This is a genomic window from Amycolatopsis sp. NPDC028719, assembly GCF_055565395.1.
This window is the reverse complement of the sequence record NZ_JBVHUL010000005.1, coordinates 549,985-605,974: the sequence shown is the minus strand read 5'-3', so window position 1 is coordinate 605,974 and position 55,990 is coordinate 549,985. Positions and strand designations below refer to the sequence as shown.

The 55,990-nt window shown below is 72.6% G+C and carries 54 protein-coding genes (2 of these 54 running past the window's edge); 19 read left to right on the top strand and 35 right to left on the bottom strand.

Features of this window, described 5'->3' with window-relative positions:
- Positions 1–519 carry the 3' portion of a B-4DMT family transporter gene (locus ACZ4TR_RS26135; RefSeq protein ID WP_465289774.1) on the top strand. It extends 12 nt beyond the left edge of the window, so 519 of the gene's 531 nt are visible here — the last part of the coding sequence; the start codon falls outside the window, past its left edge; its stop codon occupies positions 517–519.
- 139 nt (positions 520–658) lie between these two features.
- Here the strand turns inward: ACZ4TR_RS26135 and ACZ4TR_RS26130 are convergent, their stop codons facing one another.
- From ACZ4TR_RS26130 to ACZ4TR_RS26085, 10 genes are all read right to left on the bottom strand, one after another.
- Positions 659–2,140 carry a glycoside hydrolase family protein gene (locus ACZ4TR_RS26130; RefSeq protein ID WP_465289772.1) on the bottom strand — a complete coding sequence of 494 codons (1,482 nt, stop codon included), beginning with the start codon at positions 2,138–2,140 and terminating at the stop codon, positions 659–661.
- 289 nt (positions 2,141–2,429) lie between these two features.
- On the bottom strand, positions 2,430–3,344 hold the full coding sequence (locus ACZ4TR_RS26125) for a GNAT family N-acetyltransferase (protein ID WP_465289418.1): 915 nt from the start codon (positions 3,342–3,344) through the stop codon (positions 2,430–2,432).
- Entirely contained in the window at positions 3,341–3,772 is a 432-nt protein-coding gene (gene aroQ, locus ACZ4TR_RS26120; RefSeq protein ID WP_285994321.1) for a type II 3-dehydroquinate dehydratase, read from the bottom strand. Before aroQ ends, ACZ4TR_RS26125 begins: the two co-directional genes overlap by 4 nt.
- A complete protein-coding gene (gene aroB, locus ACZ4TR_RS26115; protein ID WP_465289417.1) occupies positions 3,769–4,893 on the bottom strand; it encodes a 3-dehydroquinate synthase in 1,125 nt (374 codons plus the stop codon). The genes aroQ and aroB overlap by 4 nt, the downstream gene beginning before the upstream one ends.
- An 8-nt stretch (positions 4,894–4,901) precedes the next feature.
- Positions 4,902–5,426 (bottom strand): shikimate kinase, encoded by a 525-nt coding sequence (locus ACZ4TR_RS26110; RefSeq protein WP_465289416.1) that lies wholly within the window; start codon positions 5,424–5,426, stop codon positions 4,902–4,904.
- The gene (aroC, locus tag ACZ4TR_RS26105; protein ID WP_285483105.1) at positions 5,423–6,610 is read right to left on the bottom strand and encodes a chorismate synthase; all 1,188 of its coding nucleotides are present in this window, start codon (positions 6,608–6,610) and stop codon (positions 5,423–5,425) included. Before aroC ends, ACZ4TR_RS26110 begins: the two co-directional genes overlap by 4 nt.
- A gap of 48 nt (positions 6,611–6,658) precedes the next feature.
- Positions 6,659–7,348, bottom strand: coding sequence for a prepilin peptidase (locus ACZ4TR_RS26100; protein ID WP_465289415.1), 690 nt, complete (start codon positions 7,346–7,348; stop codon positions 6,659–6,661).
- 398 nt (positions 7,349–7,746) lie between these two features.
- On the bottom strand, positions 7,747–8,388 hold the full coding sequence (locus tag ACZ4TR_RS26095) for an anti-sigma factor family protein (protein WP_465289414.1): 642 nt from the start codon (positions 8,386–8,388) through the stop codon (positions 7,747–7,749).
- On the bottom strand, positions 8,385–8,897 hold the full coding sequence (locus tag ACZ4TR_RS26090; protein ID WP_364529271.1) for a sigma-70 family RNA polymerase sigma factor: 513 nt from the start codon (positions 8,895–8,897) through the stop codon (positions 8,385–8,387). Before ACZ4TR_RS26090 ends, ACZ4TR_RS26095 begins: the two co-directional genes overlap by 4 nt.
- Positions 8,898–8,901: 4 nt before the next feature.
- A complete protein-coding gene (locus ACZ4TR_RS26085) occupies positions 8,902–9,270 on the bottom strand; it encodes a hypothetical protein (protein WP_364529268.1) in 369 nt (122 codons plus the stop codon).
- 105 nt (positions 9,271–9,375) lie between these two features.
- Here ACZ4TR_RS26085 and ACZ4TR_RS26080 point away from each other — a divergent pair, with 105 nt between their 5' ends.
- Complete coding sequence (locus ACZ4TR_RS26080; protein ID WP_364529265.1) at positions 9,376–9,813, top strand: QcrA and Rieske domain-containing protein; 438 nt, start codon at positions 9,376–9,378, stop codon at positions 9,811–9,813.
- Positions 9,814–9,886: 73 nt separating this feature from the next.
- On the opposite strand, the gene ACZ4TR_RS26075 is transcribed toward ACZ4TR_RS26080, so the two are convergent.
- Positions 9,887–10,342 carry a PTS sugar transporter subunit IIA gene (locus ACZ4TR_RS26075; protein ID WP_465289413.1) on the bottom strand — a complete coding sequence of 152 codons (456 nt, stop codon included), beginning with the start codon at positions 10,340–10,342 and terminating at the stop codon, positions 9,887–9,889.
- Positions 10,339–10,578 (bottom strand): PTS sugar transporter subunit IIB, encoded by a 240-nt coding sequence (locus tag ACZ4TR_RS26070; protein WP_167379806.1) that lies wholly within the window; start codon positions 10,576–10,578, stop codon positions 10,339–10,341. The genes ACZ4TR_RS26075 and ACZ4TR_RS26070 overlap by 4 nt, the downstream gene beginning before the upstream one ends.
- Before the next feature lie 243 nt (positions 10,579–10,821).
- Here ACZ4TR_RS26070 and ACZ4TR_RS26065 point away from each other — a divergent pair, with 243 nt between their 5' ends.
- The 5 genes from ACZ4TR_RS26065 (at position 10,822) to ACZ4TR_RS26045 (ending at position 15,521) form a co-directional block, all read left to right on the top strand.
- Positions 10,822–11,610 carry a GntR family transcriptional regulator gene (locus tag ACZ4TR_RS26065; protein WP_364529260.1) on the top strand — a complete coding sequence of 263 codons (789 nt, stop codon included), beginning with the start codon at positions 10,822–10,824 and terminating at the stop codon, positions 11,608–11,610.
- Positions 11,607–12,845, top strand: a complete 1,239-nt coding sequence (locus ACZ4TR_RS26060) for a PTS transporter subunit EIIC (RefSeq protein ID WP_465289412.1) — start codon at positions 11,607–11,609, stop codon at positions 12,843–12,845. The genes ACZ4TR_RS26065 and ACZ4TR_RS26060 overlap by 4 nt, the downstream gene beginning before the upstream one ends.
- A 38-nt stretch (positions 12,846–12,883) precedes the next feature.
- Positions 12,884–13,150, top strand: a complete 267-nt coding sequence (locus ACZ4TR_RS26055; protein WP_013224593.1) for an HPr family phosphocarrier protein — start codon at positions 12,884–12,886, stop codon at positions 13,148–13,150.
- A gap of 74 nt (positions 13,151–13,224) precedes the next feature.
- Positions 13,225–14,040 (top strand): serine hydrolase domain-containing protein, encoded by an 816-nt coding sequence (locus ACZ4TR_RS26050; protein WP_465289411.1) that lies wholly within the window; start codon positions 13,225–13,227, stop codon positions 14,038–14,040.
- Positions 14,037–15,521, top strand: coding sequence for an alpha/beta hydrolase (locus tag ACZ4TR_RS26045; protein ID WP_465289410.1), 1,485 nt, complete (start codon positions 14,037–14,039; stop codon positions 15,519–15,521). Before ACZ4TR_RS26050 ends, ACZ4TR_RS26045 begins: the two co-directional genes overlap by 4 nt.
- 187 nt (positions 15,522–15,708) lie before the next feature.
- Here the strand turns inward: ACZ4TR_RS26045 and ACZ4TR_RS26040 are convergent, their stop codons facing one another.
- Both ACZ4TR_RS26040 and ACZ4TR_RS26035 read right to left on the bottom strand, forming a co-directional pair.
- Positions 15,709–16,641, bottom strand: coding sequence for a D-2-hydroxyacid dehydrogenase family protein (locus ACZ4TR_RS26040; RefSeq protein ID WP_465289409.1), 933 nt, complete (start codon positions 16,639–16,641; stop codon positions 15,709–15,711).
- Between the two features lie 4 nt (positions 16,642–16,645).
- On the bottom strand, positions 16,646–17,839 hold the full coding sequence (locus tag ACZ4TR_RS26035) for an endonuclease/exonuclease/phosphatase family protein (RefSeq protein WP_465289408.1): 1,194 nt from the start codon (positions 17,837–17,839) through the stop codon (positions 16,646–16,648).
- A 152-nt stretch (positions 17,840–17,991) separates the two neighbouring features.
- On the opposite strand from ACZ4TR_RS26035, the gene ACZ4TR_RS26030 reads away from it, so the two are divergent.
- Positions 17,992–18,408: a hypothetical protein gene (locus tag ACZ4TR_RS26030; protein WP_465289407.1), complete on the top strand. Its 417-nt coding sequence runs from the start codon at positions 17,992–17,994 to the stop codon at positions 18,406–18,408.
- A 25-nt stretch (positions 18,409–18,433) separates the two neighbouring features.
- Complete coding sequence (locus ACZ4TR_RS26025; RefSeq protein WP_465289406.1) at positions 18,434–19,093, top strand: TetR/AcrR family transcriptional regulator; 660 nt, start codon at positions 18,434–18,436, stop codon at positions 19,091–19,093.
- On the opposite strand, the gene ACZ4TR_RS26020 is transcribed toward ACZ4TR_RS26025, so the two are convergent.
- From ACZ4TR_RS26020 to ACZ4TR_RS25990, 7 genes are all read right to left on the bottom strand, one after another.
- A complete protein-coding gene (locus ACZ4TR_RS26020) occupies positions 19,065–20,336 on the bottom strand; it encodes a GrpB family protein (RefSeq protein ID WP_465289405.1) in 1,272 nt (423 codons plus the stop codon). The genes ACZ4TR_RS26025 and ACZ4TR_RS26020 overlap by 29 nt on opposite strands.
- Positions 20,337–20,394: 58 nt before the next feature.
- Positions 20,395–21,249 (bottom strand): shikimate dehydrogenase, encoded by an 855-nt coding sequence (locus ACZ4TR_RS26015; protein WP_465289404.1) that lies wholly within the window; start codon positions 21,247–21,249, stop codon positions 20,395–20,397.
- On the bottom strand, positions 21,239–23,530 hold the full coding sequence (mltG, locus tag ACZ4TR_RS26010; RefSeq protein ID WP_465289403.1) for an endolytic transglycosylase MltG: 2,292 nt from the start codon (positions 23,528–23,530) through the stop codon (positions 21,239–21,241). Before mltG ends, ACZ4TR_RS26015 begins: the two co-directional genes overlap by 11 nt.
- Positions 23,527–24,027 (bottom strand): Holliday junction resolvase RuvX, encoded by a 501-nt coding sequence (gene ruvX, locus ACZ4TR_RS26005; protein WP_364529528.1) that lies wholly within the window; start codon positions 24,025–24,027, stop codon positions 23,527–23,529. Before ruvX ends, mltG begins: the two co-directional genes overlap by 4 nt.
- A complete protein-coding gene (gene alaS, locus ACZ4TR_RS26000) occupies positions 24,020–26,680 on the bottom strand; it encodes an alanine--tRNA ligase (protein WP_465289402.1) in 2,661 nt (886 codons plus the stop codon). Before alaS ends, ruvX begins: the two co-directional genes overlap by 8 nt.
- Before the next feature lie 81 nt (positions 26,681–26,761).
- Positions 26,762–27,064, bottom strand: coding sequence for a hypothetical protein (locus tag ACZ4TR_RS25995; protein ID WP_364529522.1), 303 nt, complete (start codon positions 27,062–27,064; stop codon positions 26,762–26,764).
- Complete coding sequence (locus ACZ4TR_RS25990) at positions 27,061–27,447, bottom strand: DUF948 domain-containing protein (protein WP_364529519.1); 387 nt, start codon at positions 27,445–27,447, stop codon at positions 27,061–27,063. Before ACZ4TR_RS25990 ends, ACZ4TR_RS25995 begins: the two co-directional genes overlap by 4 nt.
- A 151-nt stretch (positions 27,448–27,598) precedes the next feature.
- Between ACZ4TR_RS25990 and ACZ4TR_RS25985 the strand changes: the two genes are divergently transcribed.
- Complete coding sequence (locus tag ACZ4TR_RS25985) at positions 27,599–28,486, top strand: hypothetical protein (protein ID WP_465289401.1); 888 nt, start codon at positions 27,599–27,601, stop codon at positions 28,484–28,486.
- A gap of 99 nt (positions 28,487–28,585) precedes the next feature.
- On the opposite strand, the gene ACZ4TR_RS25980 is transcribed toward ACZ4TR_RS25985, so the two are convergent.
- From ACZ4TR_RS25980 to ACZ4TR_RS25970, 3 genes are all read right to left on the bottom strand, one after another.
- Positions 28,586–29,431, bottom strand: a complete 846-nt coding sequence (locus ACZ4TR_RS25980) for an NAD(P)-dependent oxidoreductase (protein WP_465289400.1) — start codon at positions 29,429–29,431, stop codon at positions 28,586–28,588.
- A 40-nt stretch (positions 29,432–29,471) separates the two neighbouring features.
- The gene (locus ACZ4TR_RS25975; protein WP_364523156.1) at positions 29,472–29,849 is read right to left on the bottom strand and encodes a VOC family protein; all 378 of its coding nucleotides are present in this window, start codon (positions 29,847–29,849) and stop codon (positions 29,472–29,474) included.
- Positions 29,850–29,978: 129 nt separating this feature from the next.
- Positions 29,979–31,355: a replication-associated recombination protein A gene (locus tag ACZ4TR_RS25970; protein WP_364523158.1), complete on the bottom strand. Its 1,377-nt coding sequence runs from the start codon at positions 31,353–31,355 to the stop codon at positions 29,979–29,981.
- Positions 31,356–31,496: 141 nt separating this feature from the next.
- Between ACZ4TR_RS25970 and ACZ4TR_RS25965 the strand changes: the two genes are divergently transcribed.
- The 3 genes from ACZ4TR_RS25965 (at position 31,497) to ACZ4TR_RS25955 (ending at position 34,228) form a co-directional block, all read left to right on the top strand.
- Entirely contained in the window at positions 31,497–32,192 is a 696-nt protein-coding gene (locus ACZ4TR_RS25965) for a TetR/AcrR family transcriptional regulator (protein WP_465289399.1), read from the top strand.
- 34 nt (positions 32,193–32,226) lie between these two features.
- On the top strand, positions 32,227–33,438 hold the full coding sequence (locus tag ACZ4TR_RS25960) for a cytochrome P450 (protein WP_465289398.1): 1,212 nt from the start codon (positions 32,227–32,229) through the stop codon (positions 33,436–33,438).
- A 61-nt stretch (positions 33,439–33,499) separates the two neighbouring features.
- The gene (locus tag ACZ4TR_RS25955) at positions 33,500–34,228 is read left to right on the top strand and encodes a metallophosphoesterase family protein (RefSeq protein ID WP_465289397.1); all 729 of its coding nucleotides are present in this window, start codon (positions 33,500–33,502) and stop codon (positions 34,226–34,228) included.
- Here ACZ4TR_RS25955 and ACZ4TR_RS25950 read toward each other — a convergent pair.
- The 7 genes from ACZ4TR_RS25950 to sthA form a co-directional block, all read right to left on the bottom strand.
- Positions 34,200–35,072 carry an SGNH/GDSL hydrolase family protein gene (locus ACZ4TR_RS25950; RefSeq protein ID WP_465289396.1) on the bottom strand — a complete coding sequence of 291 codons (873 nt, stop codon included), beginning with the start codon at positions 35,070–35,072 and terminating at the stop codon, positions 34,200–34,202. The two genes, ACZ4TR_RS25955 and ACZ4TR_RS25950, sit on opposite strands and share 29 nt — an antisense overlap.
- Before the next feature lie 463 nt (positions 35,073–35,535).
- Entirely contained in the window at positions 35,536–36,717 is a 1,182-nt protein-coding gene (locus ACZ4TR_RS25945) for a phosphotransferase (RefSeq protein ID WP_465289395.1), read from the bottom strand.
- A gap of 79 nt (positions 36,718–36,796) precedes the next feature.
- On the bottom strand, positions 36,797–37,744 hold the full coding sequence (locus ACZ4TR_RS25940; protein WP_465289394.1) for a DUF389 domain-containing protein: 948 nt from the start codon (positions 37,742–37,744) through the stop codon (positions 36,797–36,799).
- Positions 37,744–39,519 carry an aspartate--tRNA ligase gene (aspS, locus tag ACZ4TR_RS25935; protein WP_465289393.1) on the bottom strand — a complete coding sequence of 592 codons (1,776 nt, stop codon included), beginning with the start codon at positions 39,517–39,519 and terminating at the stop codon, positions 37,744–37,746. The genes ACZ4TR_RS25940 and aspS overlap by 1 nt, the downstream gene beginning before the upstream one ends.
- 157 nt (positions 39,520–39,676) lie before the next feature.
- A complete protein-coding gene (gene merB / locus ACZ4TR_RS25930; RefSeq protein ID WP_364523174.1) occupies positions 39,677–40,279 on the bottom strand; it encodes an organomercurial lyase in 603 nt (200 codons plus the stop codon).
- A gap of 573 nt (positions 40,280–40,852) precedes the next feature.
- Positions 40,853–42,751: an intein-containing Rv2578c family radical SAM protein gene (locus ACZ4TR_RS25925; protein WP_465289392.1), complete on the bottom strand. Its 1,899-nt coding sequence runs from the start codon at positions 42,749–42,751 to the stop codon at positions 40,853–40,855.
- An 89-nt stretch (positions 42,752–42,840) separates the two neighbouring features.
- The gene (gene sthA / locus ACZ4TR_RS25920; RefSeq protein ID WP_364523178.1) at positions 42,841–44,253 is read right to left on the bottom strand and encodes a Si-specific NAD(P)(+) transhydrogenase; all 1,413 of its coding nucleotides are present in this window, start codon (positions 44,251–44,253) and stop codon (positions 42,841–42,843) included.
- A gap of 90 nt (positions 44,254–44,343) precedes the next feature.
- On the opposite strand from sthA, the gene ACZ4TR_RS25915 reads away from it, so the two are divergent.
- The 4 genes from ACZ4TR_RS25915 to crcB all read left to right on the top strand — a co-directional run bounded on the left by ACZ4TR_RS25915 (position 44,344) and on the right by crcB (position 49,684).
- On the top strand, positions 44,344–47,337 hold the full coding sequence (locus ACZ4TR_RS25915) for an ATP-binding protein (RefSeq protein ID WP_465289391.1): 2,994 nt from the start codon (positions 44,344–44,346) through the stop codon (positions 47,335–47,337).
- An 81-nt stretch (positions 47,338–47,418) separates the two neighbouring features.
- Positions 47,419–48,807, top strand: coding sequence for an FAD-binding oxidoreductase (locus ACZ4TR_RS25910; RefSeq protein WP_465289390.1), 1,389 nt, complete (start codon positions 47,419–47,421; stop codon positions 48,805–48,807).
- Between the two features lie 95 nt (positions 48,808–48,902).
- Positions 48,903–49,313 carry a fluoride efflux transporter FluC gene (locus tag ACZ4TR_RS25905; protein WP_465289389.1) on the top strand — a complete coding sequence of 137 codons (411 nt, stop codon included), beginning with the start codon at positions 48,903–48,905 and terminating at the stop codon, positions 49,311–49,313.
- Positions 49,310–49,684, top strand: a complete 375-nt coding sequence (gene crcB / locus ACZ4TR_RS25900; RefSeq protein WP_465289388.1) for a fluoride efflux transporter CrcB — start codon at positions 49,310–49,312, stop codon at positions 49,682–49,684. The genes ACZ4TR_RS25905 and crcB overlap by 4 nt, the downstream gene beginning before the upstream one ends.
- Here crcB and ACZ4TR_RS25895 read toward each other — a convergent pair.
- Positions 49,681–50,655 carry an SDR family NAD(P)-dependent oxidoreductase gene (locus ACZ4TR_RS25895; protein ID WP_465289387.1) on the bottom strand — a complete coding sequence of 325 codons (975 nt, stop codon included), beginning with the start codon at positions 50,653–50,655 and terminating at the stop codon, positions 49,681–49,683. The genes crcB and ACZ4TR_RS25895 overlap by 4 nt on opposite strands.
- A 56-nt stretch (positions 50,656–50,711) precedes the next feature.
- On the opposite strand from ACZ4TR_RS25895, the gene ACZ4TR_RS25890 reads away from it, so the two are divergent.
- Entirely contained in the window at positions 50,712–51,281 is a 570-nt protein-coding gene (locus ACZ4TR_RS25890; RefSeq protein ID WP_465289386.1) for a TetR/AcrR family transcriptional regulator, read from the top strand.
- A 1-nt stretch (position 51,282) separates the two neighbouring features.
- On the opposite strand, the gene ACZ4TR_RS25885 is transcribed toward ACZ4TR_RS25890, so the two are convergent.
- Genes ACZ4TR_RS25885 through ACZ4TR_RS25875 form a run of 3 tightly spaced genes read right to left on the bottom strand, consistent with a single transcriptional unit; the run spans position 51,283 to position 55,201 of the window.
- Positions 51,283–52,233, bottom strand: coding sequence for an LLM class F420-dependent oxidoreductase (locus ACZ4TR_RS25885; protein WP_465289385.1), 951 nt, complete (start codon positions 52,231–52,233; stop codon positions 51,283–51,285).
- Complete coding sequence (locus ACZ4TR_RS25880) at positions 52,230–54,329, bottom strand: S9 family peptidase (protein WP_465289384.1); 2,100 nt, start codon at positions 54,327–54,329, stop codon at positions 52,230–52,232. The genes ACZ4TR_RS25885 and ACZ4TR_RS25880 overlap by 4 nt, the downstream gene beginning before the upstream one ends.
- Before the next feature lie 20 nt (positions 54,330–54,349).
- Positions 54,350–55,201: a PPK2 family polyphosphate kinase gene (locus tag ACZ4TR_RS25875; RefSeq protein WP_465289383.1), complete on the bottom strand. Its 852-nt coding sequence runs from the start codon at positions 55,199–55,201 to the stop codon at positions 54,350–54,352.
- A 160-nt stretch (positions 55,202–55,361) separates the two neighbouring features.
- Between ACZ4TR_RS25875 and rocD the strand changes: the two genes are divergently transcribed.
- Positions 55,362–55,990 carry the 5' portion of an ornithine--oxo-acid transaminase gene (gene rocD / locus ACZ4TR_RS25870; RefSeq protein ID WP_364523197.1) on the top strand. Its footprint extends 604 nt past the window's final position, so 629 of the gene's 1,233 nt are visible here — the first part of the coding sequence; the start codon lies at positions 55,362–55,364; its stop codon lies off the right edge, out of view.

The window sequence follows — 55,990 nt, the reverse complement described above, 5'->3', positions numbered from 1 at the left end:
CACGGCGTCGCGCTGACCCTGCTGGCGAAGTACGCCGTGTACCACCCGACGGACCAGACCCTCGCGACGTCGCTGGCCCTGGCGGTCCTGGTCGGCGCGGCGGCGCTGTGGAGCGCACTGGACGCGTGGCGGGAACTGGCGGACCGCGGCCGCGCGTGGTTCATCGCGGCGCTGGTGGCGGGGGTGGTGTCGGGGATCCTGTACGTGATCGGGCGGGCGGTCTTCGTCGACCAGACGGGCGTGTCGGAGCTGGGCGGCGCGCTGACGGGCGGCGCCGCGTTCTCGGCGCTGCTGGTGCTGGTTCCCGCGGGGCTCGGGCTGTTCGCGGGCGGCCGGATCGGCCGCTCCAAGCCGGCGGATTCAGAGGACGACGACGCCTCCGAAGAGGCGCGCGAGGTGCCGTCGTCTTCGCCTCCGCCTCCGCCTTCGCCGCGGCCGCGCCGCCGGGTCCGGGCGGAGGGCGAGTCGCCGCGACCGTCCCCGCGGATCCGGTCCCACAGCAAGGAACCTCGGGCCTAGTTCGCTGCTTGCCGGTTCGACCGGCCTGTCGCAGCTCGATTCCGCCGGTCGGCGAGCACCGCGCGTGGTTGCACCCGACCGGCGAAGTGCCCCGCGGCAGGCGCCTCCACTGCCCGGCTCGCCTGCCGCCGCTTTCGGCTCAGCCGACCAGCGAAGTGGCCTGCGGGAAGCCGTCCCACTGGGCGTCCGTCACCGGGCGTGCCGACGAGCCGTTGCCGGCCACGATCGCGGCGTCCGGTACTCCCCACAGGCGGCGGTCGTCGAGGACCAGCGCGAGCCCGCGGCCCGGCGCCCGGACCGCTTCCGCGCCCGAACGCAGCCGGGTCGCCACCGGCAGCGCCGCCACCTCGGGCGGCTCCTTCTCCAGCAGCTCGCCGGCCAGGGCCGCGGCGACCGCGCGCCGGTCGACCCGCACCCGCTGCCCGGCCCGGACCAGGTCCATCGTGCGGTCCGGCGACGGCATCGTCACGCCGTCGAACGTCGCGGCCACCCGGCCCGGGTTCGCGCAGGCCTGGCTGCCGAGCAGGTCGAGCCCGAAGTGCCGCAGGGCGGTCGGCGCGGCGGCGGCGCCGATCGTGGTGGCGCGCACGACGTCGAACGGCACCCGGTCGCACGGGGCGGCCGTCGACAGCGGCGCGTGCCCGTCCGCGCGGCGCACCAGCCCCGGCCCTTCCTTCCACGGGCCCGGGACGACGACCGGCCGGTACGGGTTCTCGGTGAAGTCCGCGGTCCAGAACGTCAGCGTCGTCCCGGTGTCGGTCTCGTGCGCGATGACGAACGCGTCGAGCGCCCCCACCCACATCAGGTCGGCGCTGAACCCCTCGACCACCGACCGGCCGCGCGGCGCGGAGGTCGTGGCCACCGGCACGAACCCGCCGACGTCGAGGGCCTGCACCCCGGACCCGAACGCGGGATCGTGCGACCGGAGCACGAACTGCCCGGCGCCGTTCCACGCCGCGGCGCGGCCGGTGGTGTCGGTGAACATCAGGTAGAACCAGCCGTCGAGGTAGACGGCCGAGGGCTGGCCGGCACCGTAGACGTTGGCGCGGTGCACGTCGTGCGACGGCCCGAGGATCGGCTTGCCGCCCGCCGCGCGGGTCCAGTGCACGCCGTCCGGGCTGGTGGCGAGGCCGACGGCGTTGCCGAGCGCGTGGTCGCCCGCCGCCCCGGTGTAGTAGAGGTAGTAGGTCGAGCCGACGCGCAGCACCGACGGGTCGCAGGTGTGCATGCCGTCGAACTGCCCGGGCGCGCCGGAGAAGACGGCGGCCGGGATCCCGCCGCCGGGCCCGGCGAACGGCCCGTCGATCGACTGGGCCTGGGCGTAGAGGATGTCGTCGCCGGCGGGGCCGGCGCCGCCGTACTGGCTGCACCACCACATCCGGGTCTGCCCGCGGTCGAGCATGACGGAGGGCCCGTAGTTGTAGACGGCGTCCGCCCCGCCGGCGGCGATCACACCACCACTCTCCCGGGGGTCACCCGAAACGAGTTTGACGTCGACCGGCCGTGGCGGGGCGCCGGTTTTCCCGCCGGCGATGGCGGGATTGTCCCCCGCGGCCTGGGGCTGGGCGTAACCCTCGGTGCACCCCGCGACGAGCAGCCCGGCCAGGACACTGGCGAGCAGGGCACGAGCGGGTCGCCGACCCCCACGACGAAACGGGCGCACAACACCGGAGTGTAGCGAGACCCGACCCGTCCGAGTGGCGGCACACCTGGTCGACGGTCCTTCGATCGTGCACAAGATCGCGGGCGGACAACAGGTTTCGGAGTGTGGGCCGGTCAGACCCGGTGCCGGGCGACAGGCCCCGGCGATGTCGCCCGCTTGGCTGTCGCGGCGCCACTCGACCGGCGTGGTGCCCCGGCAAACGTCTTGAATGAGTCATTCAGGGCGTACGAGGTCCTGAATGACTCGTTCAAGACACCGGCGGTGGTCCTTCGAGCGCGACCAGCTCGACCTCGAAACCCCCGTCGTTCTCCAGGTAAGCCGCGTAGTGCGCGTCCCCGCCCGCGTACGGGTACCGGTCCGCGAACAGCGGGCGCCAGCCGTGTTCCGCCGCCCGCTCGGCCAGGTCGTCGACCTGGGCGCGCGTCCCCACGTGCAGCGCCAGGTGGTTCAGGCCCGGCCGCGTGCGCTCGTGCGACGGGGCGCTCGTCGCCGGGGACTCCTCCACCACGACGTACGTCCCGCCGAGCCGCCAGCTGATGCCCGCCGGCCAGCGCTGGAACTCCCGCCACCCCAGCTCGCCCAGCAGCCAGCCCCAGCTCCGCTCGGCTTCCGCCAGGTCCGGCACCCACAGCTCGAGGTGGTGCGGCCGACCGTGCACCGGCGCCAACGCGACCAGAACCCGGTGCAGGTCGCCGTAGTGGATGCCGCTGCCGACGTCGAGGAAACCCAGGCGGGCAGCCACCTTCCGGCTCGCCGCGTTGTTCTCGTGCACCAGCGCCCAGACCGCCGGCAGCCCGAGCGCGTGGAGGCCGTGGTCGAGCACCGCTTGGGCGGCTTCGGTCGCCAGCCCCTGCCGGGCATGCGCGCTCGCGACGTAGTAGCCCAGCTCCGCCACCCCGCCCGGCAGTTCCGACGACGGCCGCAGGTGCGCGACGCCGATCACCTCGCCGTCGCGTTCGATCACCCAGTGGCCCTGGCCGGCCGGGCCGCGGTAGGACAGCCGGCGGTCGACCATCGCGCTCGCGGCGGCCGGGTCGGAGAAGTCCGCGGCGAAGAACCGGCTCATCTCCGGGTCGGAGAACACCTTCAGGACGGCATCGTGGTCGGTCTCGACCAGCTGACGCAGCTTCAGCCGCGCCGCGGTCAGCGTCGGCAGCGTCATCCCGGGTGCGCGGCGAGCCACCGCAGGGCGAGCGGGTAGCCGTCGACGCCGAGACCGGCGATCACCGCGGTCGCGATGTCCGACAGCACGCTGTGGTGCCGGAACGCCTCCCGCTTGTGCACGTTCGAGATGTGCAGCTCGATCAGCGGCGCGGACAGCTGCGCCGCGGCGTCGCGCACCGCGATCGAGTAGTGGGTCCACGCTCCCGCGTTGAGCACCACCGGGTTCCCGCCGTCGGCGGCTTCGTGCAGCCAGCCGACCATTTCGCCTTCGTGGTCGGTCTGCCGGACCTCGACCTCGATCCCCAGCTCCGCGCCCGTCTTCACGCACAGCGCCGCGAGGTCGTCGTGGGTGGTCGAGCCGTACACCGACGGCTCACGCTTGCCGAGCCGCCCGAGGTTGGGGCCGTTGAACACGAACGCCTTCACAGCAGCACGCTCCCGCCGCCGCTTTTCGATGAACGCTGTGGTGCGTCCGCCGCGATCGCCGAGTACGCCGCCGCGAGGAGCGACGGGTCCGGCCCTTCCAGCCGGCCCGGCTTGGCCAGCCCGTCCAGGACGACGAACCGCAGCACTCCCGAACGGGTCTTCTTGTCGCCCTTCATGGTTTCCAGCAGCTGGGGCAGCGCGTCGGCGTCGTACGTCGTCGGCAGGCCGAGCAGCTTCAGCACGGCGGCGTGACGCTCGGCGGTGGCGTCGTCGAGCCGCCCGGCCAGCCGCGCCAGCTCGGCGGCGAACACCAGCCCGACGCTCACCGCGGCGCCGTGGCGCCACCGGTACCGCTCACGGCGTTCGATGGCGTGGCCGAGGGTGTGGCCGTAGTTGAGGATCTCGCGCAGGTCGGACTCGCGCAGGTCGGCGGCCACGACGTCGGCCTTCACCTGGATCGACCGGCGGACCAGCTCGGCCAGCACGTCGCCGCTCGCGTCGAGCGCGCCGGCCGGGTCGGCTTCGATCAGCTCGAGGATCCGCGGGTCGGCGATGAAGCCGGTCTTCACGACCTCGGCCATGCCGGCGACGAGCTCGTTCGGCGGCAGCGTCTCCAGCGTCGCGAGGTCGACGAACACCGCGCTCGGCTCGTGGAACACCCCGACGAGGTTCTTGCCCGCCTCGGTGTTGATGCCGGTCTTGCCGCCGACCGCGGCGTCGACCATGCCGAGCAGCGTCGTCGGGACGTTGACCAGCCGCACCCCGCGCATCCACGTGCCCGCGACGAACCCGGCGAGGTCGGTGACGGCGCCGCCGCCCAGGCCGACGACGACCCCGCGCCGGTCCAGCCCGATCCGGCCGAGCACCTCCCAGCAGAAGCTCGCGACGGTGAGCGCCTTGCCGTCCTCGGCGTCGGGGATTTCGACGCGGTGCGCGTCGAGCCCGGCCGCGATCAGCTCTTCGCGGATGGCCTCGGCCGTGGTGGTGAGCGTGGGCGGGTGGATCAGCGCGATCTTCGAGGCGTCGGCCAGCTGCGCGGTGAGGTCGCCGAGCAGGCCGCGGCCGACCACGACGTCGTAGGGACGGGCGGTGGCGACGGGGATGCGCACCGGATCGGACACGGGGTGACTCACTCCTTGGCTTCGGCGGGGACGGCGAGCTCGGCCGCCAGGCCCGCGACGATTTCGGCGGGTGTCCGGTCGTCGGTGACGACCTCGACGGTGGCGACCTCGCGGTAGACGGGCACCCGCTCGTCGAGCAGCTTCTTGAACGTGGCGCGGGGGTTCACCCCGGCCAGCAGCGGCCGCGCCGACGACAGGCCGGTGCGCTGCACGCCGGCGGCGAGGCCGACGTTGAGGAACACGACGGTGTGCTCGGCCAGCCGCGCCCGGGTGCCCGGGGTGAGCGGGGCGCCGCCGCCGAGGGAGAGCACGCCGTCGTGCTCCGCCAGGCCGGTGGCGACCGCTTCTTCTTCCAGCGCGCGGAAAGCGGGTTCGCCGTCTTCCGCGAAGATGTCGGCGATGCTGCGCCCGGTGCGCGCGACGATGTCGTCGTCGCTGTCGCGGAACCCGACGCCGAGCGCGGCCGCCAGCAGCGGGCCGACCGTGCTCTTGCCCGAGCCGGGCGGGCCGACGATCACCGCGCGAGGACTCACCAGCGCTCCTCGAGGGCCTTCAGGTACGCCTCGGCGTTGCGCTTGCTCTCGACGAGGGAGTCGCCGCCGAACTTCTCGAGCGCGGCGTCGGCGAGGACGAGCGCCACGACCGATTCGAGCACGACCCCGGCGCGCGGCACGGCGCAGACGTCGGACCGCTGGTGGATGGCGACGGCGGGCTCACCGGTCTTGACATCCACTGTGGACAGTGCTTTGGGGACGGTCGAAATCGGTTTCATGGCCACGCGCACCCGCAGCGGCTCACCGTTGGTGATGCCGCCTTCGAGACCGCCCGCGCGGTTGGACCGGCGGGTGACGCCGACCGGGCCGGTGCCGCGGTCGATCTCGTCGTGCGCCTGGCTGCCCCAGCGGCGGGCGGTGGTGAAGCCGTCGCCGACCTCGACGCCCTTCATGGCCTGGACGCCCATCAGCGCGCCGGCGAGCCGGGCGTCGAGCCGGCGGTCCCAGTGGACGTGGGAGCCGAGGCCCGGCGGGAGGCCGTAGGCGAGGACCTCGATGACGCCGCCGACGGTGTCGCCCGCCTTCCGCACGGCGTCGACCTCGGCGACCATCGCGTCGGTGCCTTCCTGGCTGAAGGCGCGCACCGGGCTCTCGTCGATGGCGGCCAGGTCGGCGGCGACGGGCAGCGGTCCTTCGGGCGCGTCGGCCCCGCCGATCGACACGACGTGGCTGAGGATCTCGACGCCGAGCAGCTGCTTCAGGAAGTTCCGCGCGACGGTGCCGAGCGCGGTCCGCGACGCCGTTTCCCGCGCGCTGGCCCGTTCGAGGACGGGGCGCGCCTCGTCGAAGCCGTACTTCTGCATGCCGGGCAGGTCGGCGTGGCCCGGGCGGGGCCGGGTGAGCGGTTCGTTGCGCGCGAGGCCTTCGAGGATCTGCGGGTCGACCGGGTCGGCCGCCATGACCTGCTCCCACTTGGGCCACTCGGCGTTCTCGATCTGGATCGCGACCGGGCCGCCCTGGGTGAGGCCGTGGCGGACGCCGCCGAGGAAGTCGATGTGGTCGGTCTCGAAGCCCATCCGCGGGCTGCGCCCGAAGCCGAGGCGGCGCCGGGCGAGCTGCTCGGTGACGTCGGCGGTGGTGACACCGACGCCGGCGGGCATGCCTTCGAGCACGGCGGCCAGCGCGGGTCCGTGCGATTCACCTGCGGTGATCCAGCGCAACATGGGCTCAATCCTGTCACGGGGGCCGGGCGGGCCCGAAGAGTGTTCCGGTCATGGCGCACCGGGGAAGAGTGCGCACAGCCAGGTGGCGGCGAGCAGCGCCGGGCCGTGGGGCACGCGGTGGCCGCCGAAGGGACGAATCGGATGCGGGGTGGACGGCAGGTGCCCTCGATCGTTCGGCCGCCGCCGACGGGTGCCGGGCGCGATCGCGACGGCGAGACTGAACAGGGCGGCCAGCACTGCCGCGAGAGCGAGGGCGGGCCATCCCGCCGCGCCCAGGACGGCGCCCAGGCTGCCGGACAGCTTCACGTCTCCCGCGCCGAGGCTGCCCGGGGCCGCGCGGGCGACCAGGGCGTGCGCGCCGCCGAACAGCAGGGCACCGGCCACCGCGCGCAGCGCGAGTGAGGGGCCACCGCCGCCGAGCGCGGCCGCCCCGATCGCGGCGCCGAAGAGCGGGTAGGCGGGCAGGGTGAGGACATCCGGGAGCCGCAGGTGGCGCAGGTCGGCGAGGGCGAGCGGGACGGCGACGACGGTGAGCAGGAGCGGCACGGGCAGCCACCACCCGGGCCGGCCGCCGGCCGGCCCGGGTGCGGTGACGACCGCGACACCGGCAGCCGCCAGTACGGCGGCGCGCCGGACCGGGATCGGGGCGCCGGCCCGGCCGAGGGCCCACGCCGAGAGTGGCGCGGTGACGGCTCCGGCGGCCACCGCGGTGATGAGGACCAAGATCGTCGGGGGCATGGGCCCAGCGTGCGGCGGGTGGACTGAGCTGGGCAAATGCCGGGCGTCGCGAACGGTCCGTTCGCTACGTTCCGGGCCGGGTTTCACTCCTGTGGGCGACACGCGGGACGCGGGCAGCCCGCTCAGGTCGAGAAGACTCAAGCACCGGCCGCGCATTCAGGGGCCGGCTCACGTGATGGCAACGCCGACACGCGTGATCAGAAAGTCGACACGCGTGATTGAAGAGTCGACACGACTCCCCGGAGGCTCGGCTCGCGTACCTGGGCAGTCGGGTCGCATACCCAGAAGGTCGGCTCGCGTACTTGGAGAGTCGACACGTCGGTTCGGGGAGACCAGGTGGCTCGTCCGGGACCCCCTGCGTCCCGGACGAGCCACCACCCCTTCACGAAGTCACCGAGTCACAAGGTCAACCGCAGCAGCGCCCGCCCGCTTCCCCCGCGCACCTCCAAAGCCGCCAGGTCGGTCCGCTTCAAAGCCGTGCCGATCACGATGCGGGCCGTGTTGTCCGGGACCGCCTTCCACGTCGCCAGCTGGGTTTCCGTTCCCGACCGCGCGATCGCCACCAGGATGTAGTCGCCGCCGCTGCGGCCGCCCGTGTAGCTGCACGACATGTCGACCTGCGTGCCCCACTCGAACGCGTCCAGGCGGGCGTCCGCGCGGACCGGGAACTGGCCCAAAGCCGTCATCGCGATCGAAGGGGGCGGGGAAGACGCCGGCCACGACGCCACCACCGCCAGCGCCACGCACGCCGAGACCGCCACCGCGGCGGACACCGACGTCACCGCGAGCCGGATCCGGCGGCCGCGCCGGACGCGGCGCAGCACCGTCGGCAGCAGGTCCGGCGGGGGCGGGCCCGCGTCCGGCAGCACAGCCGGAGCGTCCACCCGGGCCAGCAGCCCGGGCAGCCCCGCCATGTCCCGCACCGAGGCCGCGCACCGGTCGCACGTGCGCAGGTGCTGCTCGAAGCGCTGCCGGTCCTCGGGGGACAGCGCCCCGAGGACGTACGCCGCGTCGAACGTCGCGAACGGGTCCTCGCTCACTGGGTCACCCCCCTCTCCTCGAGCACCAGGCGCAGCGCGCGCAACGCGTAGTGCGTGCGCGACTTGACCGTCCCTTCGGCCACGCCCAGCCGCGAGGCCGCGTCCGCCACCGAATAGCCCTGGAAGTAGCACAGCACGAGCACCTCGCGGTGCCGTTCGGACAGCTCCGCGAGCGCCTCGGCGACCAGCCAGCCCTGCACCGCGCGGTCGGTCCCGTCGCCGACCGCCCGCTCCGGTGGCCGGTCGGTCACCACCTCCGACCGGGCCGACGCCGAGCGCCAGCCGTCGATCGCGATGCGCCGGGCGACCGTGAAGAGCCACGCCCGCGCCGAGCCCTGCGACTGGTCCAGCACCGCCGTCGACCGCCAGGCGCGCAGCAGCGTCTCCTGGACGACGTCCTCGGCCCGGATCCGGTCGCCCGAGGTCAGGTGGAGCGCGTACGACCACAGCGCGCCCGCGTGTTCCTCGTGCAGCGCGCGCATCAGCGCGTCTTCGGCGACCTCTCCCACGAACTCAGGCCGTGACTCGACGCCGGTCCTTCACGAACAGCAGGGCCAGGCCGCCGACGATGCAGACCGCCTCGGTGATCACGCCCCAGTACTCGGGCTGGCTGTTGAACTGGTCGTGGTTCCCGGCGAACCCGACGGTCGCGGCGAGCACGTACGCGCCGAGCGTCAGCACACCGAACCCGACCGCGCCCAGCGCGGGCAGCCAGTGCCGCCAGGCCAGCACCGCGATCGCGAGGACCAGGCCGCCGATCGCGTCGAGCAGGAACAACGGCCCGACGATGCCCGGGTAGTCCTCGGTCCACAGGAAGTAGTGCACACCCGCCGAACCCAGCAACGCGGCCGCCACGACGATGCGCAGAACCCAATTCACCATGATCTGTCCTCCACTCCACACCCACTCGGGTACATACACGGAACGAGGGCCGATCCGGTTCACCGCGGATTGAACCGATGCGGTGTCGATCTCGTTTAGTGGGGCATGACTGCCGAAACCCACTCCCGCCGCACCGTCCTCACCACGGGTGCCGCCGTCGCCGGTGCCGCCGTCGGCGCCGTCGCGCTCTCCGCGTGCAGTTCTTCGGACGACGCCAAGCCGGGCACCGCGCAGGCGCCGATCGCCGCCGGCACCCCGCTGGTCGCGCTCGCCGACGTCCCGGTCGGGCAGGCGAAGGCCGCCAAGGCCCCGGACGGCTCCGACGTCATCGTGGCCCGGACGTCCGAATCGGCCTGCGCCGCGTTCAGCGCGATCTGCACGCACCAGGGCTGCACGGTCACCCCGAAGGGCGCCGACCTCGTCTGCCCCTGCCACGGCTCGGTCTTCAACGCGCTCACCGGGGAGGTCAAGCAGGGCCCGGCGAACAAGCCGCTGCCGTCGGTGGCGGTCAAGGTCGAGAACGGGAAGGTCGTCACCGGCTGACGGGCCGGCGTACGCCGAAGGGCCCTTGTGGACGGTCACCGTCCGCAAGGGCCCAACGCGAGCCAAAAGCGACTCAGGCGTCCCAGCCGAAGAGCTTCTCGCCGGCGGTGACGTCCCGCTCGGCGTCCAAACCGGACAGAACGTCCGCCGAAGCGTCCAGCGCGACGACCGGGACGATGGCCGAGTAACCCGCCGCGGTGACCGCCTCCGGGTCCCAGCCGACGATCGGCTGGCCGGCCCGCACCTGCTCGCCCTTGACGACGTGCAGCGTGAAGCCTTCGCCCTTCTCCTTGACCGTGTCGATCCCGAGGTGGACCAGCACGGCCTTGCCGTCCTCGGTCGCGACGACGTAGGCGTGCGGGTGCAGCGTCGCGACGGTGCCGTCGACCGGCGCGACCGCGTCCGACCGCCCGCCGGCGGGCTGGACGGCGATGCCCGGACCCACCATGGCCTGGGCGAACACCGGGTCCGGGACCTCGGTGATCGGCACCACGCGCCCGGCGACCGGGCTGAGGATCTCCAGGCTCACAGCAGGTCCTCGATGTCGCTGGCGATGGTGTCCGCCTCCGGCCCGACGATCACCTGCAGGGCCGACGACCCCATCTTGACCACGCCCATCGCGCCGGCCTTCTTCAGCGCCGCCTCGTCGACGAGGCTCATGTCCTCGACCTCGCAGCGCAGCCGCGTGATGCAGCCCTCGATCTCGGTGAGGTTCTCCGTGCCGCCGAGTGCGGCGAGGATCTTTTCGGGCCTGTCATCCGCCATCGCGGTCTCCTTGATCACTGTTTGTTCCCAACCTGACGCGAACCGCGTGTCCACCTGTACTACGCCGTTCGTCGGCATGCACCCCGCCGCGGGCCACGAACGGATAACGGTGGTTGACACCCGTCCGCACGGCGGAGCATCCTGCCCCATCAGATCATTGGTCTAGACCGGAACGTACCAATGTTCCGGGCCGGACGCGAGCACCGGTCCCCCGGTGACGCGAGAACGAGGAGGGTGACGCCGATGAGCGCGGCAGCGCACGTCCCGCCACCCGACCGGGTCGTCAACGGGCCCACGCCCAAGCACGCCCAGCTGCGGGAGATCCTCCGCCGCACGGTGGAACGGGAACTCCCGCCGGGTGCACCGATCCCGTCGGAACGTGAGCTCGCCCAGCGCTACGGCGTGTCGCGGCTCACGGTCAGATCGGCGATCGGCAAGCTGGTCGAGGAAGGCCTGCTCGCCCGGGTCCGCGGCAAGGGCACGTTCACCGCGGCCCGGCGGATGGAGCTGCAGCTCTACCTGATGTCGTTCACCGACGACATGCGCCGGCGCGGGCTGACCCCGACGACTGAGGTGGTCTCGGCGGCCACCGAGGTCCCGCCGACCGCTTCGGCGCACGCTCTCGGCCTGACCGAGGGCGCCCCCGCACACCACCTCGTGCGGTTGCGCCACGCCGACGGCGTGCCTCTGGCCGTCGAACGCGGCTGGTACCACGCGGGCCGGGCTCCCGGCCTGCTCGAGCTCGACCTGACCCAGTCCATCTACGCGCAGCTGGCCGAGACGTACGACGTGCGTCCCGACCAGGCGTGGCAGACGGTCTGGGCCGAAGGAGCGGACCGCGAGACGGCCCGGCTGCTCGGCATGCGTGCCGGCAGTCCCCTGCTCGTGTTCCGGCGGGTCTCCAGCGCCAACGGCGACCCGATCGAAGACATCACGTCCTGGTACCGGGGAGATCACTACCAGGTGACCATGCAGTTGGACCGGAACACCCCGGAGCCCGGTCAACCACCCCACTATGGAGGATCCAGATGAGCTCCACCACCGCGGAGGGGGCGACGAAGAAGAGCGGCGGAGGCCTCGCCGGTCTTCAGCGCTTCGGCCGTAGCCTCATGCTTCCCATCGCCACGCTCCCTGCGGCGGGCATCCTGCTGCGGTTCGGGCAGGACGACATGCTCGGCAAGGACGGCCTGGGCTGGAACAAGGTCGCCTCGGTCCTCGCGGCCGCCGGTGGCACGCTGTTCAACTGGCTGCCGCTGCTGTTCGCGGTCGGTATCGCGGTCGGCTTCGCCAAGAAGGGCGACGGCTCGACCGGTGTCGCCGCGGTCGTCGGCTTCTTCGTCTTCACCAGCGTCATCCAGGTGTTCGCCCCACTGAAGGACCTGCCGAAGTACAAGGCCGGTTCCACCGAGCTCGCCCCGATCAACTGGCCGTACTCGGTACTCGCCGGTGTCGTCGTCGGTATCGTCGCCGCTCTGCTGTGGCAGCGCTACCACCGCATCAAGCTGCCCGCCTACCTGGCGTTCTTCGGCGGCCGCCGGTTCGTCCCGATCATCACCGCCCTCGTGATGCTGATCCTCGGCGTGCTCTTCGGCCTCGTGTTCCACTGGGTCAACAGCGGCATCGAGTCCGTCGGTGACGCGGTCACCTCGTCCCCGATCGTCGGTGGCGGCATCTACGGCGCGCTGAACCGCCTGCTCATCCCGGTCGGCCTGCACCAGTTGCTGAACGTGCCGGTGTGGTTCATCTTCGACGGCGGCGACATCAACAACTTCGTCGCGGGCAAGATGACGGCGGGCGCCTTCACCACCGGCTTCTTCCCGATCTTCATGTTCGCGCTGCCCGCCGCGGCCCTGGCCATCTGGCAGACCGCGCGGCCGGCGCAGAAGAAGATCGTCGGCGGTGTGATGATCTCCGCGGCGCTGACCTCGTTCCTCACCGGTGTCACCGAGCCGATCGAGTTCTCGTTCATGTTCGTCGCGTGGCCGCTGTACCTCTTCCACGCGATCATGACCGGCACCTCGCTGGCGATCTGCAACGCGCTGGGCATCCACCAGAGCTTCAACTTCTCGGCGGGCGGGATCGACTTCCTGCTGAACCTCGGGGCCCCGGCCGCGCAGAAGCCGTGGCTGCTGATCCCGATCGGCCTGGTCTACGCGGTGATCTACTACGTCGTGTTCCGGTTCGCCATCACCAAGTGGAACCTGCGCACGCCGGGCCGCGAGGACGACTCGATCCAGTCGGACCTCGAGGCCACCGCCGCGAAGTAACATCGCAACCGACGAAACCCCATAGGGAGAGGACGAACATGCCGGAGAAACGCGTCGCCGTGGCGAGCAAGGTGGGCCTGCACGCCAGGCCGGCCGCGCTGGTGGCGAAGGCGGCCGCGGCGCAACCCGTCGCGGTGCAGATCGCCAAGGCCGGCGGGAGCCCGGTGGCCGCCGGCAGCGTGCTCAACCTGATGACGCTCGCCGCCGGGTACGGCGACGAGGTCGTCATCAGCGCCGAGGGCGAGGGCGCCGAGGAGGCCGTGGAAGCGGTCGCCCAGCTGGTCGCCACCGACCTCGACGCCTGACGAACACCCCCGCGAAGGCCTCCGCACCGGTCCCCGACACCGGTGCGGGGGCCTTCGTTTCGTAGGGTGGGCGCATGGACAGCGTGCGCCTGATCGACGAGTGGCCGGTGGACAACGCCGCGACGGCCGTGGTGTCCGCGGACGGGACCGTCGTGGGCCGCCACGGCGACACCGCGCGGAAGTTCCGGCTGGCCTCGGTCAGCAAGCCGCTGACCGCCTACGCCGCGCTCATCGCGGTCGAAGAGGGCGTCGTCGAGCTCGACACCCCGGCGGGTCCCGAAGGCTCGACCGTGCGGCACCTGCTCGCCCACACCTCCGGCCTCGCGTTCGACGCGCACAAGGCCATGGCCGCGCCGGGCACTCGGCGGCTCTACTCCAACGCCGGGTTCGAGCAGCTGGCCGACACGCTGGCCGAGCACTCGGGCATCCCGTTCGCGCAGTACCAGGCCGAAGCGCTGTTCGCCCCGCTGGGCATGGCGAACACCAGCCTCGACGGCTCACCCGCGTCCGGCGCGGTGTCCACTGTGGACGACCTGGTCGCGTTCGCCGCCGAACTGCAGTCACCCAAGCTGCTCGACCCCGCCACCGTCGCCGAGGCGACGAACGTCGTCTTCCCGGGCCTGTCCGGGGTGCTGCCCGGGTTCGGGCACCAGAAGCCCAACGACTGGGGCCTCGGCTTCGAGATCCGCGACCACAAGAGCCCGCACTGGACCGGCTCGGCCAGCTCGCCGCGGACCTTCGGGCACTTCGGGCAGTCCGGCACGTTCCTCTGGGTCGACCCGGACGCGGGCGCGGCCTGCGTCGCGCTGACCGACCGCGCGTTCGGCCCGTGGGCCGCCGAGGTCTGGCCGCGCTACACCGACGCCGTCCTGGCGGAATTGAGCGCGTGAAGCCGCTCCTCGCCGCTCTGCTGCTCCTGCTGGCCGCCTGCAGCACGCCCCAGGCCGCGCCCGTTCCCCCGTCACCATCCGAGGCCGCACCGGAAGCCCCGCCCGCGATGGGCACGAACGGCGCCGCGGTGCCGGTGCTGCGCTGGACGTCGTGCCACGGGAAGTTCCAGTGCGCGGCCGCGTCCGTGCCGCTGAGCTACCGCGAGCCGAAGGGCACCGCGCTCACGCTCTCGGTGATCCGGCTGCCGGCGGGCGACCCGGGCCGGCGGCTCGGCTCGCTGTTCTTCAACTTCGGCGGCCCGGGCACGGACGGCGTCGGCGAGCTGACGCGGTTCGCCGACCGCTACCCCGCCGAGGTGCGGGCCCGCTTCGACCTGGTGAGCTTCGACCCGCGCGGGATCGGCGGGTCCGCGCCGATCAGCTGTCCCGGCGCCGAGCACGCGCCCGTGCCGGGCTCGCCGCTGCGGCAGCCGGACGCGTTCTTCGCGGCGAGCGCGGCGCCCGGGAAGGCGTGCGCGGCCGGGTCGGGTGCGCTGCTGAGCCACCTGTCGACGGCGAACGTGGCGCGCGACCTCGAACTGCTGCGCCAGGCCGTCGGCGACACCGCACTGAACTTCTACGGCTACTCCTACGGCACCTACCTCGGCGGCACCTACGCGAACCTGTTCCCGGACAAGGTCCGCGCGATGACCCTCGACGGCACGCTCGACCTGGTCGCCAACGCCACCGGGAAGCCGGGGCAGGAGAAGCAGCCGGTCGACGTCCGCGCCGACGTCGCCGGGGCGCAGCAGCAGGAGCTGGACCAGTTCTTCGCCGTGTGCGCCGCGGCCGGGCCGAAGTGCGCGTTCTCCGGCGGTGACCCGAAGGCGAAGTTCGCCGGGGTCTTCGCGCGGGCGTCGCGCACCACGGGCGTGGGCTCCCTGATGAAGACCGTCGACAGCGCGCTGTACCAGTCCGGGCGGTGGAAACGGCTCGCGCAGACCCTTTCCGCGATGCCGTCGGATTCCGGCCCCGCCGCGCCGGTGCTCGACCCGTACGTGCCGACGCACTCCGCCGCGTTCCTGGCGGTCCAGTGCGTCGACAGCGACAACCCGTCCTCGCCGGCGGACTACGCGGCGCTGGCGGCCCGGGAAAGTGCGCGTCAGCCGTATTTCGGGCTGGGCTCGGTGTACTCGATGGCCCAGTGCGTGGGCTGGCCGGCGCACGACTCCGATCGGTACACCGGGCCGTGGAACCGGGCGCGGAAGAACCCGGTTCTCGTGCTGAACAACCGGTTCGACCCCGCGACGCCGCTGCACAACGCGCAAGCGACGGCGGCCGAGCTGGGCGACGGCCGGGTGCTGGTCGTCGACGGGTACGGCCACACTTCGCTGGACGCGCCGAGCGCGTGCGCTTCGGCGGCCGTGACGCGGTACCTGACGGACCTGGCGGCGCCGGCCGAAGGCACCACGTGCGCGCCGGACGCGGTCCCGTTCTCGTGAGGGAGAAACAGTGTTCCAACCCTGTTTCTCACTCACGACCAGCGCGGGCCCGGCGTTCAGCCGAACGGACGCCCGCAGCAGGGTCTTTGGACCCTGCCGGGCGTGCTTTCCGGGTGGTGTCATGGTTCTCGTGCGGGCCCGCCGCCGGGCCGGTGCGGGGACCTCGGGCCCCGGCGGGCCGCACGCTCTACTCCATCAGCCGGATCGGGCTCCCGGCCTGGAACGCCGCGATGTCCTCGACGGCGTCGCCGTAGAAGATCTCGTAGGTCTCGCGGGCGACGAACCCGAGGTGCGGCGTGAGGACCGCGTTGTCCATCGTCCTCAGTGGATGGTCGGCGGGGAACGGCTCGACGTCGTAGACGTCCAGCGCGGCCGCCCGGATCTCCTTGCGCCGCAACGCGTCCACGAGCGCGGACTCGTCGACGATCGGGCCGCGCGAGGTGTTCACCAGCAACGCGGACGGCTTCATCGCGGCGAGCTCGGCCCCGCCGACCAGGCCGCGGGTGCGGGCGCTGAGCACGAGGTGGATCGAGAGCACGTCCGAGCGGGCGAACAACTCCTCTTTGGACACCGCCGCGACGCCGTGCGGGTCCGCCTTCTCCGGCGTCAGGTTCTGGCTCCAGGCAATGGTTTCCATGCCGAAGGCCTGCCCGATCTTCGCCGCGCCCGCCCCGAGCCGGCCGAGGCCGAGCAGGCCGAGCGTCTTGCCGTGCAGCATGGTCCCGACGGTCGTCTGCCAGCCACCTTCGCGCATGTTCCGGAACTCCTGCGGCAGGTTCCGCGACGCGGCGAGGATCAGCGCCCAGGTGTGCTCGGCGGTCGGCTCGCCGAGGTAGCCGGTCCTGGAGACGACGACGCCGTTGCGCTTCGCGGCGGGGACGTCGATGGCGGCGTTGCGCGGACCGGTGCTGACCAGCAGCTTCAGGTCGGGCAGCCGGTCGAGCACCTCGGCCGGGAAGCGGGTGCGTTCGCGCATCGCGACGATCACTTCGAAGCCCTGGAGCTGCTCGACGACGTCGGTGAGGGGCTCGGTGAAGACCGTCGTGTCGGCCTTGAGCGAGTCCCAGTCACCGAAGCTCAGAGCGACGTCCTGGTAGTCGTCGAGAATCGCGATCCGCATGACTTCACCGTAGTGGCACGAAGACGTCCACGCGGACCAGGTGGTGGTCGGAGGCGTCGTTCAGCCGGGCCAGCTCGTCCGACGGCACCGGCCAGAACACCTCCGCGTGCCACGGCAGCAGACCCTTCGACGGCAGCACGTAGTCCGTCCGCAGGTTGCCCGGCGCGACGTCGTCGAAGTCGCCCGTGTCGAAGAACGGGTCGCTCTTCTGGCCTGCGTTCGCCCCGCCCTGGGCCTGGGCCGCCAGCACCGCGCCGCGGCTGCCCGGGTGCGTCTCGATCACCCGGCGCGCGTCCAGCAGCTGCTCGATCGCGCCCGGCACGCTGTCGCCGTCCAGTGGGTCCGAGTTGTTGTCGCCCGCCACCACGAACCGCTCCGACGCACCCAGGCCGCCACGGTGGCCGCGGTCGTCGTAGACGTAACCGCCCTTGCCCGGCGTCACGTAGTCGGCCCAGAAGCGGATCTCGTCGTTGTTGCGGGTGCCGTTGCGGTTCTCCGGGCCGTCGAAGCTCGGCGGTGTCGGGTGCGAGACCAGGAAGTGCACCGTCGAGCGGCCGATCTTCAGCGGCAGGTCCCAGTGCGACTTCGACGACAGCCGCAGCACGTCCAGCTCCGCGGGGCTGTACCAGTCGTGCGGCGCCGGCGTGGCCGGGTCATCCGGGAGGAGCGCGCCGGGCATGTCCTTCCACCGGAAGTGCTGGAACGTCCGCACGTGCGCCAGGTCGATCGGGTACTTCGACAGCACGAGCAGCCCGTACTGGCCCTCGAACGTGCCGAAGCCCTGGGCGTCGTTGGCGAGGCCGGTCGTGCCGTCGCGGTCGAGGTCGAAGCCCGTCGGGACGCCCGTGTTGACCGGCGCGGTGTAGGCGTACGGGTAGTCGATCGGCTTCGCGCCGTGCTGGCCCACCGCCAGGTAGTTCTTCCGGAACAGGTCCGCGGCCCGGTTGCCCGGCACGTAGTCGAACTCGTTGATCAGCTGGACGTCGGCGCGGTTGCGCTGGACGACCTCGGCGACCTCCTGCGCCTGGGCGTTGCCCGGCGTCGAGAGATCGGTCACCAGCTGCCCGGCGGCGGCCCGGTTCAGCGAAGCGTTGAAGGTGGCGAAGCGGACGTTCTGCCCGAGGCCCGCGGAAGCGGTGGCGGGCACGAACAGGGCGACGAGCGCGGCCACGGACAGGCCGGCGGCGAAGCGTTTCACGGTGAAAACCTCCCAGTCGGCGGTCACCCTATGCCGGAAACCGCCCGTCCGGGTGAGCACCAGGTGAACGACCGACGTGACCCCCCTCTCTTGAACACGTTCAAAAACAGCGCTACCGTCCTTCTTGAACACGTTCAAAACGAGGAGGAACCATGGACCGGATAGTCATCGCCTACGCTCTCTACCTGCTGATCAGCATTCCCTTGACCGTGCTCGTGGCCCGGACGCTGAGCCGCCACGGCCGCACCTTCCTCACCGAGGTCTTCGCCGACAGCCCCGGCCTGGCCAACGCCGTGAACCAGCTGCTGGTCGTCGGCTTCTACCTGGTCAGCCTCGGCTTCGTGACGCTCTTCCTGACCAGCCACGCCCAGGTGCCCACCGCGCGGGAGGTGTTCGAGCTGCTCTCGGTGAAGGTCGGCACCGTCGCGCTGATCCTCGGCGGGATGCACCTGACCAACGTGCTGGTCTTCAACGCCATCCGCCGCCACCACCTGGCCCCGAAGGAGGCACCGCGTCCGGCGCCCCTGCCCTACGGCATGCCGCAGGTCCCGCCCTTCCCCGCGCCCTGACGGGTCCGGCGCTAACGTGCCGCACGTGGCCAAGAGCGAGGAAACGCGGTCCCTGATCGTCACGACCGCCATGCGGCTGTTCACCGAGAACGGCTACGACCGCACGACGATGCGCGCGATCGCCGCCGGAGCGGGGGTCTCCGTCGGGAACGCCTACTACTACTTCTCGTCGAAGGAACAGCTGATCCAGGGCTTCTACGACGAGATCGCGAGACAGCACCTCGACGCGGCCCGCGCCCGGATCGACGGCGAGACCGCCTTCGCCGCCCGGCTGAAGGCCGTACTGCTGTGCTGGCTGGACATCGCCGAGCCCTACCAGCGCTTCGGGACGCAGTTCTTCGTCAACGCGGCCGACCCGGAGTCGCCGCTGAGCCCGTTCAGCGACGACTCCTCGGCCGCCCGCGAAGCCTCGATCGGCCTCATGCGTGAGGTCGTCGAGGGCTCCGACGTCAAGCTCGACCCGGAGCTGCGCGACCAGCTGCCCGAGCTGCTCTGGCTCTACCAGATGGGCGTGGTGCTGTTCTGGGTCCACGACCGCTCGGCCGGGCAGAAGCGCAGCCGGATGCTGGTGGAGCGCAGCGTCCCGCTGCTCGCCCGGCTGGCCGCGCTCTCCCGGCTGCGGGTGTTCCGCCCGGTCAGCCGGGAGATCGTCGACCTCATCCGGGATCTGGCTGAAAAGGACTGACGGCCCGGAAGTAGAGGAAGCGGGGCTTGGTCCGCAGGTTCGCCGCCCACTTCGGGTCGGCCTCGGCCGCCTCCGGCACCGGCATCGGCTCGACCAGCCGGTCGACGGTGAAGCCGGCTTCGCGGACCGCGCCGAACGTCCAGCTCAGCGGGCGCCGGTAGAACCGGACCGGGTGCGGTTTCCCGTCGAGGCCGAAGTCGTCTTCGAGCAGTTCGAGCTGGAAGTAGTCGTCCTTGTCGAACCAGTGCCAGTCCTCGCCCGGGTGGTGCACCGAGAACACCAGCGCCCCGCCCGGCTTCAGCACCCGGCGGAACTCCGCCAGCGTCGGCCCCCAGTCCGCCAGGTAGTGCAGGACGAGCGACGCCGTGATGACGTCGATCGAGGCGTCCGGCAGCTCGAGCGGGCGGGAGACGTCGGCCTGCTCGAAGCGGGCGACGTCGCCGAACTTCTCGCGCGCCACGGAGACCATGCCCGCACTCGAGTCGATGCCCAGCACCGCGGCGCCGCGCTCGGCCAGCAGCGCGCTGAGGTGCCCCGCCGCGCAGCCGACGTCCAGCACGCTCAGGCCTTCGACGTCGCCGGCCAGGTCCACGATCGCCGGCCGGTCGTAGAGGGCGTTGGTGACGGACTTCTCCGCGTGCTGGGCGTAGGCCTCGCTGTAGCCGTCGTACTGCTCCGCCCGCGCGCGGGCGAGGATTTCCTCGACCACCTCCGTCTTGGCGTCGGCGTATTGCTGGATGTACTTCCACTCCCGCGCACCCAGCTCGCGCTTCTTCGCCGCGTAGAGCGCCAGCTCCTCCGGGTGCGACCGCAGCCGGTCGCGGAAGAGCCGGTAGCGCGGCGTCTGGCCGTTGCCCGGTGAGTACACGTGCAGGTTGACGTTCGTGTCCGGGCCCTTGAAGCAGCGGTGCTTCTCCCAGTCCGGCTCGCGGATCACGAGCCGGTAGCCCGCGGCCTCCAGGGCCGGCACGTACGCGTCCTCGTCGGCGGAGTCCGGCACTTCGAGGAGGATGTCGACGCAGGGCTTGGCGCACAGGCCCGGCACCGACGTCGACCCGACGTGCTCGAGGACGAGCACTCGCTCCCCCAGCGCGCCCCGGATCCGTTCGGCTTCCCGCTCGAAGAGCTTCGGCCACTCCGGGTCGTAGTCGACGAGGGTGACCGTGGAGTTGAGCTTCGGCGCTTCACCGCCGACCCAGCCCGACTCGATCTCGTCCTCGCTCAGCGCTTCTTGGCTGGTCATTCCGGTAGACCCCCTTCTTCAAGGCAGTCGGCCAGAATATCAACGCGCGCAAGCGGATTTACGAGATCGGCAGCGGCAGCAGGTTCCCGGTGGCTTCGCGCAGCGCGTCGCGCATCTCCGCGCGGGGAGCCGGGCGGCCGGTGAAGTGCTCGGCCTGCCCGAACGCCTGGTGCAGCAGCATGTCCAGCCCGGTCGCGAGCCGGCCGCCACGAGCCGCGACGGCTTCGGCGAGCGGTGTCGGCCACGGGTGGTAGATGACGTCGAGGACGTGCGCGACCGCCGCTAGGTCGGCCACGTGCGGGAGAACGGCCTCCGGTGGCACGGTGTTCACCAGCACCGCCGCGGATCCCAACGCCGCGAAGTCCGCCTCGGCCCAGCGAAGCACGTCGACGTCGACCGAAGCCCGCTTCGCCGCGTCGAGGGTTTCACCGGCCCGTGCGGGATCCCGCACGACCAGGCGCACCTGCCGCACACCCAGCGCCGCGAGCCCGACGACCGCCGCGGCCGCCGTGCCGCCCGCGCCGAGCACGACGCCGGTGTCCCCGGGCGCCGGCTCGTAGCCGCCCGCCGCCCGCAGCGCGCCGGTGACGCCGTCGACGTCGGTGCAGTCCGCGAGCCAGCCCTTCGCGGTGCGGACCAGGGTGTTGGCCGCGCCGACCGCGGCCGCGCGCGGCGTCACCTCGTCCGCGTGGTCCAGTGCCGCGCGCTTGCCCGGCATGGTGACCGACAGCCCGGCCCACTCCGGGCCGAGGCCGGCGACCAGACCGGGGAGCTCCTCGGCGCCCGTCTCGATCCGCTCGTACGTCCAGCCGGTCAGGCCGAGCGCGGCGAACGCGGCGCCGTGCAGCACCGGGGACAGCGAGTGCGCCACCGGCTTGCCCAGGACCGCGGCCCGCCGGGGCTCAGAAGGCACCGTTCGCCTTGGCCTTCTCGACGTTCTTCTTGTGGTCGTCGAACGTGACCCCGAAGCAGGACAGGCCGTTCTTCTCGCACTTGACGAAGTAGAGCCAGGCACCGGCCGCCGGGTGCACCGCCGCCTGGATGGCGTCGGCGCTGGGCACCGAGATCGGCGTCGGGGTCAGGCCCGCGTTCTTGTAGGTGTTGTACGCCCCGGCCCGGTTCCGGTCGTCGTCGTTGGTCGCCAGGGTCGGGCGGTCCAGGACGTAGTTGACCGTGGAGTCCATCTGCAGCCGCATGTTGCTCGCGAGCCGGTTGTAGATCACCCGCGAGAGCTTGCCGAAGTCGGCCTTCACCGCCTCGCGTTCGATGATCGAGGCGATGATCAGCGTCTGGTACGGCGTCATCTCCGGCCCGGTCGACTGCGGGCTCAAGCCGGCGTTCTGGATCGCCTCGGCCGAGGTGCGCACCAGCTGCCCGATGATCTCCTGCGCACTCGCCCCGGGGCGGACGTCGTAGAGACCCGGCGCGATCAGGCCCTCGAGCCGGCGGTCCTTGCGGTCGGCCTTGTTCGCGGGCTCGACCGCCCACTCCGGCACGCCGAGCGTCTTGAGGTCGGCACCGTCGACCACCTTGCGCAGGTCGTCGGCGCTCACGCAGGTGCTCTTGCCGTCGATCTGCGCGCACGACGCCTTCGCCATCAAGCTGTAGACGCCGGGCGTGACCTTGCCGTCGGGCTGCTTGATGTCGTCGAACTGGGTGTAGGGCCGGATCTCCAGCTGCCCGACCCGCGAACCGGCCGCGAGGATCCGGTCGACCGCCGCGGCCCCGGACATGTGCGACTTCATCACGTAGAAGCCGTGCTGGATCCGCGACAGCTTGGGGTTGTCCTCGCCGGCCTTGACGAACGCCTTGCCGCTGGCGACGACGCCCGCCGTGGCGAGCTTCGCGCCGATCGCCGACGTCGAGTCGCCGTCGTCGACCTGGAACAGCACGTCCCGGTCGCCGGCGCCTTCGAAGTCTTCGTAGCCGAAGATCTTGTTGAAGCCGTAGTAGGCGCCGCCCGCGAGCAGCACGATCACCACGAGCGCGGCGACCCAGCCGAGGGCGCGCTTGCCCTTCTTCTTGCGCGGCTTCTTCGGCTCGTCCTCGTAGTCCTCTTCGTACTCGGCCTCGTCGTAGTCCTCGTAGCCGTCGGCGTACTCGTCGTAGTCGTCGTACTCCGCGTACTCGTCTTCCCCGGCGAAGAACTCCTCGGGCTCCTCGTGCGCCGGATCTGCCGGGGGTGCCGGGGCCTGCGCGGGGATGATTTCGGTGACCGGTTCCTCGCGCACGGGCGGGGGCGGCGGACGACGGCGCCGAGGCGGCTCCACGCCGGGTTCGGGCACGCCGACAGAGCGGTCACCCGGCTGGACGGGCCGCCGCGGGGATTCCGGTGCGCCCCGGCGGGGGTCGGACACGGCGTCGGGATCGAGCGCCGCACGACGCCGGCGCGCGTCGCCGGCTTCGTCGGGATCGGGTACCGCGCGGCGCCGCCGCGGCTCGGCGGCTTCGGCCGGGTCGGGAGCGGCACGACGCCGGCCGGGCGCCGGCTCGGCACCTTCGGCCCGGAAGCGCGCGAGGTCGGCCACCTCGTCCGAGGCGGCCCGGAGGCGGCGCGGGGCTTGGCCCTCCTCCGGCACGCCGCGGAGCCGGGCGGCTTGCGCTTCGGCGGCCTCTTCCAGGTCGAGCATCGCCTGGTGGCGGCGCGCGGCTTCGGCCTCGGCCAGCTCTTCGGGGGTCGGCCGGCGACGGGGGGCTTCGGGTTCCGGCACGGGACGGCGGCGGCGCGGGGCCTCGGCCTCGGGAGCGGGCACCGGGGCCGCCCGGCGGCGCCGCGGTTCGGCGGGCTCGCCGGGTTCCGGGGCCGCGCGGCGGCGCGGGGCCGGGGCATCGGCGCCGTCGTCGAGGCCGTGCCGGGCGCGGACCGGAGCCGAGCGCTCGGCCTCCCGCGGGTCGAACTCGTCGTCGGCCGGGGGCAGCGTGCCCGGCGGCTCGAGGCGGCGACGGCGGCCGCCCGGCGGCGCGTCGCGACGCGGGTCGGGCCCCGCCTCGGGCCGCGCCCGGCGGGACGGCTGGGGCAGCTCGTGGGAGCCGCTGCGCCGAGACGGCTGCGGAAGCTCCTGGTAACCACTCGCGCGGGGATCCTGCGGATCCGCACGACGTGGTGCGGGCCGGGACGGCGGCGGGGTGGCCGGCCCCGGTTCCCGGAGTCGCCTGCGCCCGCGAGGGGGCTCGGGTGGCTGCTCGTCGTTCATCGGTCTCCCTCCCGGGCGCGGTGCGCAGCGGCGGCGTCGATCCAGGCCTGCAGGATCTCCACGGCGGCGGCCTGGTCGACCACCGCGCGCTGCTTGCGGCCTTTGACCCCGCGCTGGGAGAGGATGCGGGATGCGGTGACCGTGGTCAGCCGCTCGTCGCCCAGCCGGACCGGCACGGGCGCGATGCGCCCGGCCAGGCGTTCAGAATACGCGATCGCCAGCTCGGCCGCCGGACCCTGCCGGTTGGCGAGCGTTCGCGGCAAGCCCACGATCACCTCGACCACCTCGTGCTCGGTGACGAGGGCGGCCAGCTGGTCCAGATCACTGTCGTCGGTCGCATCGCGGGAGAGGGTAACCAATGGCGACGCGAGCACGGGGGCCGGATCGCTCAGTGCGACGCCGACCCGGACGGATCCGACATCGACACCGAGCCGCCGCCCCCGGCCCGGATCGCCCGGCCCGGGCCGGTCCGGGCCGCGGTTTCCGCGGTTAACCAATGCCGGCAATCGCCGCGCGCAGGGCCGTGACCGCCTCGTTCGCGCCGGCCGGGTTCGTGCCACCACCCTGGGCCATGTCGGGCTTGCCGCCGCCGCGGCCGCCGATCTTCTCGGCGAACGACGGCACGAGCTTGCCGGCGGCGATGCCCTTGTCCTGGGCGGCCTTGGTCGTCGCGACGACGAAGCTGAGCTTCTCGCCGGCCGGCGAGAACAGCGCCACCACACCGGGCCGCGAGCCGAGCCGGCCGCGGAGGTCCGACGCGAGGGCGCGCAGGCCGTTGCCGTCGACGTCCGGGACGACCTCGGCCACCACGGTGACGCCGCCGATCTCCTGCGCCTTGTCGAGCAGCGAGCCCGCCGAGCCCAGCACCTGCTGGGTCTTGAGCTGCGTGATCTCCTTCTCGGCGTTCTTCAGCCGGGTCAGGACGTCCTCGATGCGGCCCGGCAGCTCCTCCGACGGCACCTTGAAGGTGTTCGCCAGCTGCGAGACCAGCAGCTGCTCCTTGCGGACGTACTTCAGCGCGTCGCCGCCCACGAGCGCCTCGACGCGGTGCACGCCCGAGCCGATGGAGGCGTCGGAGACCAGCTTGACCAGGCCGAGCTGGCCGATCCGGTCGACGTGCGTGCCACCGCAGAGCTCGCGGGAGTACTCGCCCATGTCGACCACGCGGACGTCGTTGCCGTACTTCTCGCCGAACAGCGCGACCGCGCCCAGCTCGAGGGCCTTGTCCTTGGTCGTGGTGAAGCTCTGCACCTCGACGTTGGTCTGCAGGTAGTCGTTGACCTCCTGCTCGACCTCGGTCAGCACGTCCGCCGAGACCGAACCCGGCGTGGTGAAGTCGAACCGCATGCGGCCCGGCGAGTTCAGCGAACCCGCCTGCGCCGCGCGCTTGCCGTACGCGCCGCGGACGGCCGCGTGCACCAGGTGCGTCGCGGAGTGCGAGCGCTCGATGGACAGCCGGCGGTGCGCGTCGACCGAGCCGGTGACCTTCGTGTCGAGGCCGACTTCGCCCTCGGTGACCTCGACGCGGTGCACGAACAGGCCCGGGACGATCTTCTGGACGTCGAGGACCTTCAGCTCGACGCCGTCGCCGAGCAGCACGCCGGTGTCGGCGACCTGGCCACCGCTCTCGGCGTAGAACGGCGTCCGGTCGAGGACCAGCTCCGCCTTCTTGCCCGCCGAGACGCTGCGGACCGGCTGCCCGTCTTCGAGCAGCGCGACGACCTTCGCCTCGGCCTGCAGGTCGGTGTAGCCGAGGAACTCGGTCTCGCCGTGCTGCTCCAGGACCTTCCGGTACTCCGAGAGGTCGCCGTGGCCGGTCTTGCGCGACGCCGCGTCCGCCTTCGCGCGGGTGCGCTGCTCGTTCATGAGCGTGCGGAAGCCGTCCTCGTCGACGGTGAGGCCTTGCTCGGCCGCCATCTCGAGGGTGAGGTCGATCGGGAAGCCGTACGTGTCGTGCAGCTGGAACGCCTTGTCGCCCGCCAGCACGTCCCCGCCGCCGCGCTTGGTCTCCTCGGCCGCGAGGTCGAAGATGCGCGAGCCGCTGGTCAGCGTCGAGAGGAAGGCCTCCTCCTCGATCCGCACGACCTCGTTGATCCGGTCGAAGCCGTCGACCAGCTCGGGGTAGGTCGGGCCCATGGTGTCGCGCACGACCTTCGCGAACTCCTGCAGCACCGGCTCCTGCACGCCGAGCAGGCGCGTGGAGCGGACGATGCGGCGCAGCAGCCGGCGCAGCACGTAGCCGCGGCCGTCGTTGCCCGGGGTGACGCCGTCGCCGATCAGCATGACGCCGGTGCGGGCGTGGTCGGCGATGACGCGGAACCGGACGTCGTCGGCGTGGTTCGAGCCGTAGCGGCGGCCGGAGAACTCCTCGGCGCGGCCGATGACCGGGCGCACGAGGTCGGTCTCGTAGACGTTCTCGACGCCCTGCAGGATCGTCGCGACGCGCTCGACGCCCATGCCGGTGTCGATGTTCTTCTTCGGCAGCTCGCCGATCGGCTTGTGCCCGAGCTTGGGGCTCAGGTCGCCGCGGACGTCCTGCATGAAGACGAGGTTCCAGATCTCGATGTAGCGGTCCTCGTCCGCGACCGGGCCGCCCTCGCGGCCGTACGCCGGGCCGCGGTCGTAGTAGATCTCCGAGCACGGGCCACCGGGACCGGGCACGCCCATGTCCCAGTAGTTGTCCTTGCCGTCGCGCTCCTGGATGCGCTCGCCGGGCAGGCCGGTGAGCTTGCGCCACAGGCCCGCCGCCTCGGCGTCGTCGTTGTAGACGGTCGCCCAGATCCGGTTCGGGTCGAGGCCGAAGCCGCCTTCGCCCTGGGGCTTGGTGATCAGCTCCCAGGCGTTCTCGATGGCGCCTTCCTTGAAGTAGTCGCCGAAGGAGAAGTTGCCGGCCATCTGGAAGAACGTGTTGTGCCGGGTGGTCTTGCCGACCTCGTCGATGTCCGGCGTGCGCACGCACTTCTGCACGGAGGTCGCGCGCGGGTACGGCGGCGGCGCCTCACCGAGGAAGTACGGCTTGAACTGCACCATGCCGGCGTTGACGAACAGCAGGTTCGGGTCGTCGAGGATCAGCGGCGCGCTGGGCACGCGCGTGTGGCCCTTGCTCTCGAAATGGCGCAGGAAACGGTCGGTGATTTCGTGTGTGTCCACGGGGTCAGTCCTTGTGCTGGTACCGGAGAACGGGGTGACGGCGGCGGCGGGGCGGCTTCCGGGTCGCGCAGGCGCGACCGGTCAGCGCTCCGCCCGGCGAGCTCGCCGGACGGGCCGGCGGTCGGCGGCGTGCCGGCCGGACGCCTGGGGCGTCACCACGCCCGCCCGCTCCTCGACCATGTCGTGCAGCTCCTGCTCTCGCTCGCTCATGCCGGCGCGCACCTCGGCGCCGAACGAACCCACGGCGCCCGCCAGCTCGCGCACGGCGTCGCCCAGGTTCGATGCTAACCCGGCCGGAGTGGCCTGACGAGCGGTTTCGGCGGCCTTGCGCGACAGCACGACGCCGGTGACCACACCGACGCCGAGCCAGAACAGCCGCTTCACTTCGCGGCCTTCTTCGCGGCCTTGGCGGCGCTCTTCTTCTTGCGCGCCTTGATCGCCTTGCTGAGCCCGTAGGACAGCGCCGCGGTCTTGACCAGCGGGCCGCCCAGCGTCGCGGTGAACACCGACGCCAGCGCGGAGACGTTCCCGGTGACGGCCTGCGCGTTCGACGTGATGCCGTCGACCCGCTCCAGCTGCGCGTTGACGTGCGTGATCGTCTGGTTCGCGCCGATCAGCAGCGGGTCGGTGTTGCTGTTGGTGCGCTCGATCGCCTCGGTGGCCGCGTCCAGCGTCTTGCCGAGCTTGATCAGCGGGATCGCCAGCAGGACGACCAGCACCACGAATGCTCCTGCGGCGATCAACGCGGCGATCTGCCCTGCCGACACGGGCCCTCCTCGGATTCACGGGACTGGATACTCGGTTCACGGGTCTTGGGTGCTGGTGAGGTTACCGCCTGGCCGGGTTCCCGACCGTGTCACCCCGCGCGGGCTCGAAAACACCTCGCTCCCCGCGACGGCCGCGCGGTACACCTGGGCGATGGCACACGACGACGGACCCGGGCGCCGGGTCCTTTCCGGCCCGGGCGGCACGGCGGCCGACGTGCTGGCCGCGTTGCCGGGCGCCGACCTGACGACGGTCCAGCTGGAGGTCGCGCGGCGGCGGGCGAAGCGGCTGGCCCCGGCCGACGTGCTGCGCCGGCACCGCGACGACCGGTTCGTCGCGGCGAGCCCGCTGCCGTTCGGTTCGCTGCGGCGGGTCGAGGACGCTCTGCTCGGCGCGGCGTCGGGGTTCGACCTGGTGACGCTCGCGCCGGTGGTTCCGCTGGGCACGCATTCGGTGGTGACCGGGCTGGCCCAGCACCGGGTGGTGCCGACCGGCCGCGGCACGGAGGTCGCGGCGGACCCGACGACGGGGCTGGCCCTGGAGGCGGCGGTCCGGCGCGCTTCGGCTTCCGTGGTCCGCCTGGCGACGGTCCAGCGGGTGGTGCGGGCCCAGCGCGTGGACGGCGCCGGGATGTTCGCGCACTTCTCGCTGTTCGGCGCGGTGACGGCGGGCCGGGACACGGGCGACCTCGCGTTCGAACGGGCGGCGCTGGCCGAGCACGCCCGGCTGATGGCGGCGGCGTGCTCCTCGCTCGGAGCCGGCGCGGTTTCGCTCGGGGTGACGGTGCTGGACCCGCGGTTCGCGGACCTGGCGGACGAGGTGGAGGTGCCGGTCCACCCGTTCCCGGAGCGCGAGGGCGGGCGCGGCGGCTACTACGAAGGGCTGTGCTTCAAGGTGTACGCGGACTTCGGCGGCGGCCTGGCCGAGGTCGGCGACGGCGGCTTCACGCCGTGGACCCGCCGGCTGCTGGGCAACGCGAAGGAGAGGTTGATGACGAGCGGCCTGGGCATCGACCGCCTGGCAACGCTCATCCCGGCCTAGCAGCGCCCCAAGGTGGCCTTGGTTGCGTCAGACGCACCCAAGGCGGCCTTCGGTGCGTCAGACGCACCGAAGGCCACCTTGGGGCGCTTGGAGCCCGGGTCAGGACGACTTCAGGACCGCGCGGTAGAGGGCCGCCATGTCTTCGTCGCCGTGGCCGGCGGCGACCGCGGCTTCCAGGTGGGACAGCACCGCGCGAGCACCCGCCACGTCGACCTCCGAGCCCGCCGCCTCGACCACCAGCCTCGCGTCCTTCGCCGCCAAGCCGGCCGGGAACGACGGCGGGTACTCGCCCGACAGCATCGCAGCGCCCTTCACGTGCGCGTAGCCCACGTCGAGGCCGCCGCCCTTGATCGTCTCCAGGAACAGCGCCGGGTCCAGGCCCAGCCCCTGGGCGAGGCCGAGGCTCTCCGCCGTCCCGTTCGTCAGCGCGAGCACCCACGCGTTCATCACCAGCTTCAGCCGGCTGCCGTTGCCCGCCGGGCCGAGCCACTGCGTCTTGACGGCGACCGCGTCGAACACCGGCGTGGCCGCGGGGCGGGCCTCCTCCGGCCCGGACGCCAGCACCTGCAGCTGTGCCTGCTCGGCGGGCGTTCGCGTGCCGAGCACGGGCGCGTCGACGAACACCACACCCGCCTTTTCGGCCGCCGCCGCGAGCCGGTCGGTCCAGTCGAGGCCGACCGTGCTCATCTGCAGCCACAACGTTCCCGAAGCGGGCGAAGCGGCTTCGAACGCCGAAGCGACCGCAGGACCGTCCGCGAGCATCGTCACGAGGATGTCCGCGCCCTCGGCCGCCGCGGCCGCCGAGTCCGCGACCGTCGCGACGTCGGCGACGGGCTCGGCCTTCGCCCGGGTCCGGTTCCAGACCCGGACCTCGAGGCCCGCCTTCGCGATGTTGGCCGCCATCGGCGCGCCCATGATTCCGGTTCCGAGAAACGCGACGCTCATGTCCCCATCGTGCCGAACGGCCGGGCGCCCCGCAGTCCGGTCAGTAGTCGCCGAGGAGGCAGAACGGGTGACCCGCCGGGTCGGCGTAGACGCGCCAGCCGCGGCCGTCGGGATCCGGGTCGAGCAGCCGGCCGCCGTGGATGAGGACCTGGTGGTGGGTCACGCGCATGTCGTCGACCTCGAAGTCGAGGTGGAACTGCTGGGGGTGGGCCGGGTCCGGCCACCGCGGCGGCTGGTGGTCCGCCGAGCGCTGGAACCCGAGGACCAGCCCGGCCACGTGCAGGGTCGAGAAGTCCTGGTCGACCCGCCACCGCGGGTCCGGCCGGTCCACCTCGCCCCCGAGCAGCTCCTGGTAGAAGTTCGCGAGCACGACCGGTTCCGGGCAATCCAGGACGATGCACTGCAGCGTCGCGGGCACGGGAGCGCCTCCTGCGGTCACGGCGGCCCGGTTCGTGGCCGCCTCAGGGCGCGAAGCTTACGAAACCCGTCGATCGCGGCTTTCGGGGGCCACGACCGTGATCACGTGCCGAAGATTCCGCCGCCGGGCTCACTTTTCCCCGCGGATCGTCCGGCGCAGCTTCGGGACGCGCTCGGCGAGCGTGCGCTCGGCGCCGCGCTGGGTCGGCTCGTAGTAGTCCTTGCCGACCAGCTCGTCCGGGGGGTACTGCTGGGCCAGCACGCCTTCCGGGACGTTGTGCGGGTAGCGGTAGCCCTGCGCGTTGCCGAGCTTCTTCGCGCCCGCGTAGTGCCCGTCGCGCAGGTGCGGCGGGACGGTGCCGGCGAGCCCGGCCCGGACGTCGGCCAGCGCGGCGTCGATGCCCGTCACGACCGCGTTCGACTTCGGCGCCGTGGCCAGGTGGATCGTCGCCTGCGCGAGCGCCAGCCTGCCCTCGGGCATGCCGATGAACTGGACGGCGTGCGAGGCCGCGACCGCCGCCTGCAACGCCGTCGGGTCGGCGAGGCCGATGTCTTCGCTGGCGTGCACGACCAGCCGCCGCGCGAGGAACCGCGGGTCCTCCCCCGCCTCGATCATCCGGGCCAGGTAGTGCAGCGCGGCGTCCACATCGGACCCGCGGATCGACTTGATGAACGCGCTGATGACGTCGTAGTGCTGGTCGCCGTCGCGGTCGTAGCGCACGGCGGCCTTGTCCACAGTGGACTCGACGGTCGGCAGGTCGATCGTCTTCGCCTCGGTGGCCGAGGCCGCGTCCGCCGCCGCCTCCAGGGCCGTGAGCGCCCGCCGCGCGTCCCCGCCCGCGAGCCGGACGAGGTGGGCGCGCGCGTCGTCGGTCAGCGTCAGTTCGCCGCCGAGGCCGCGCTCGTCGGCCAGCGCGCGCTCCAGCAGCCGGGTGATGTCGTCGTCGGTCAGCGGGCGCAGCTGCAGCACCAGCGAGCGCGAAAGCAGCGGCGAGACGACGGAGAACGACGGGTTCTCGGTGGTCGCCGCGACCAGCAGGACCGTGCGGTCCTCGACCGCGCCGAGCAGCGCGTCCTGCTGGGTCTTGGAGAAGCGGTGCACCTCGTCGATGAACAGGACGGTGTTCTCGGTGTTGTACTGCCGGCGCCGCCGGGCCTCCTCGATGACCCCGCGCACCTCTTTCACACCTGCCGAGAGCGCCGACATCGCGACGAACCGGCGTCCGGTGGCGATCGAGACCAGGTTGGCCAGCGTCGTCTTGCCGGTGCCGGGCGGGCCGTAGAGCAGCACGGACGCCGGCGCGGCGCCTTCGACCAGCCGCCGCAGCGGGGCCCCTTCGCGCAGCAGGTGCTGCTGGCCGACGACCTCGTCGAGCGACCGCGGCCGCATCCGCACGGCCAGCGGGGAGCTCGCCGGGTCCGCCTGCGTTTCGGCCGCGTTCGACGTCGTGCGCTCCGGCGGAGGCTCGACGTCGACGTTCACGGTGAAGAGCTCGTCCTGTGCCACACCGATGACGTTAACCGACGGCACCGACAGAACCCCTTGCCGCGGTCCCCGGAACGGCGCTACCGTCGTGGTGACTGATTGACCGAAAGTACGGTTCCGGTCAACAAGTCAAACGTTCAACGGATCAGCAGGTGGAGACGCATGAGCCATCCCAACCGCGAGCGCGCCGACCGCATCCTGGACGCGGCGGGCGAGCTGCTGCTGCGCATGGGCTACCGGAAGGTGGCGGTCGACGACATCGCGCGCGCGGTCGGCATCGGCAAGGGCACCGTCTACCTGCACTGGCGCAACAAGGAACTGCTGTTCCAGGCGCTGATGATGCGCGAGTCGGCCGACCTGACCGACGAGATCCTGGGCCGGATCAAGGCCGACCCGGCGATGATCCTCCCGCACCGGATGATCTCGGCGTCGTTCCTCGTCACCCACCGGCGGCCGCTGGTGATGGCGATGCTGCGCGGCAACGCCGACATGTTCGGTTCGCTCGGCGACCTCGCCCTGAGGAAGCAGCAGGACGAGCTCCGCACGCAGTTCGAGGACACCATGCTGCGGCACGGCCTGGTCCGGTCGGACATCCCGAACCTGTCCTTCGCGCTCAACGCCACGGCGGTCGGCTTCTACTTCGGCGGGACGCTGACCGACGAGTTCGACGGCATCTCGCCGGAGGCGAAGGCGGAAGCCCTCGCGCACGTCGTCCGCACCGCGTTCGAGCCGGCCGGGGAGCCCGATCCCGGGGCGGTCGCGGACGTGGCGGCGGAACTCAGTTCGGCGCTCGAGCAGCTCGTTTCGGGCTACCGGCAAGGGATCTACGCACACGATCCCACCAGGGCACCCGGCTGATCCCGGGGCCACACAGGGGAAAGAAGGGGCGGACATGACCACCACTCAAGCGGACACCTGGGGACTCCACGAAGCCCAGTTCTGGCTGCGGGGGAAGCAGCCCGGAGAGCGCGTGCACCACGCGGAGGAGCTCGGGTTCTGGAACGTCTACGGGCACCCGGAGGCCGAAGAGGTTCTGCGCGACCCGGCGACGTACTCCTCGGACACCACCCGGCTGGTGCCGAAGGACATGATGCCCGACGTCGACCTCGAGGAGATGTCGGCGGGCAACCTGCTGCAGCTGGACCCGCCGCTGCACAACAAGATGCGCAAGCTCGTCAGCCGCGCGTTCACCCCGAAGGTCGTCGCGGACCTCGAGCCGCGCATCGCCGCGGTGACGAACGAGATGCTCGACGCGGCGGGCGGCGACGGCCGGCTCGAGCTGGTCGAAGACCTCGCCTACCCGTTGCCGGTGATCGTCATCGCGGAGCTGCTGGGGGTCCCCGCGAGCGACCGGCACCTGTTCAAGGGCTGGGTGGACAAGCTCTTCGACTCCTCGGAGCAGTTCTCGCTGAAGGAGCAGACGAAGGGGCGGGAGGAGGCGGTCAAGAAGTCCCTGGAGGGGCAGAAGGCGCTCGTCGAGTACCTGGGCCAGCACGTCGACGAACGGCGGAAGCAGCCTCGGGAGGACCTGCTGACGAAGCTCGTCGAAGCCGAGCTCGACGGGGAGAAGCTGACCCGCAACGAGGTCGTCAACTTCGCCAACGTCCTGCTGCTGGCCGGGCACATCACCACCACGATGCTGCTCGGCAACGCGGTGCTGTGCCTGGACACGCACCCGGAGTGGGACGAGCGCGTGCGCGCCGACCGGTCCCTGGTGCCGCCGGCGATCGAGGAGTCGCTGCGGTACCTGTCCCCGTTCGCGGCGGTGGCCCGCGCGACCACGCGCGAAGTGGAGCTGGGCGGGGCGACCGTGCCCGCGGACCGGATGCTGATGGTCTGGGTGGCGGCCGCCAACCGCGACGACCGGGTGTTCGCCGAGCCGGACACGTTCAACCCGCTGCGCGACCCGAACCCGCACCTGGCGTTCGGCCGCGGCATCCACTTCTGCATCGGGGCGCCGCTCGCGCGGCTCGAAGGCCGGGTGGCGCTGAACATCCTGCTCGACCGCTACCCGGCGCTGCGCACGATTCCCGGTGAGCCGCCGAAGTTCCAGATCAACCCGAACATGACGGGTGTGCGGGAGCTGCCGCTCACCACGGCGTAGGCCGGTTGCGCCCTGGGCGAAACCCCTCGCCCGGGGCGCTTCCGTGCCCGAGGGTGGACCGATGAACGTGGCGGTGCTCTCGGACATCCACGGCGTGCTGCCCGCGTTGGAGGCGGTGCTCGCCGAGCCGGACGTCGAAGCGGCGGACGGGATCGTGCTGCTCGGCGACATGCTCGCGGGCCCGATGCCGGTGGAAACGCTGGACCGGCTGCTGGCGCTGGGCTCGCGGGCGGTCTGGGTACGGGGCAACGCGGACCGGGAGCTGGCGGCGTCCGCACGCGGGACCGGGAAGTTCGTCCCGGACCCGATCTTCCCGTGGGCGGCGCGGCAGCTGCGGCCCGCGGACCTGCCGGTGCTCGACGCCCTGCCGCTGACGGTGTCGCTCGACGGCGTGCTGTTCTGCCACGCGACCCCGCGCGACGACACGGAAATCGTGCTCGTCGACAGCCCGCTCGAACGCTGGGCGGAGGTTCTTTCCGGGGTGGCCGAGGAGACGGTCGTCTGCGGGCACACGCACATGCCGTTCGTCCGGCTCGCCGACCGGCGGCTGGTCGTCAACCCCGGCAGCGTCGGAATGCCTTACGGCGCAACGGGTGCGCACTGGGCGCTGCTCGGCGACGGCGTCCAGCTGCGGCGGACGTCGTACGACATCGAGGAGGCGTGCCGCTTCCTGGCCGCGCGGTCGGGTTATCCCGGCATCGAGGCTTGGGCGGACTACTTCGTCCGGAACCCGGCTTCGGACGCGGAGGCGCTGCGGGTGTTCAGCGGGCGCGGAACGAGTTCCACATGATGACCGCGGCGTAGGGCAGGAATTCGCGGCCGCGGCGCCAGAGCCACGGGATTCCCTTGAGCACCAGCCACCCGACGTGCCCGGCGGCGCTCGGCTCGACACCGCCGCCGCAGGTGAGGCTCACCGGCTCGGGAACGGCGAAGCCGGCTTCGGCGAGGAGGCCGGTGAAGCCGTCCGCGAGCAGGCGGTGGCCGAGTTCGGAGGGATGCAGCCGGTCGACGCTCCACACCGCCAGGTCGTAGGCGCCGGGGAGGCGGTCGAGGTCGAGGCAGGGCACGCCCTCGCGGGCGACGACCTCGTCGATGGCGGCGTTCAGCTCGGCGACGCGGGCACTGAGGGCGCGCTTGAGCGACGGCGGGAGGCGGAAGACCTTGCTGTGGTCGTGGAACCGGACCGGGACGACGGTCGTGTTCACCTGGCGGAGCCGGTGGATGACCTCGGTGAGGTCGCCGGCGACGCGGGCGGCGTCGAAGTCCGGGCGCAGGGTGTCGTTCATGCCGGCCACGAGCAGCGCGACATCCGGCCGGTGCGCGACGGCGGCGGGCACCTGTTCGGTGAGCACGCACCGCATCCGGGCGCCGGCGAAGGCGGGGTTGAGGTAGCCACCGGCCTCGACCCCGAGCGCGGCGGCGGCGAGCGGGCCGACGCCCCGCCAGCCACCCCGCCCGGGCAGCGGATCCCCGAGCCCGACGGCGGTGGAGTCCCCGAGCACGACGAGCCGCCGGGCATGCTTGAGCGGCTCACACGGCGGCACGGCCACGAGCTGGGGCGCGGGCGTGGGGCGGCTCGGGCGGGAGGGTTCGGGGGTGACTTCGACACTCATCACGGTCACGCCCACGACCATCGGCCACGGAAGCTCACTTGCGGTGAGGACGAGGTAACACGCCCACGACCGGGCGCCTAATTCTTGACGCTCACCTCACCGGCGCCGGAAAAGTCCCGTCCGCGTCGACGGCGCCCCTGCGAACCCGCTGGCTACGCGCGGTCGGCCGAGGCGCCGGCGGTGCTCAGGAAGACCGGCGGGGGCTCGAGGCACCGGCCGCGATGCCGTGAATGACTCATTCACGGCGTCCGACGACATGAATGAGTCATTCAAGACGTCCGGACTGCCACCACCGCGACCCAGCCCAGCTACCCGCTTTCGGCGGCAGAGTCGCCCACCTTCCGCCCCGAAAAGCAGCCCCCGCCCGTCCCTGGGGGCCGGCCCCGCCTCCAGCGTATCGGCGAGGCCCGACGAGAAGCCGGGAAAGGCCGAAGCCGAGCCGACCTGTCCACATCACGGCCGACCTGTGGACAGCCGGCCGGACTCAGCGGAAAGCCGGGTAGAACGCCAGGTCGGCGTGCGGTCCCAGCCGCGCGGCCAAAGCCGCCGCCACCCTCGCCGCGAACTCCGAAACCGCCGTCATCCGGACGTACCCCGCATGCTTGGCCAAGTCCCGCCACCACGTCACCAGCGCCGCCTCGCGGCTCACCGGGGCGGCGTGCCGGGACAGGTCCAGCGAGCCCAGCTCCTCGCCCGTGAGGACCCACACCCGCAGCAGCTCGCTGGTCGTCAGGTGCTCGGCCAGGACCTCGTCGTCGGCCAGCGCCGGCCAGACCCCCACCACCTCCGCGCGCCACGCCGCGATCATCGCCTCGCTCATGCCCGCCGGCAGGGCCAGCGCGTCCGGCCAGCTCGCGAACGGCAGCCGCAGGTGGGCCGCGTCGACCAGGGCCGAGCGGACGCGGCCGTACTCGAAGTCGAGGAAGCGGACGCTCTCGCCCGTCACGAGGTTGTTGTCCGGGCTCAGCTCCACCGGGCTGAACGCGCGGAACCCGGCCGAAGCAGCCTGCTCCCGCGCCGTCGCCACCTGTGCGAGGACCTCCTCCGGCGCCGGGATGCCCAGCCGTTCCTGGATCACCGCCGGCACGCGGTCGTACGGCTCGTCGCCGCCCGGATCGGTCTTCGCCGGGCCGCCGAGGCGCCGCAGCAGCGCGTTGAAGTCGGCTTCGCGCCCCGCCGTGCTCGCGTGCAGCCGCCCCAGCGAACGCGCCCACGACAGCAGCGCGCGCTCGGCCGCCCGGGAATCCCGGGCGTAGAGCTTGTCCTCCAGCGTCGGCGTGCGGCCGAGGTCCTCCAGCACCAGCACGCGGGCGCGGCCGTCGTGGGCCAGCAGCTCGGGGCACATCCGCTCGTCCGGCGCCAGCGCGGTGAACAGCTGGTAGCTGACCGCCTCCTGGGCGAACGGGTCGGCGCCCGAGGACGGCTGGTCCGGGTAGTGCTTGATGACCAGCGTGCGCGGCAGCGCGAAGGACGACGACACCACCCTCGCCCGGACCACCGTCGCCGGCCCGCTCCCCGCGAGGTCTTCGGGCGCGACCAGCGTGATCGCACTCCCGAACCGGCGCGAGAGAACGGACTCGCCCGCCGCGACCGCCGCGGCGATGGCGAGGTGCTCGGCTCCTGCCCCGACCCCAGCGTCGCCGGTGGAGGAGGTGTCGACTGTCATTGTCACCGACCCTACTCGTGACTGAGCAACCATGACTACTGACATCCGGACAAGAAGTCGCATCCGGCCCAGGCGGGGTTCATCCCCGTGGAAGCGGACGCATCCCCACCGGTGAACGTTGCCCATTCCGGCGCACGATCAACACAATGGCCGCAGCTGCAACGATTCCGAGAAGGTTGACCAGCAGCTGACCCACCGATTGGACGCATCGGTTCCACTCCCCCGCCACGGCCGCCACGACCGCATACCCCGCAGCCGGCACCGTGGTCACGGAGATGAACACCCCCACCAAGGCGGCCGACTTCGCCGACGTCATGGCGAGCATCCCGGCCGCTCCGGCCAGCATCGCCACAACCAGCGACGGTACGCCGACCGAGAACACGAAGTCGACCTCGCTGTGCCGCTTCAGCTCGAACGCCTGCGCGCCGAAGACGTCCGTCACGCGCACCAGCAGGGCGCCGCCCAGCGTGACGACCATCGCCAGCGGGAAGCCGATCGCCAGCGCCGCCCCCGCGAGCCGGACGAGGTCCCACCGCCGCAGCACCACCCCGACCGCGAGCGCGGCCAGGGGCCCGAACTCCGGGCCGACGACCATCGCGCCGACGATGGTCACGGCGGAATCCGTGAGCACGCCGACCGCGGCGAGCAGGCAGGCGATCGTGAGGAACGCCAGGAACGTCACGTTGAGCCGCGACTCCTCGCCGGTGCGGGACAGCAGTTCCTGCCACACCACGGCGTCCGCGCCCTCGCCCGGCGCCTTCTCCTCCGCGTCGTCGGCGGCGTCGGACAGCGCGGTGTCGATCACTTCGAGCGTGATGCCGCCGGTGTGGTCGAGTTCGAGCACGCACAGCGCTTCGACGATTTCGTCCGCCGCTTCGCGCGCGATGTCAGCCTCGACCAGGTCGCCCTCCGGCGACACGGCCACGCCGCGGTGCACGATCAGGTGCGCTACCCCGGCGTGGGCCCGCAGGATGTCGAGCGCCTGGGCGGTCTTGTCCGGCGGGCACACGGCCCTGAGGTGCAGCACTAGTTCTGCGGGGGCGCGGCCGGCTTGGCGTCGATGCCGGCTTCCTTGCGCTGCTGCGCCGTGATCGGCGCCGGCGCCGCGGTCAGCGGGTCGTAGCCGCCGCCCGTCTTCGGGAACGCGATCACGTCCCGCAGCGAGTCGGCCTTGGCCAGCAGCATGACGATGCGGTCCCAGCCGAACGCGATGCCGCCGTGCGGCGGCGGGCCGAAGGCGAAGGCGTCGAGCAGGAAGCCGAACTTCTCCTGCGCCTCCTCCTCGCCGAGGCCCATCAGGCTGAAGACGCGCTTCTGGACGTCGCCGCGGTGGATACGGATCGAGCCGCCGCCGATTTCGTTGCCGTTGCAGACGATGTCGTAGGCGTAGGCCAGGGCGTTGCCCGGGTCCTGCTCGAACTTGTCGATCCACTCCGGGGTCGGCGAGGTGAACGCGTGGTGCACCGCGGTCCACTTGCCGGAGCCGACGGCGACGTCGTCGCCGATGTCCTCGACCGGCGCGAACAGCGGCGCGTCGACGACCCACACGAACGACCAGGCGTCCTCGTCGATCAGGCCGAGGCGCTTGCCGATCTCGTCGCGCGCGGCGCCGAGCAGCGGCTGCGTGCTCGAGGCCTTGCCCGCGGAGAAGAAGATGCAATCGCCCGGCTTCGCGCCCGCGGCGGCCGCGACGTTCTCGCGCTCGGTCTCGGACAGGTTCTTCGCGACCGGGCCGCCGAGCGTGCCGTCCTCGTTCACGAGGATGTACGCGAGGCCGCGGGCGCCGCGCTGCTTCGCCCACTCCTGCCACGCGTCGAGCTGGCGACGCGGCTGCGAGGCGCCGCCGGCCATCACGACCGCGCCGACGTACGGCGCCTGGAACACGCGGAACGGCGTGTCGGCGAAGAACTCCGTCATGTCGGTGATCTCGAGGTCGAAGCGCAGGTCCGGCTTGTCCGAGCCGTACTTGGCCATCGCCTCGTGGTAGGTGATGCGCGGGATCGGCCGCGGGATCTCGTGCCCGATCAGCTTCCACAGCGCGGAGACGATCTGCTCGCCGATGGCGATGACGTCGTCCTGCTCGACGAAGCTCATCTCGATGTCGAGCTGGGTGAACTCCGGCTGGCGGTCGGCGCGGAAGTCTTCGTCGCGGTAGCAGCGCGCGATCTGGTAGTACCGCTCCATGCCGCCGACCATCAGCAGCTGCTTGAACAGCTGCGGCGACTGCGGCAGGGCGTACCAGGAGCCGGGCTTGAGCCGGGCCGGGACCAGGAAGTCGCGGGCGCCTTCCGGGGTGGAGCGGGTCATCGTCGGGGTCTCGATCTCGACGAAGTCCTGGTTGTGCAGCACCTCGCGGGCGGCGCGGCTGACCTCGCTGCGCAGCCGCATGGCCGCGGCCGGGCCGCTGCGGCGCAGGTCGAGGTAGCGGTGCTTGAGGCGGATCTCCTCGCCGACGTCGACCCGGTCGTCGATCGGGAACGGCAGCGGAGCGGCCTCGGACAGTACCTCGAGCTGGGTCGCGAGGACCTCGATCTCGCCGGTGGGGATCTCGGCGTTCGCGTTGCCCTCGGGGCGCTTCGCGACCTCGCCGACGATCTTGACGCAGAACTCCGAGCGCAGCGCGTGCGCGCGCTCGGCCATCTCGCCCTCGCGGAAGACGACCTGGGCGACGCCGCTGGCATCACGCAGGTCGATGAAGATGACGCCGCCGTGATCGCGCCGCCGGGCCACCCATCCGGTGAGGGTGACGGTCTGTCCGGCCTGCTCGGCACGCAGGGTGCCGGCGTTGTGAGTGCGGAGCACTGCGACTGCTCTCCTTCGACAATGGGCGGTTCTCGCTGCCTGGAAAGGCTAACGAACCACACACTTCTTCCGGGGGCCCGGGTGGCGGAGCCCCCGGCTCGGGGCGAAGCCCCGCATGTCACAGCGTACGACGTCGGCAGGCTTGGCTTCGCAGTGGTCAGAGCACGTACTTCGGCCGGGCCTCCAGCGCGGCGACCAGCCGGTGGGCCTGGGCCAGGTAGGCGGCGACCTGGTAGATGCGCCCGCCGGGGTGCGAGACGACCCAGCCGGCGGCCGCCGTGGCCGAGGCGAAGAACGGCTGGCCGGCGCAGGCCATCGCGTCGGCTCGCTCGAGCCCGAAGCCGAGGTCGACGGCGGCGACGACGGCCGTCGGCGGGTCGGCCTGCACGATCGCGTGCTCGGTCAGCTCGATCTGGATGCGGGTACCGGTGACCGGGCAGGTCGCGGCGGCGTGCACGCGCTCGCCGGTGGCGATGGCCAGCAGGAACATGTCGACGGTGCCGTCCGGGCCGGCGCCGAGGGTGCCTTCGGCCGGCTGCAGCCGGTGGTGGGCACCGCGGGGCGCGGGGCCGGTGCTGACGAGGTCGCGGTGCAGGGTGAAGCCGATCAGCTCGACGAGCCGGCGCACTTCGGCCGGCGTGACGCCGACGATCGCGGCCAGCCGCTCGACACCCACGGGGTGCCGGCCGGCGCGGGTCAGCTTCAGGGCGGCCCACGCGAGCCGGGCGGCCGCGACCCGGTCGGTCTGCGAGGTCGTCATCGCCGCTCTCCCTTCCGCATCGATCCCTTCGACGTTAGGCGTCGGCGAGGCCGGGCGACAACGACACGATCGGACATTTTTCCGCAATGCCGCGACACGGTGGCGCAATCGTGTCCGCACTACGGCGAACGGAGGAGTCCGGCCGTAGTCGGCGACGTTCCGGGTGACGGCTTCACCCACACGGCGGCCCGGCGGATGATCACGGACCGCGGAGGTGGTTGTCCACAAAGGACCGCTGAGGTCGGGGCGCGGTGGGCGCGGTCGCTCGGCGAACACGGGTTGCCGGGCCCGCACCGGGCCGGGGCCGCGTGGCGTACCCGGGCCGCCGGAGGAGCCGCACCGGAGTTCGGGCCGTGCCACGCGAGCACGGCCGCCCTGCGGACCGCACCAGAGCCTGAACGCCTGCGGGCGTTGCGCAGCCCCTCGACGAGCGCAGACTGCCGGGACACGGACCGGACCGCGTGGCATCCCCGGACCGCCGGAGAGGCAGAGCCGCGCCGGGGCTCCGAACGCCCGCGGGCGCTCGGAGCGGTCGCCGCGCCGGCGCTCGAGCCCGCGCGGCGCTCCCCGCCGTCACAACAGGCGCAACTGCTCCACGACCGGCGCTTCCGGCAGCGGCTCAGGTACCGGCTCCGGGCTCCGCACCTCGTACCCCGTCTTGGGCGCCAGCCCGTGCCGCCGCAGCAACGGCGCCACCCGCTCCCCCAGCCGCTGCCGATACTCCTTCCGCACGTAACTCCCCCGCGCGTACAGCTCGCGGTAGCGCGGCACCAGCGCCGGGTACGTGCCCGCCAGCCAGCGCCCGAACCACTCGCGCGCGCCCGGCCTCAAGTGCAGCGGGATCACCGTCGCGCTCGTCGCTCCCACCTCGGCCAGCTTCGCGAACAGCGCGTCGAGGGCCTCGGCGGAGTCGGTCAGCCACGGCAGCACCGGCGCCACCAGCACCGAGCACGGCAGCCCCGCGTCGCGGGCCTTGCGGACCAGTTCCAGCCGCGCCTGCGGGCTGGGCGTGCCCGGTTCGAGGCGGTGCTGCAGCTCGCGGTCGAGCAGCGCGATCGACACCGCCAGGCTGACCGGGACGTCGGCGGAGACGTCCCGCAGCAGCGGCAGGTCGCGCGCCAGCACGGTGCCCTTCGTCAGCACCGACAACGGCGTTCCGGAGCGGGCCAGCGCCGTGATGATCCCCGGCATCAGCCGGTAGCGGCCCTCCGCGCGCTGGTACGGGTCCGTGTTCGTGCCCATCGCCACGTGCTCGCGCTGCCACGACGGCCGTTTCAGCTGCGCCGTCAGCACCTCCGGGGCGTTGACCTTCACCACCACCTGCGTGTCGAAGTCGTGGCCGGCGTCGAAGTCCAGGTACGTGTGGGTGTTCCGGGCGAAGCAGTTGTGGGACACCATGCCGTCGGCGATGAAGTCGCCGGTGCCGGTGGTGATGTCGAACAGCGGCAGCTGCAGCCCCAGCGGCTCGATCGCCTCGACGCGACGGCGGCTCGCACCGATCACCGCGCCGTCCAGCGACCGCTTCCACACGACCGCGGGGTTGCTCACGTGCAGGAACCGCAGTACTTCGGCGGTCCCGCCCAGCAGCCGGACCTCCTGGCGGGCGGGGAACTTCGGCACTTCGTCGGTCTGGTGCGCGAAGCCGAAACGGGTGAGCGCGCCGGCGAAGGCTTCGGTGATCTCGGGTTCGTCGTGGGCCACGACGAGGACGCCGCGGCCGTAGTCGCCCGCGATGTCGAACAGGCCGGCGAGGAAGCCGCGCTGCCAGTGCGCGTCCGGGTCGGACGGGACCTGCAGGAACCCGACGGACGCGCCGAAGTCGGGCAGGTACTCGAGGGCGCGCGTGGCGGCGTCGGGTTCCGCGGCGAACCCGCCGGAGCGCAGCATCCCGCACAGGTAGCCGGCCCGGTACCCGAGCGTCTCGTCCGGCGTGGGCGCGAACCGGCCGACGCCGATCAGCTCGGCGCCGGGCTCCAGGTGCGGGCGCTGCGCGGCACCGAACTTGCTGCCGGTGACGTGCTTCCAGCCCTTGCTCGTGAGGAACCGGTGGTCGCCGCCCGCGACGAGCCGGGTGCCGTCTTCGAGCGTCACGCGGTAGGCGTCGCGCAGGGTCGTCCAGTGCGCTTCCACCCGGGTCGGCACCAGCCGCCGGGACGCGCCGTGGCCGCGGGTGCCGTAGATCTCGTCGCCGATCTTCAGTTCGGACAGCGCCCGGGTGCGGCCGTCGGCCATGAGGATCCGGGTGCCGCCTTCCAAGCAATACGTGCACGCGTGAGAACAGCCCCGGTACGGGTTGACGGTCCAGCCGAAGGGCACGCCGGACCCGGCGGGCACCTTGTTCAGCACCGAGCGGGCGTGCACCTCGTGAAAGGTGACGCCGTCGAACTCCGGTGACCGCACGGACCGCACCAGGCCTTCCAGCCCGGGCAGTGCCGGCTCACCCTCCCCCGCTCGCTGCCGATCCCATCGCACCGCGTCAGTCGAACATATGTTCTAGACGAGTGTCAAACCGGTTCGCCGCAGGCGAATCCGGGTGGTGCTGGTGTGGCCGCTGAGGCGGTTCAGGACGTGAAGCGGTCCAAGGCGCGGATCTTGTTGGTCGCGTCCAGCGCCGCGACCTTGTACGCCTCCGACAGCGTGGGGTAGTTGAACACCGCGTCGACGAGGTAGTCGACCGTGCCGCCGCAGCCCATCACCGCCTGTCCGATGTGGACCAGGTCGGTCGCGCCCGTGCCGAACACGTGCACGCCCAGCAGCTTGCGGTCCCTGGTGGACACCAGCAGCTTCAGCATCCCGTAGCTGTCGCCGGTGATCTGGCCGCGCGCCAGCTCGCGGTAGCGCGCGATGCCGACCTCGTACGGCACCGACGACGACGTCAGCTGGGCCTCCGTCGCGCCGACGTACGAGATCTCCGGGATCGTGTAGATCCCGATCGGCTGCAGCGCGCCGAGGCCGTTCGCCGGTTCGCCGAACGCGTGGTACGCCGCGAGCCTGCCCTGGTCCATCGACGTCGCCGCCAGGGCCGGGAAGCCGATCACGTCGCCGACCGCGTACACGTGCGGGACCTCGGTGCGGTAGTTCTCGTCGACCACGAGCCGGCCGCGCTCGTCGGCCGCCAGGCCCGCCGCGTCCAGGGCCAGCTCGCCCGTCATGCCCTGGCGCCCCGCCGAGTACATGACGCCGTCGGCCGGGATGCGCTTGCCGCTCACCAGCGTCGTGATCGTCGCGTCGTCGGACACCGCGACGTCCGCGACCTTCTCGCCGAAGCGGAACGTGACACCGAGGTCGCGCAGCTGGAACTTCAGCGACTCCACGATCTCGGGGTCGCAGAAGTCGAGCATCTGGTCGCGCTGCTCCACCACGGTGACCCGCGAGCCGAGCGCGGCGAACATCGACGCGTACTCGATGCCGATCACCCCGGCGCCGACCACGACGAGCGACGACGGGATCTGCTCCAGGCGCAGGATTTCGTCGGAGTCCAGCACGCGGGCGGCGTCGAAGTCGACGTGCCCCGGCCGGGCCGGCCGGGTCCCGGTGGCGATCACGATGTAGTCCGCGCTCAGCGTCCGCCGGTCGCCGACGTGGCGCCCTTCGACGACGATGGTGTGCGGGTCGGCGAACGAGCCGGTGCCGGCGATCAGGTCGACGTGGTTGCGCATCAGCTGCGCGCGCACCACCTGGACCTCGCGCCCGACGACGTGCTGGGTGCGCGCCAGCAGGTCGGCGATCGTGATGTCCTGCTTGACGCGGTAGCTCGCGCCGTACAGCTCGCGCTGGTTCATGCCGGTCAGGTAGAGCACCGCTTCGCGCAGGGTCTTGGACGGGATCGTGCCGGTGTTGACGCACACCCCGCCGACCATGTCGTGCCGGTCCACGACCGCCACCCGCTTGCCCAGTTTCGCCGCGGCGATCGCGGCCTTCTGGCCGCCGGGGCCCGAACCGATGACGATGAGGTCGTACTCGTGCTCGCTCACGACGTCGAGCCTGCGCACCCGGGCGCCCCGGCGCAACCCCCCGCCGGTGAAGATCCGCGCGCGAAGCCGTCTCGGGGCTAGCGTAGCCGGGTGCTGCGGGTGTCACTGCTCGGCGAGCAGGTGATCGCCGACGACGAGACCGGTGCCGTGCTGACACGGTCGCCGCGCTCGGTCGCGCTCGTGGCCCACCTCGTCGTGCACGCCGGCCGGGCGCAGCCCCGGCGGCTGCTCGCCGGGCTGTTCTGGCCGGACTCCACCGACGCGCAGGCCCTCACGAACCTCCGCCGCGAGCTGCACCAGCTGCGCCGGGTGCTGGGCGACCCGCCCTCGCTGGCCGTCACCGGGCACGACCTGACCTGGCGGGACACCCCGTCGAGCCGCGTGGACGTGCGGGAGTTCGACGTCGCCCGCCGGGCCGCGCTGGCCGCGGCGGACCCGGGCGAAGTGGCCGCCCACGCGCGGACCGCCCTCGCGGCCTACCGCGGCGAGCTGCTGCCCGGGCTGGCCGACGACTGGGTCCTGGCGGCCCGCGCCGAGCTCGACCGCGAGTGCGTCGAGCTGTGCGACCTGCTCTGCCGGACACCGGCGGGCGATCCGGCGGTCGCGCTCGAGGCGGCCCGCCGCCGGATCCGGCTGCGCCCGCTGGAAGAGACCGGTTACCGGACGCTGATGGGGCTGCAGGCCGACGCCGGCGACCGGGCGGGCGCGGTGAGCACCTACCACCGGTGCGCGTCGGTCCTCGAACGCGAGCTCGGCGTCGTCCCGGCCGAGCCGACCCGCGCGGCGCTGCGCCGGCTGCTCGCGCGGCCGGACCCCGAACCCCGGCGGGCGGCGGCGCCCGGGCTCGTGGGCCGGGCCGCCGAACTGGCGCGGCTCGCCGAGCGGTGGCGGGCGGCCGCGGCGGGCCGCGCGGGGATCGTCCTGGTGCGCGGGGACGCCGGCGTCGGCAAGACCCGCCTCGTCGCCGAGCTCGCCGCGCTGGCCCGCGCGGAAGGCGCGGTCGTCGCCGTCGGCCGCTGTTTCGGCACCGCGGGCCGGGTCGCGCTGGCGCCGGTGGCCGACTGGCTGCGCACACCAGCCGTACAGCGCGCGGCGACGTCGCTGGGCCCGGTGTGGCGGACCGAGGTCGACCGGCTGCTGCCGGATTCGCGCCCGCCCGCGCGCGGGCACCCGACGATCGACGCGTGGCAGCGCCTGCGGTTCTTCGAAGGGCTGGCCCGCGCGCTCACCGCCGGCGGGCGGCCCGTGCTGCTGGTGCTGGACAACGTGCAGTGGTGCGACGAAGAGACACGCGCGTTCCTCGCCTTCTGCCTCGGCCTGCTGCCGGACGCGCCGCTGCTGGTCGCCGGGACGCTGCGCGACGGCGACCACGACCCGGGCGTCGCGACCTGGACCACCCGGCTGCGCGACGACGGCAAGCTGACCGAGCTGCCGCTGAGCCCGTTCGACGCCGTCGGCACCGCGCGCCTCGGCGAAGCGGTGGCCGGGCGGCCGCTGTCCGAGCCGGACCGCGCGCTGCTGCACGCGGCCACCGGCGGGTTCCCGCTGTACGTCGTGGAAGCCTTGCGCACCCACGATTCTCCGCCGTCCGGCCGCCTGACCGGCGTGCTGCGGGCGCGGCTCGAGCAACCCGGCCCGGCGGCCCGCGAGGTCGCCGGGCTCGCCGCCGCGGCCGGCCGGGACTTCACCCTGGAGCTGCTCACCGAGGCGAGCGACCTCGACGCGGACACCGTCGTCGACGCGGTCGACGAGCTGTGGCGGCGCCGGATCGTGCGCGAGTTCGGCGGCGGCTACGACTTCGCCCACGACTTGCTGCGCGAGGCCGCGTACCAGCTGGTCAGCCCGCCCCGGCGGTGGCTGCTGCACCGGCGGCTGGCCCAGGGCATGGAGCTGCTGCACGCCGACGACACCGACGCCGTGGCGGCGCAGCTGGCCGAGCAGTACGCCCGCGGCGGGCGGCCCGACCGCGCGGTCGCCCACTACCGGCGGGCCGCGGCCGTGGCCGCCGGGACGTTCGCCCACGCCGAGGCGATCCGGCTGCTGAAGGAGGCCCTGGCCCTCGTCCGGGCGCGGCCGGCGAGCGCCGGGCGCGACCGCGCGGAGCTCGCCGTCCTCGAAGCGCTCGCCGGGCCGCTCAACGCCCACCAGGGGTACTCCTCGCCCGAGCTGCAGCACGTCCTGGAACGGTCGCTCGCGCTCGCGGAGACCTCGGGCAGCAAGGAGTCCGCGCTGACGGCGCTGCTCGAACTGTGGTCGTCCCGGTTCGTCCAGGGCCGGACCGCGGAGGCGCACGAAGCGGCCGAACGCGCCTTGGCGCTCCTGGCACCCGGGACGAGCGCCGAACAGGACGGCTCGGCGCACTTCATCGTCGCGGGCTCGTCGCTGACCCTCGGGCGCGACCCGGCCGAGGCGCTGCGGCACTTCGAACTGGGCGCGGACCGCACGCGCGGCGCGTCGTCGTGGCCGATCGGCACCCGGCCGGACGTGCACGGGCCGGCCTGGGCGGCGCACGCCCACTGGCTCCTCGGCCAGGACGAGGCCGCCCTGGCGAGCAGCGCCGCCGCGGTCGCGCTGGCCCGGGAGATCGAGCAGCCCTACAGCCTGGCCATCGCCCTGGCGTACGCCGGCATCACCCACCAGCTGCGCCGCGACCGGCGGGCGCTGTGGGCGGCCGTCGCCGAGCTGCACGCGCTGTGCGACCGGTACGGCTTCGCCTACTACCGGGAATGGGCGCTGGTGCTGGGCGGCTGGTCCCGCGGCGGCGCGGCCGGGCTGGCCGCGGCCCAGGAGGGCGTCGCCCACCTCAAGGCCGAAGGATCGTTCGCCCGGATGCCGTACTGGCTGTCGCTGGTCGCCGAGCTGTCGGGGCCCGAGGCGGCCCGCGCGACGCTGGACGCCGCGCTCGCCGCCGGGGAGGCGCGGGACGACCGCTGGTGGCTGCCGGAGGTGCTGCGGCTGCGGGCGGCCCACGACGCCGACGCGGTGCCCCGCCTGCGGGCGGCCGCGGAGCTGGCCCGCGCCCAGGGCAGCGTCGCCCTGGTGCGGCGGGTGGAGGCGGACCTCGGCGTCCGGCCGCCGCCCTGACCTGCGGCGAACGGACCGAACGCTGCGCGAACGCCGCGTGCCTACGTTCTCCTCGGGTAGGGGAAATCCGAGAGGGGCACCATGACCACCACCGCTCTGCCGCACGAGGAACTGGCCACCGCGCTGCGCGGCGACCTGATCACGCCGGCCGACCCGGGCTTCGACGAGGCCCGCGCCGTGTACAACGCCATGATCGACAAGCGGCCCGCGGCGATCGCCTACTGCCGCGACACCGCCGACGTCGTCGCCTGCGTCCGCTACGGCCGGGCGCAGGGCCTGGACATCGCCGTGCGCGGCGGCGGCCACAACGCGGGCGGCCTCGGCGTCGCCGACGGCGCGCTGGTCATCGACCTGTCCGGGCTGCGCAGCACGACCGTCGACCCGGTCGGCCACACCGTCCGCGCCGACGCCGGGTGCACCTGGGGCGACGTCGACCACGCGACGGTCGCGTTCGGGATGGCGACGCCGTCGGGCATCGTCGGGTCGACCGGCGTCGCGGGGCTGACGCTCGGCGGCGGCATCGGCTACCTGGCGCGGCGGTTCGGCCTGACGATCGACAACCTGCTGGGCGCGGACGTTGTCCTCGCCGACGGCTCCTTCGCGCACGCTTCGGAGTCTTCGCACCCCGACCTGTTCTGGGCCCTGCGCGGCGGCGGCGGCAACTTCGGCGTCGTCACGTCGTTCACCTTCCGCTGCCACGACATCGGCGAGCGCGGCACGGTCATCGGCGGGCCGGTGCTGTACGACCTGGGCGACACGCCGGACGTGCTGCGCTGGTACCGCGAGCTGCTGCCGTCCCTGCCCGAAGAACTGAGCGGCTGGTTCGGCCTCCTGACGATCCCGCCCGCGCCGCCGTTCCCGGAGGAGCTGTGGGGACGCAAGGCGTGCGGCATCATCTGGTGCTACACGGGAGCGCACGACAAGGCCGGCGAGGTGCTGGCACCGGTGCGCTCGTTCGGTTCGCCGTTGCTGGTCGGCTTGCACGACATGCCGTACACGGCGCTGCAGAGCGCGTTCGACGGGCTGTACCCGGCGGGGCTGCAGTGGTACTGGCGGGCGGACGTGTTCCACGAGATCTCCGACGCGGCGATCGACATCCACCTGAAGCACGGCTCGGGACTGCCGTCGATGCACTCGTCGATGCACCTCTACCCGATCGACGGCGCGGCGAGCCGGGTGGCGTCCGGCGCGACGGCGTTCCCGCACCGGTCCGGCGGGTGGTCGGGCGTGATCGTGGGCGTCGACCCGTCACCGGCCAACGCGGCGGAGATTTCCCGGTGGACGCGGGACTACTGGGAGGAGCTGCACCCGACTTCGGCGGGCGGGGCGTACGTCAACTTCATGATGGAGGAGGGCCAGGACCGGGTGAAGGCGTCGTACGGCGCCAACTACGAGCGCCTGGCGGCCATCAAGCGGCGGTACGACCCGGAGAACGTGTTCCACGTCAACCAGAACATCCGTCCGGTGTAACGCGCGGCGCGGCGGCCGGGTGGAGGGCCCGGCTTTCGTCGAGCCGGTACTCGTCAGGGGCGGAAGGGCCGCCGGGGTAGGTTCACCGCCGGGAGGTGATCAGCGTGCCCGCGACCCGGTGGGACGTCCTGCTCGCGATCGGCGCCGGCGGCGCGCTGGGCAGCCTCGCCCGGTACGGCCTGTCGGTGGCGATCCCGCACGCCCGCGGGGAGTTCGCCGTCGCGACACTGCTCACCAACGTGCTCGGCTGCCTGCTCATCGGCGTCCTGATGGCGCTGCTGACGACCGCCGCGCACCCCCACCGCCTGCTCCGGCCGTTCCTCGGCATCGGGATCCTCGGCGGCTTCACGACCTTCTCCACCTTCGTGACCGACACCCTCGACGCGGCGACGACCGGGCGGGTTCTGGCTTCGCTCGCCTACGTGCTGGGGTCGGTGGCGCTCTGCCTGGCCGCGGTGGCGGCCGGCCTCACGGCGACCCGCGCGCTGGCGGGGCGGCCCGGGTGACCCTGGTGCTGGTGGCCCTCGGCGGGGCGGCGGGCTCGATCCTCCGCTACCTGACCGACCGGCGCGTGCGGGCGTGGCGGGACTCGCCGTTCCCGTTCGGGACGCTCACGGTCAACCTCGTGGGCTCGTTCATCCTGGGCTTCCTGAGCGGCTGGCTCCTGCACGGCGCGGAGCCGTCGTCGGTCCGGTCGCTGGTGGCGGTGGGCTTCTGCGGCGGCCTGACGACGTTCTCGACGTTCGGCTACGAGACCGTCCGGCTGGTCATGGAGAAGGCGCGGCCGTACGCGGTGCTGAACGTGCTGGTGACGGTGGTCGCGGGCCTGGCTTCGGGTGCCCTGGGGCTGCTCCTGGCCACCGCGGTCTTCGCCTAGGCGAGTCCGGTCAGCTCGGCCGACAGCGCCCAGAGGCGGTCCGCGAGGGCCGCGTCCAGCGCCCATTCCTTGACCCCGTGCGGGTGGTCGGCGAGGTCGGCGTCGTCGGGGACGAGGTAGGCCTCCTGACCGTCGTCGAGGTAGTGCCCGCCGGTGCGGGCGAACTGCGGCGCGACGGCGGCGACGACGCTGGTCGCCGCACCCTGCGCGACGGTCTTGTAGGCGAAGATCCCGGCCGCCTCGGCCGCGGCGAGGGACTGCTTCTGCGCCTCCGTGAAGTCGCGCTGCAGCCCGGTCGCGACGCCGCCGGGGTTCACCGCGTTCGCGAAGATGCCGTCGGCCGCCCACCGCTGGGTGGCTCCCACCGCGAACAGCGAGTTCGCGGTCTTCGACCGGGCGTAGGCGATCTGGGGGTCGTAGTCCCGGCGCTCGAAGTGCGGGTCGTCGAAGTCGACGCCGGCGCGCATGTGCGCGGTCGAGCTGACCGCGACGATCCGCGCCTCGCCGCGGTCCGCGGCCCCGTCCGCGAGGGCGTCACGCAGGCCGTGAGCGAGGCCGAAGTGGCCGAGGTGGTTCGTCGCGAACTGCAGTTCCCACCCCTCCCGGGTCCGGGCCAGGCCGCCGGTCACGAGCCCGGCGTTGGCGACGAGCAGGTGGAGCGGGCCGGCCCAGTCGTCGGTGAACCGGCGGACGGACGCCTGGTCGGCGAGGTCGAGCGGCCGGACGCGAGGACGGATCGCCGCACCCGAGTCCGCGATGGCGGCGGCGACCGCCTCGCCACCGGCGAGGTCGCGGACGGCGAGCGTCACCTCGGCGCCGGCGGCGGCCAAGACCCGGGCCGTTTCGGCCCCGAGGCCCGAGGACGCGCCGGTCACGACCACGCGGACGCCGGACAGGTCGAGGCCGGCCACGACCTCGGCCGCGGTGCTGGTGGCGGTGAAAGGAGTGCGGATCAGTTCGGCTGAGGTCATGAGACAACTATACGAACTAAGCAGAAGTTGTAAAGTGCGTCTGCTAGGCTCGCCTCATGGCTCCTGCCGCATCGAACGCACCATCGAACGCCGCCGAGGCCGGCCGCCGTGAGGCGGTGCTCGAGTCGGCGTTGCTCACCTTCGCCCGCCACGGCTACCGGAAGGCCTCCATGGAGGAGGTCGCCCGCGCGGCCCGGATCTCGCGGCCGGGCTTGTACTTCCTGTTCGAGTCCAAGGAAGCGCTGTTCCGGGCCGCGGTCGGCCGGGCGCTCGAGGAGGACCTGGCCGCGGCCGGGCGCATCCTCGCCGACACCGGCCGTCCCCTGCCCGAGCGGCTCATCGGCGCGTTCGACCGGTGGACCGGGCGCTACCTCGGACCACTGAGCCGGGACGTGACCGGCGTCATCGAGCAGAACCCGGACCTGCTCGGCGAGCTGACCAAGACCGCGCCGGCGCGCTTCGAGCGGCTGATCACCGACGCGGTGGCCGAGACGGCGGACCGCGAGAAGGCGGTCCGCGTCGCCCAGACCTTGATCAGCGCGTCGATCGGGGTGAAGCACCAGGTCGAGACGCGCGAGGCGTACCTCGAGCGGCTCGCCGCCGCGGTGGCCCTGCTCGTCGGCTGAGTCAGCGCGGCGCCAGGCCCCGCACCTGCTCGAACGGATCCCCGCCCGTCGGCAGCAGCGCGATGATCGGCGTCGTCAACCCGTTGTCCACATAGGACTGCACCTGCTCGCGGCACGACTCGACGCTGCCGTGGATCACCAGGTCGTCGACGACCGCGTCCGGGATCACCTGGTTCGCCTTCTGCCGATCCCCGGCCGCCCACGCTTCGTGCATCGGCGCCAGCGCTTCGCCGCGGCCGAGCCAGTCGTGGAACGCCGCGTACACCGGAACCGTCAGGTAGCTCGAGATCAGCATCCGGCCCAGGCCGCGTGCCGCCTCCGCGTCCTCCGTCGGGCAGACGAAGATCCGGGCCGCCAGCTCGACGTCCGGCCCGATCACCGAACGCACCTTGGGGACGTCGGACGCCGCCAGCCAGTTGGTGATCGCACCGTCCGCTTCGCGCGCCGCCAGGCGGAGCATGCCCGGGCGCAGGGCCGCCAGCATGATCGACGGCGGCGGGTCGGCCGGGCGCTCCAGCCGGAACTTCGAGACGGCGAACGTGTCGTACTTCTCGCTGACCTTCTCCCCCGCCAGCGCGGAACGCAGGAACCGCAGCGTGTCCCGCGAGCGCGCGAACGGTTCTTCGAAGGGAGCTGCGTTCCAGCTCGAGACGATCACCGGCGACGACGCGCCGATGCCGAGGACGAACCGGCCCGGGGCCAGCTCCGCGACCGTCGCCGCCTGCATCGCCAGCAGGCCGGGCCCGCGCGTGTAGACCGGGACGATCGCCGTGCCCAGCCGCAGCTGCGGCGCCCACTGCGAGGCCAGGACCAACGGCGTGAACGCGTCCGTGCCGGCCGTCTCGGCCGTCCACGCGTCGGTGTAGCCCAGGTCCGGCAGCTGTTCGACCAGCTCGCGGTGTGCCGTCAGCGGCACCCCGGTCAACGGGATCGTGAGGCCCCAGCGACTCATGCAGTCTCCTTCTCCACGGCGGAAAGCTCGCGCAGCAGCCAGTCCACCTGCGTGCGCATCAGGTTCTCCGCGACCTCTTCGGCCTGCGGCGTCATGTGGGTGGCACCCGCCAGCGGCAGGAAGACGTGCGACCGCCCCTTCGCCAGCAGCGCCGACGACAGCCGCAGCGAGTGCGCGACGAACACGTTGTCGTCGGCCAGCCCGTGCACGATCAGCAGTGCGCGGCTCAGCTCCGCGGCGCTCTCGATCAGCGAGTTGTGCGCGTAGCTCTCCGGCTCGTCCTGGGGCTTGCCCAGGTACCGCTCGGTGTAGTGCGTGTCGTACAGCGACCAGTCGGTGACCGGCGCGCCCGCGACCGCCGCGTGGAAGACGTCCGGCCGCCGCAGCACCGCCAGCGCCGAGAGGTACCCGCCGTAGGACCAGCCGCGGATCGCGACACGCTCGACGTCCAGCTCGGGGAACCGCGCCGCGGCCGCCTGCAGCGCGTCGACCTGGTCCTGCAGGGTGACGTCGGCGAGGCGCCCGTGGATCTCGCGCTCCCACACCGCACCGCGCCCGGGCGTGCCGCGGCCGTCCGCGACGAGCACCGCGAAGCCCTGGTCGGCGAGCCACTGCGACGTCAGGAACGCGTTGCGGCTCTGCAGGACGCGCTGGGCGTGCGGGCCGCCGTACGGGTCGAGCAGCACCGGCAGCTTGCCTTCGCTCGGCTCGTAGCCGCGCGGCAGGAGCAGCGCCGCGCGCAGGCCGCGCTCCCCCAGCGTCAGCCAGGTCAGGTTCGGCACGATGTCCGGGTCCACAGTGGACGAGGCGATCGACGCGGCTTCCGCGCCGTCCCGCAGCACCGAGACGCGCGGACCGCTGTGCTCGAGGCTCCACGACGAAAGCACGGTGACCGCGGCGGACCCCGCCCCGACGTGCACCCCGTCCACAGTGGACAAGCGCCGGACCGACGAGCCTTCGGTGCGGAACACGTGGATCTGCGTCGGGTCGTCCTCCGAGGCGCTGAAGAGGATCTCGTCGCCGACGTCGAGCACGGCCCGCAGCTGCAGCCCGGCCGGGGTGACGGGCTCGCCGCCGACGAAGAGCCGGTGGTCGCCGTCGACCATGCCCTCGACGACGAGCCGCCCGTCCGGCGTCCAGGCCGGGACGCCGCCGACGATGTCGATCCAGTGCTGGTCGGTCGCGGTGTGCACGACCGACATGGTGCCGTCGGTGACGTCGAGGGCGAGCACGTCCATCCGCTTCTGGTCGCGCGGCTCGACAGACAGCAGCGGCGCGCCGCCGGCCGACCAGTGCACCGAGGCCAGGTACTCCCAGTCACCGGGGGCGACGTCCACGCGGGAGCCGTCCAGCCCGAGCACCGCCAGGGACACGAGCGCGTTCGTGGTGCCCGCGGCCGGGTACGCGACGACGTTCGCGGGGTGCTGCGGGTTGGCCGGGTCGGCGATGGTCCAGCGCGGCACCGGGCCGCGGTCGGAGCGCTCGGCCAGCAGGCTGCGGCCGTCCGGGGACCACCAGTAACCGCGGGTGCGGTCCATCTCCTCGGCCGCGATGAACTCGGCGAGGCCCCAGGCGATGTCCTCGCCGTCCTCCTCGACGAGGACGCGGTCGTCGCCGGTGGCCAGCTCCAGCACGTGCAGCCGCCGGTTCTGCACGTAAGCGACGTGCGTCCCGGACGGGTTCGGGCGCGGGTCGATCACCGAGCCGTCCACGCGCAGCGTCACCTCGCCGGACGCGAGATCCAGGGTGTAGAGCTTGCCCGAGAGCGAGAACGCGGCGACGGTGAAGCCGGCGTCGACGCTGTAGTGGACGACGCCGCCGCCGGTCTCGCGGGCGCGTTCGCGCCGCGCCTGCTCCTCGGCGGGGAGCTCCTCTTCGCCCGGCAGCAGCTCGACGGCGTCGACGAGCTTCGTCTCGGCGCCGGTGGCCAGGTCGGCCGACCAGAGGCTGTGCCGGGGGTCGGTGCCCGACTCCGCGCGCAGGAACAGCACGCGCGAGGCGTCCGGGGCGACCCGGAACTCCTTGGGCGCGCCGAGGGTGAAGCGCTGGGTCCGGGCCTGCTTGCGGAGGAACGGGAGGTCGTCGACATCGGTCACGTCCGCACTCTTTCAGACGATCACGACGGGACGCCAACACCCTTCAGCTTCGCCAGCTCCGCGGCGACGTCGAAGCCCGGGTCCGGGAACCGCGGCTTCAGGTCCGCGAGGGTTTCGATGAGCAGCTCGGCGACGGCCCAGTTCCGGTACCACTTGTGGTCGGCGGGCACGGCGTGCCAGGGCGCGTGCGGGGTCGACGTCTTCTCGAAGATGTCCGCGTAGGCCTCCTGGTAGGCCGGCCAGTGCGAACGCGCTTCGAGGTCGCCCGGGTTGTACTTCCAGTGCTTCCCGGGCGTCTCCAGCCGGGCCTTCAGCCGCTTGAGCTGCTCTTCCGGCGAGATGTGCAGGAACACCTTGACGACGGTCGTGCCCGCGTCCGCCAGCTCCTGCTCGAAGGCGTTGATCTCGGCGTAGCGGCGGCGGCGCTCGGCCGCGGTGAGCAGCCCGGACACGCGGGGAACCAGGATGTCCTCGTAGTGCGAGCGGTCGAACACGCCGATCTGGCCGGCCACCGGCAGCTGCTTGCGGATCCGCCAGAGGTAGTGGTGGCGGCGCTCGGCCGGCGTCGGCGCCTTGAACCCGGCGTAGCGGACGCCCATCGGGTTGACCAGGCCGAGCACGTGCGAGACCGTGCCGCCCTTGCCGGAGGTGTCCATGCCCTGCAGCACGAGCAGGACGCTGCGCCGGCCGCCGCCGACGCCCTCGGCGTAGAGCGCCTCCTGCAGCGTGGACAGGCGCTCGCCCGCGCTTTCGAGCTTCGCGAGGGCCTTGGGTTTCTTGCCGGGCCCGACCGGCGCCGAGCCCGGATCGGGCAGCTCCCCGGTGACCCGCAGCGCGTCCCGGACCCGGCTTCCGTCGTCCTTCTTGGCCATCCCGCGACGATAGCCACTCGGGCGGTGGCTTTCCTGTCGACGCACCCGGGAGCCCGCCCGCAGCGATTCGGGGGTCGAAGCCGCGGATTGCGCAACGAACAACGGGTGAAAGCAATGATTCCCGGCTGAACTCTGCGTGTTCTGCCTCTAACCTGAACGTATGACGACGTTCGCCGGCCGGGAGACCGCCGCCCCCACCGCCGCGAGCTTCATCGAGCTCGACGAGCGGTGGAGCACGCACAACTACCACCCGCTGCCCGTCGTGATCGCCGAAGCCGCCGGCGCTACGGTCACCGACGTCGAAGGCCGGTCCTACCTGGACTTTCTGTCCGGGTACTCGGCGCTGAACTTCGGCCACCGCCACCCGGACCTCGTCGCCGCCGCGGTCGAGCAGCTCGGCCGCGTCACGCTGACGTCGCGGGCGTTCCACCACGACCAGCTGGGCCTGTTCTGCCGTGAGCTGGCCGAGCTGACCGGCACCGAGCTCGTGCTGCCGATGAACTCGGGCGCCGAGGCCGTCGAGTCCGCCGTCAAGATCGCCCGCAAGTGGGCGCACCGGATCAAGGGCGTGCCGGACGGCACGGCCGAGATCATCGTGGCCGGCTCGAACTTCCACGGCCGGACCACCACGATCGTCTCGTTCTCGACCGACGAGACCGCGCGTGCGGACTTCGGCCCGTTCACGCCGGGCTTCGTCACGGTGAAGTACGGCGACGCCGCCGCGCTGCGCGACGCGATCACGCCGCGCACGGCCGCGGTGCTGCTGGAGCCGGTCCAGGGCGAGGCCGG

Excerpts from the sequence above, each read along its gene's own strand:
- ACZ4TR_RS26030 (WP_465289407.1), top strand. The coding sequence starts at position 17,992 with ATGGACCGGATAGTCATCGCCTACGCTCTCTACCTGCTGATCAGCATT.
- ACZ4TR_RS26060 (WP_465289412.1), top strand. The coding sequence starts at position 11,607 with ATGAGCTCCACCACCGCGGAGGGGGCGACGAAGAAGAGCGGCGGAGGC.
- ACZ4TR_RS26085 (WP_364529268.1), bottom strand. The coding sequence starts at position 9,270 with ATGGTGAATTGGGTTCTGCGCATCGTCGTGGCGGCCGCGTTGCTGGGT.
- ACZ4TR_RS26125 (WP_465289418.1), bottom strand. The coding sequence starts at position 3,344 with ATGACGCTGCCGACGCTGACCGCGGCGCGGCTGAAGCTGCGTCAGCTG.
- ACZ4TR_RS25960 (WP_465289398.1), top strand. The coding sequence starts at position 32,227 with ATGACCACCACTCAAGCGGACACCTGGGGACTCCACGAAGCCCAGTTC.
- merB (WP_364523174.1), bottom strand. The coding sequence starts at position 40,279 with ATGACGACCTCGCAGACCGACCGGGTCGCGGCCGCCCGGCTCGCGTGG.
- ACZ4TR_RS25910 (WP_465289390.1), top strand. The coding sequence starts at position 47,419 with ATGACCACCACCGCTCTGCCGCACGAGGAACTGGCCACCGCGCTGCGC.
- ACZ4TR_RS26100 (WP_465289415.1), bottom strand. The coding sequence starts at position 7,348 with ATGCCCCCGACGATCTTGGTCCTCATCACCGCGGTGGCCGCCGGAGCC.
- ACZ4TR_RS25945 (WP_465289395.1), bottom strand. The coding sequence starts at position 36,717 with ATGACAGTCGACACCTCCTCCACCGGCGACGCTGGGGTCGGGGCAGGA.
- ACZ4TR_RS26020 (WP_465289405.1), bottom strand. The coding sequence starts at position 20,336 with ATGACCAGCCAAGAAGCGCTGAGCGAGGACGAGATCGAGTCGGGCTGG.
- ACZ4TR_RS25955 (WP_465289397.1), top strand. The coding sequence starts at position 33,500 with ATGAACGTGGCGGTGCTCTCGGACATCCACGGCGTGCTGCCCGCGTTG.
- mltG (WP_465289403.1), bottom strand. The coding sequence starts at position 23,530 with ATGAACGACGAGCAGCCACCCGAGCCCCCTCGCGGGCGCAGGCGACTC.
- ACZ4TR_RS26055 (WP_013224593.1), top strand. The coding sequence starts at position 12,884 with ATGCCGGAGAAACGCGTCGCCGTGGCGAGCAAGGTGGGCCTGCACGCC.
- ACZ4TR_RS25890 (WP_465289386.1), top strand. The coding sequence starts at position 50,712 with ATGGCTCCTGCCGCATCGAACGCACCATCGAACGCCGCCGAGGCCGGC.
- ACZ4TR_RS25965 (WP_465289399.1), top strand. The coding sequence starts at position 31,497 with ATGAGCCATCCCAACCGCGAGCGCGCCGACCGCATCCTGGACGCGGCG.
- ACZ4TR_RS25895 (WP_465289387.1), bottom strand. The coding sequence starts at position 50,655 with ATGACCTCAGCCGAACTGATCCGCACTCCTTTCACCGCCACCAGCACC.
- ACZ4TR_RS26065 (WP_364529260.1), top strand. The coding sequence starts at position 10,822 with ATGAGCGCGGCAGCGCACGTCCCGCCACCCGACCGGGTCGTCAACGGG.
- ACZ4TR_RS26070 (WP_167379806.1), bottom strand. The coding sequence starts at position 10,578 with ATGGCGGATGACAGGCCCGAAAAGATCCTCGCCGCACTCGGCGGCACG.
- ACZ4TR_RS25875 (WP_465289383.1), bottom strand. The coding sequence starts at position 55,201 with ATGGCCAAGAAGGACGACGGAAGCCGGGTCCGGGACGCGCTGCGGGTC.
- ACZ4TR_RS26040 (WP_465289409.1), bottom strand. The coding sequence starts at position 16,641 with ATGCGGATCGCGATTCTCGACGACTACCAGGACGTCGCTCTGAGCTTC.
- ACZ4TR_RS25950 (WP_465289396.1), bottom strand. The coding sequence starts at position 35,072 with ATGGTCGTGGGCGTGACCGTGATGAGTGTCGAAGTCACCCCCGAACCC.
- ACZ4TR_RS25885 (WP_465289385.1), bottom strand. The coding sequence starts at position 52,233 with ATGAGTCGCTGGGGCCTCACGATCCCGTTGACCGGGGTGCCGCTGACG.
- ACZ4TR_RS26080 (WP_364529265.1), top strand. The coding sequence starts at position 9,376 with ATGACTGCCGAAACCCACTCCCGCCGCACCGTCCTCACCACGGGTGCC.
- ACZ4TR_RS25985 (WP_465289401.1), top strand. The coding sequence starts at position 27,599 with ATGGCACACGACGACGGACCCGGGCGCCGGGTCCTTTCCGGCCCGGGC.
- ACZ4TR_RS26050 (WP_465289411.1), top strand. The coding sequence starts at position 13,225 with ATGGACAGCGTGCGCCTGATCGACGAGTGGCCGGTGGACAACGCCGCG.
- ACZ4TR_RS25980 (WP_465289400.1), bottom strand. The coding sequence starts at position 29,431 with ATGAGCGTCGCGTTTCTCGGAACCGGAATCATGGGCGCGCCGATGGCG.
- aroC (WP_285483105.1), bottom strand. The coding sequence starts at position 6,610 with ATGTTGCGCTGGATCACCGCAGGTGAATCGCACGGACCCGCGCTGGCC.